The organism is Curtobacterium sp. NPDC092190 (assembly GCF_044755625.1).
Classification (GTDB): Bacteria; Actinomycetota; Actinomycetes; order Actinomycetales; family Microbacteriaceae; genus Curtobacterium.
Map to the genome: position 1 here is coordinate 843,077 of NZ_JBIVRJ010000001.1, position 54,906 is coordinate 897,982.

At 73.1% G+C, this 54,906-nt stretch carries 47 protein-coding genes, 3 tRNA genes and 1 rRNA gene (1 of these 51 running past the window's edge); 14 read left to right on the forward strand and 37 right to left on the reverse strand.

Annotated elements, in window-relative coordinates; genetic code table 11:
* A protein-coding gene (locus ACIQFY_RS03905; RefSeq protein WP_209682218.1) for a glutamate--cysteine ligase crosses the window boundary here: on the forward strand, window positions 1-603 show its 3' portion. The gene continues 528 nt to the left of window position 1, outside the view; only the last 603 of its 1,131 coding nucleotides appear in the window; the start codon falls outside the window, past its left edge; its stop codon occupies window positions 601-603.
* 72 nt (window positions 604-675) lie between these two features.
* Here ACIQFY_RS03905 and ffh read toward each other — a convergent pair whose 3' ends face one another.
* Window positions 676-2,232: a signal recognition particle protein gene (gene ffh, locus ACIQFY_RS03910; protein ID WP_066654840.1), complete on the reverse strand. Its 1,557-nt coding sequence runs from the start codon at window positions 2,230-2,232 to the stop codon at window positions 676-678.
* Window positions 2,233-2,327: 95 nt separating this feature from the next.
* On the opposite strand from ffh, the gene lipB reads away from it, so the two are divergent.
* Both lipB and lipA read left to right on the forward strand, forming a co-directional pair.
* On the forward strand, window positions 2,328-3,011 hold the full coding sequence (lipB, locus tag ACIQFY_RS03915) for a lipoyl(octanoyl) transferase LipB (protein WP_374191712.1): 684 nt from the start codon (window positions 2,328-2,330) through the stop codon (window positions 3,009-3,011).
* A complete protein-coding gene (lipA, locus tag ACIQFY_RS03920; protein ID WP_326496756.1) occupies window positions 3,008-3,991 on the forward strand; it encodes a lipoyl synthase in 984 nt (327 codons plus the stop codon). Before lipB ends, lipA begins: the two co-directional genes overlap by 4 nt.
* A gap of 98 nt (window positions 3,992-4,089) precedes the next feature.
* Here the strand turns inward: lipA and ACIQFY_RS03925 are convergent, their stop codons facing one another.
* The 4 genes from ACIQFY_RS03925 to ftsY form a co-directional block, all read right to left on the reverse strand.
* Entirely contained in the window at window positions 4,090-4,248 is a 159-nt protein-coding gene (locus ACIQFY_RS03925; RefSeq protein ID WP_137767577.1) for a DUF4175 domain-containing protein, read from the reverse strand.
* Between the two features lie 55 nt (window positions 4,249-4,303).
* Window positions 4,304-5,674 carry a hypothetical protein gene (locus ACIQFY_RS03930; RefSeq protein ID WP_400338351.1) on the reverse strand — a complete coding sequence of 457 codons (1,371 nt, stop codon included), beginning with the start codon at window positions 5,672-5,674 and terminating at the stop codon, window positions 4,304-4,306.
* Window positions 5,671-6,963 carry a hypothetical protein gene (locus ACIQFY_RS03935; RefSeq protein WP_400338353.1) on the reverse strand — a complete coding sequence of 431 codons (1,293 nt, stop codon included), beginning with the start codon at window positions 6,961-6,963 and terminating at the stop codon, window positions 5,671-5,673. Before ACIQFY_RS03935 ends, ACIQFY_RS03930 begins: the two co-directional genes overlap by 4 nt.
* 71 nt (window positions 6,964-7,034) lie before the next feature.
* Window positions 7,035-7,904: a signal recognition particle-docking protein FtsY gene (gene ftsY / locus ACIQFY_RS03940; protein ID WP_058748735.1), complete on the reverse strand. Its 870-nt coding sequence runs from the start codon at window positions 7,902-7,904 to the stop codon at window positions 7,035-7,037.
* 214 nt (window positions 7,905-8,118) lie between these two features.
* Here ftsY and ACIQFY_RS03945 point away from each other — a divergent pair, with 214 nt between their 5' ends.
* Window positions 8,119-9,144: a TerC family protein gene (locus ACIQFY_RS03945; protein WP_066654849.1), complete on the forward strand. Its 1,026-nt coding sequence runs from the start codon at window positions 8,119-8,121 to the stop codon at window positions 9,142-9,144.
* Between the two features lie 174 nt (window positions 9,145-9,318).
* Here the strand turns inward: ACIQFY_RS03945 and ACIQFY_RS03950 are convergent, their stop codons facing one another.
* From ACIQFY_RS03950 to ACIQFY_RS03980, 7 genes are all read right to left on the reverse strand, one after another.
* Window positions 9,319-13,080, reverse strand: a complete 3,762-nt coding sequence (locus tag ACIQFY_RS03950) for a chromosome segregation SMC family protein (RefSeq protein WP_400338356.1) — start codon at window positions 13,078-13,080, stop codon at window positions 9,319-9,321.
* A gap of 32 nt (window positions 13,081-13,112) precedes the next feature.
* Window positions 13,113-14,084, reverse strand: coding sequence for a bifunctional DNA-formamidopyrimidine glycosylase/DNA-(apurinic or apyrimidinic site) lyase (gene mutM / locus ACIQFY_RS03955; RefSeq protein WP_326496760.1), 972 nt, complete (start codon window positions 14,082-14,084; stop codon window positions 13,113-13,115).
* Between the two features lie 4 nt (window positions 14,085-14,088).
* Complete coding sequence (gene rnc, locus ACIQFY_RS03960; protein WP_400338358.1) at window positions 14,089-14,814, reverse strand: ribonuclease III; 726 nt, start codon at window positions 14,812-14,814, stop codon at window positions 14,089-14,091.
* Window positions 14,815-14,828: 14 nt separating this feature from the next.
* A complete protein-coding gene (rpmF, locus tag ACIQFY_RS03965; RefSeq protein WP_058728177.1) occupies window positions 14,829-15,032 on the reverse strand; it encodes a 50S ribosomal protein L32 in 204 nt (67 codons plus the stop codon).
* A gap of 43 nt (window positions 15,033-15,075) precedes the next feature.
* Window positions 15,076-15,651, reverse strand: coding sequence for a YceD family protein (locus ACIQFY_RS03970; RefSeq protein WP_400338404.1), 576 nt, complete (start codon window positions 15,649-15,651; stop codon window positions 15,076-15,078).
* 70 nt (window positions 15,652-15,721) lie between these two features.
* Window positions 15,722-16,216, reverse strand: a complete 495-nt coding sequence (gene coaD, locus ACIQFY_RS03975) for a pantetheine-phosphate adenylyltransferase (protein WP_066654861.1) — start codon at window positions 16,214-16,216, stop codon at window positions 15,722-15,724.
* A gap of 26 nt (window positions 16,217-16,242) precedes the next feature.
* Entirely contained in the window at window positions 16,243-18,435 is a 2,193-nt protein-coding gene (locus ACIQFY_RS03980) for an ATP-dependent DNA helicase RecG (RefSeq protein ID WP_400338406.1), read from the reverse strand.
* 123 nt (window positions 18,436-18,558) lie between these two features.
* Between ACIQFY_RS03980 and ACIQFY_RS03985 the strand changes: the two genes are divergently transcribed.
* Window positions 18,559-19,119: an RsmD family RNA methyltransferase gene (locus ACIQFY_RS03985; protein WP_066654862.1), complete on the forward strand. Its 561-nt coding sequence runs from the start codon at window positions 18,559-18,561 to the stop codon at window positions 19,117-19,119.
* Between the two features lie 65 nt (window positions 19,120-19,184).
* Here ACIQFY_RS03985 and thiL read toward each other — a convergent pair whose 3' ends face one another.
* Entirely contained in the window at window positions 19,185-20,177 is a 993-nt protein-coding gene (gene thiL / locus ACIQFY_RS03990) for a thiamine-phosphate kinase (RefSeq protein ID WP_326496782.1), read from the reverse strand.
* Window positions 20,178-20,211: 34 nt separating this feature from the next.
* On the opposite strand from thiL, the gene ACIQFY_RS03995 reads away from it, so the two are divergent.
* Window positions 20,212-20,697, forward strand: a complete 486-nt coding sequence (locus tag ACIQFY_RS03995; RefSeq protein WP_326496762.1) for a DUF3515 family protein — start codon at window positions 20,212-20,214, stop codon at window positions 20,695-20,697.
* 45 nt (window positions 20,698-20,742) lie between these two features.
* Here the strand turns inward: ACIQFY_RS03995 and ACIQFY_RS04000 are convergent, their stop codons facing one another.
* The 6 genes from ACIQFY_RS04000 to leuC all read right to left on the reverse strand — a co-directional run bounded on the left by ACIQFY_RS04000 (window position 20,743) and on the right by leuC (window position 27,266).
* Window positions 20,743-21,840 (reverse strand): D-alanine--D-alanine ligase family protein, encoded by a 1,098-nt coding sequence (locus ACIQFY_RS04000; protein ID WP_066658373.1) that lies wholly within the window; start codon window positions 21,838-21,840, stop codon window positions 20,743-20,745.
* 32 nt (window positions 21,841-21,872) lie between these two features.
* The gene (locus ACIQFY_RS04005) at window positions 21,873-22,886 is read right to left on the reverse strand and encodes an NAD(P)H-dependent glycerol-3-phosphate dehydrogenase (protein ID WP_066658371.1); all 1,014 of its coding nucleotides are present in this window, start codon (window positions 22,884-22,886) and stop codon (window positions 21,873-21,875) included.
* Window positions 22,887-22,977: 91 nt separating this feature from the next.
* On the reverse strand, window positions 22,978-23,826 hold the full coding sequence (locus ACIQFY_RS04010; protein ID WP_400338361.1) for a lysophospholipid acyltransferase family protein: 849 nt from the start codon (window positions 23,824-23,826) through the stop codon (window positions 22,978-22,980).
* 4 nt (window positions 23,827-23,830) lie between these two features.
* A complete protein-coding gene (gene murA / locus ACIQFY_RS04015; protein ID WP_066654865.1) occupies window positions 23,831-25,198 on the reverse strand; it encodes a UDP-N-acetylglucosamine 1-carboxyvinyltransferase in 1,368 nt (455 codons plus the stop codon).
* Complete coding sequence (leuD, locus tag ACIQFY_RS04020; protein ID WP_066654867.1) at window positions 25,198-25,794, reverse strand: 3-isopropylmalate dehydratase small subunit; 597 nt, start codon at window positions 25,792-25,794, stop codon at window positions 25,198-25,200. Before leuD ends, murA begins: the two co-directional genes overlap by 1 nt.
* Window positions 25,794-27,266, reverse strand: a complete 1,473-nt coding sequence (gene leuC / locus ACIQFY_RS04025; protein WP_251159671.1) for a 3-isopropylmalate dehydratase large subunit — start codon at window positions 27,264-27,266, stop codon at window positions 25,794-25,796. The genes leuD and leuC overlap by 1 nt, the downstream gene beginning before the upstream one ends.
* 204 nt (window positions 27,267-27,470) lie before the next feature.
* Between leuC and ACIQFY_RS04030 the strand changes: the two genes are divergently transcribed.
* Window positions 27,471-28,538, forward strand: coding sequence for an FUSC family protein (locus ACIQFY_RS04030; RefSeq protein WP_400338364.1), 1,068 nt, complete (start codon window positions 27,471-27,473; stop codon window positions 28,536-28,538).
* Window positions 28,539-29,012: 474 nt separating this feature from the next.
* On the opposite strand, the gene ACIQFY_RS04035 is transcribed toward ACIQFY_RS04030, so the two are convergent.
* The 7 genes from ACIQFY_RS04035 to ACIQFY_RS04065 all read right to left on the reverse strand — a co-directional run bounded on the left by ACIQFY_RS04035 (window position 29,013) and on the right by ACIQFY_RS04065 (window position 36,285).
* Window positions 29,013-29,618, reverse strand: coding sequence for a histidine phosphatase family protein (locus tag ACIQFY_RS04035; protein ID WP_326496765.1), 606 nt, complete (start codon window positions 29,616-29,618; stop codon window positions 29,013-29,015).
* Complete coding sequence (gene crcB, locus ACIQFY_RS04040; protein ID WP_209682187.1) at window positions 29,615-30,004, reverse strand: fluoride efflux transporter CrcB; 390 nt, start codon at window positions 30,002-30,004, stop codon at window positions 29,615-29,617. Before crcB ends, ACIQFY_RS04035 begins: the two co-directional genes overlap by 4 nt.
* Window positions 30,001-30,450: a CrcB family protein gene (locus ACIQFY_RS04045; RefSeq protein ID WP_326496766.1), complete on the reverse strand. Its 450-nt coding sequence runs from the start codon at window positions 30,448-30,450 to the stop codon at window positions 30,001-30,003. Before ACIQFY_RS04045 ends, crcB begins: the two co-directional genes overlap by 4 nt.
* Window positions 30,451-30,455: 5 nt before the next feature.
* Window positions 30,456-30,863 (reverse strand): RidA family protein, encoded by a 408-nt coding sequence (locus tag ACIQFY_RS04050; RefSeq protein ID WP_400338367.1) that lies wholly within the window; start codon window positions 30,861-30,863, stop codon window positions 30,456-30,458.
* A gap of 84 nt (window positions 30,864-30,947) precedes the next feature.
* Window positions 30,948-33,284 carry a GNAT family N-acetyltransferase gene (locus tag ACIQFY_RS04055; protein ID WP_400338369.1) on the reverse strand — a complete coding sequence of 779 codons (2,337 nt, stop codon included), beginning with the start codon at window positions 33,282-33,284 and terminating at the stop codon, window positions 30,948-30,950.
* The gene (locus tag ACIQFY_RS04060; protein ID WP_326496768.1) at window positions 33,281-34,789 is read right to left on the reverse strand and encodes a SidA/IucD/PvdA family monooxygenase; all 1,509 of its coding nucleotides are present in this window, start codon (window positions 34,787-34,789) and stop codon (window positions 33,281-33,283) included. Before ACIQFY_RS04060 ends, ACIQFY_RS04055 begins: the two co-directional genes overlap by 4 nt.
* Window positions 34,786-36,285, reverse strand: coding sequence for a pyridoxal-dependent decarboxylase (locus ACIQFY_RS04065; protein WP_326496769.1), 1,500 nt, complete (start codon window positions 36,283-36,285; stop codon window positions 34,786-34,788). Before ACIQFY_RS04065 ends, ACIQFY_RS04060 begins: the two co-directional genes overlap by 4 nt.
* A 200-nt stretch (window positions 36,286-36,485) precedes the next feature.
* Here ACIQFY_RS04065 and ACIQFY_RS04070 point away from each other — a divergent pair, with 200 nt between their 5' ends.
* Window positions 36,486-37,607: an NAD(P)-binding domain-containing protein gene (locus ACIQFY_RS04070; RefSeq protein ID WP_400338408.1), complete on the forward strand. Its 1,122-nt coding sequence runs from the start codon at window positions 36,486-36,488 to the stop codon at window positions 37,605-37,607.
* Between the two features lie 54 nt (window positions 37,608-37,661).
* On the opposite strand, the gene ACIQFY_RS04075 is transcribed toward ACIQFY_RS04070, so the two are convergent.
* Window positions 37,662-38,867 carry an FAD-dependent monooxygenase gene (locus ACIQFY_RS04075; protein ID WP_326496771.1) on the reverse strand — a complete coding sequence of 402 codons (1,206 nt, stop codon included), beginning with the start codon at window positions 38,865-38,867 and terminating at the stop codon, window positions 37,662-37,664.
* 85 nt (window positions 38,868-38,952) lie between these two features.
* Here ACIQFY_RS04075 and ACIQFY_RS04080 point away from each other — a divergent pair, with 85 nt between their 5' ends.
* Entirely contained in the window at window positions 38,953-39,477 is a 525-nt protein-coding gene (locus ACIQFY_RS04080; RefSeq protein ID WP_251155131.1) for a MarR family winged helix-turn-helix transcriptional regulator, read from the forward strand.
* Window positions 39,478-39,588: 111 nt separating this feature from the next.
* Here the strand turns inward: ACIQFY_RS04080 and ACIQFY_RS04085 are convergent.
* The 3 genes from ACIQFY_RS04085 to ACIQFY_RS04095 all read right to left on the reverse strand — a co-directional run bounded on the left by ACIQFY_RS04085 (window position 39,589) and on the right by ACIQFY_RS04095 (window position 40,529).
* Window positions 39,589-39,664: transfer RNA gene (locus ACIQFY_RS04085), tRNA-Glu, on the reverse strand.
* Window positions 39,665-39,722: 58 nt separating this feature from the next.
* Window positions 39,723-39,798 (reverse strand) — tRNA-Glu (locus ACIQFY_RS04090).
* 98 nt (window positions 39,799-39,896) lie between these two features.
* Window positions 39,897-40,529: an MBL fold metallo-hydrolase gene (locus tag ACIQFY_RS04095; RefSeq protein ID WP_066654883.1), complete on the reverse strand. Its 633-nt coding sequence runs from the start codon at window positions 40,527-40,529 to the stop codon at window positions 39,897-39,899.
* 102 nt (window positions 40,530-40,631) lie between these two features.
* On the opposite strand from ACIQFY_RS04095, the gene ACIQFY_RS04100 reads away from it, so the two are divergent.
* From ACIQFY_RS04100 to ACIQFY_RS04110, 3 genes are all read left to right on the forward strand, one after another.
* On the forward strand, window positions 40,632-41,978 hold the full coding sequence (locus ACIQFY_RS04100) for a glycosyltransferase (RefSeq protein WP_400338372.1): 1,347 nt from the start codon (window positions 40,632-40,634) through the stop codon (window positions 41,976-41,978).
* 381 nt (window positions 41,979-42,359) lie between these two features.
* A complete protein-coding gene (locus ACIQFY_RS04105; protein WP_400338374.1) occupies window positions 42,360-43,265 on the forward strand; it encodes a beta-1,6-N-acetylglucosaminyltransferase in 906 nt (301 codons plus the stop codon).
* The gene (locus ACIQFY_RS04110) at window positions 43,262-44,830 is read left to right on the forward strand and encodes a lipopolysaccharide biosynthesis protein (protein ID WP_400338376.1); all 1,569 of its coding nucleotides are present in this window, start codon (window positions 43,262-43,264) and stop codon (window positions 44,828-44,830) included. Before ACIQFY_RS04105 ends, ACIQFY_RS04110 begins: the two co-directional genes overlap by 4 nt.
* 92 nt (window positions 44,831-44,922) lie before the next feature.
* On the opposite strand, the gene ACIQFY_RS04115 is transcribed toward ACIQFY_RS04110, so the two are convergent.
* From ACIQFY_RS04115 to ACIQFY_RS04125, 3 genes are all read right to left on the reverse strand, one after another.
* Window positions 44,923-45,882 carry a glycosyltransferase family 2 protein gene (locus tag ACIQFY_RS04115; RefSeq protein ID WP_400338378.1) on the reverse strand — a complete coding sequence of 320 codons (960 nt, stop codon included), beginning with the start codon at window positions 45,880-45,882 and terminating at the stop codon, window positions 44,923-44,925.
* A complete protein-coding gene (locus ACIQFY_RS04120) occupies window positions 45,879-46,706 on the reverse strand; it encodes a glycosyltransferase family 2 protein (RefSeq protein WP_066654892.1) in 828 nt (275 codons plus the stop codon). The genes ACIQFY_RS04115 and ACIQFY_RS04120 overlap by 4 nt, the downstream gene beginning before the upstream one ends.
* A gap of 487 nt (window positions 46,707-47,193) precedes the next feature.
* Window positions 47,194-48,534: a glycosyltransferase family 2 protein gene (locus tag ACIQFY_RS04125; RefSeq protein WP_066654894.1), complete on the reverse strand. Its 1,341-nt coding sequence runs from the start codon at window positions 48,532-48,534 to the stop codon at window positions 47,194-47,196.
* Between the two features lie 229 nt (window positions 48,535-48,763).
* Here ACIQFY_RS04125 and ACIQFY_RS04130 point away from each other — a divergent pair, with 229 nt between their 5' ends.
* Both ACIQFY_RS04130 and ACIQFY_RS04135 read left to right on the forward strand, forming a co-directional pair.
* On the forward strand, window positions 48,764-50,983 hold the full coding sequence (locus tag ACIQFY_RS04130; protein WP_400338380.1) for a hypothetical protein: 2,220 nt from the start codon (window positions 48,764-48,766) through the stop codon (window positions 50,981-50,983).
* On the forward strand, window positions 50,973-51,851 hold the full coding sequence (locus ACIQFY_RS04135) for a glycoside hydrolase family 16 protein (protein ID WP_271827093.1): 879 nt from the start codon (window positions 50,973-50,975) through the stop codon (window positions 51,849-51,851). The genes ACIQFY_RS04130 and ACIQFY_RS04135 overlap by 11 nt, the downstream gene beginning before the upstream one ends.
* Before the next feature lie 264 nt (window positions 51,852-52,115).
* On the opposite strand, the gene ACIQFY_RS04140 is transcribed toward ACIQFY_RS04135, so the two are convergent.
* From ACIQFY_RS04140 to rrf, 4 genes are all read right to left on the reverse strand, one after another.
* A tRNA-Gln gene (locus ACIQFY_RS04140) sits at window positions 52,116-52,187 on the reverse strand.
* A 46-nt stretch (window positions 52,188-52,233) separates the two neighbouring features.
* Entirely contained in the window at window positions 52,234-53,193 is a 960-nt protein-coding gene (locus ACIQFY_RS04145; protein WP_311205545.1) for an NAD(P)/FAD-dependent oxidoreductase, read from the reverse strand.
* Between the two features lie 10 nt (window positions 53,194-53,203).
* On the reverse strand, window positions 53,204-54,691 hold the full coding sequence (gene gltX, locus ACIQFY_RS04150; protein WP_251155140.1) for a glutamate--tRNA ligase: 1,488 nt from the start codon (window positions 54,689-54,691) through the stop codon (window positions 53,204-53,206).
* A 125-nt stretch (window positions 54,692-54,816) separates the two neighbouring features.
* Window positions 54,817-54,906 (reverse strand): 5S ribosomal RNA (gene rrf, locus ACIQFY_RS04155); the annotation flags it as partial.

Consider the following 54,906-nt stretch of genomic DNA (forward strand, 5'->3'; position numbering starts at 1 on the left):
ACCGGGTACGCCTCGAACCGTGCCCTCATGTTCCAGCAGCTCCCCACCGGCGGCCTGCCGCCGGGCATCGACGACTGGACCGGCTTCGAGACCGTCGTCGACGACCTGACGAAGACCGGTGTGATCGACGGGTTCAAGGACCTGCGCTGGGACATCCGCCCGTCGCCGGGGTGGGGGACGCTCGAGAACCGCGTGTCCGACGGCATCTCGACCCTCCACGAGGTCGGTGCCGTGACCGCGTTCGTCCAGTGCCTCGTCACCGCGCTCTCGGACCGCCTCGACCGCGGCGAGACGCTGCCGTCGATGCAGCCGTGGTTCATCCGCGAGAACAAGTGGCGCGCGGCCCGCTACGGCATGGAGGCCGAGATCATCACCGACGCCGCCGGCCACGAGCGCCTGGTCACCGACGAGGTCCACGACCTGGTCCAGCGGCTCGACCCGATCGCCGACCGTCTGGGCTGCCAGCAGGAGCTGCACCACCTGGACACGATGATCGCCGACGGCGCGTCGTACCAGCGGCAGCTGCGGGTGGCGCAGGAGAACGGCGGGGACCTCCGAGCGGTGGTCCGCCACCTGGTGACGGAGCTGCGGGAGTCGCTCTAGACGACACCACGGAACGGACGGGAGGCCCGGTACCAGCTGGTACCGGGCCTCCCGTCGGTCATGGGGTCGCGACTAGCGGCCGAGGAACTTCTGCAGGCTGGCCAGCTCTTCCTCGGTGGGCGCCTTGCCGCCCTTCGGACCGCCGAGTCCGAGACCGGACCCGGTGGGTGCCTGCTGCTGCGGCTGCGCCGCCGCACCCGACGCGAGCGCCGCGCGCTTGGCGGGGTTGCCGACCTTCTTCTTCTTGGCGCCGCCCTGCTGCTGCTTCTTCTTGCCGCCGTGCATGCCCGGGATCGGCCCCATGCCCGGCATCTGCGGCACGCCACCACGGGCGACGGTGCGCATCATCTTCGCTGCCTGCTCGAAGCGGTTGACGAGCGCGTTGACCTCGGTCACGGTGGTGCCGGAGCCCTTGGCGATGCGGAGACGTCGCGAGCCGTTGAGGAGCTTCGGGAGCTCGCGCTCCTGCTTCGTCATCGACTGGATGATCGCCTCGGTCCGGACGATCTCGCTCTCGTCGAAGTTGTCGAGCGCCTCGCGCATGCCCTTCGCGCCCGGGAGCATGCCGAGCATGCCCTTGATCGAGCCGGCCTTGCGGAGCTGCTGCATCTGCGCGAGGAAGTCGTTCAGCGTGAACGAGTCGGTCGCGATCTTCTCGGCGACCTTGCGCGCCTCGTCCTCGTCGAACGCGGACTGCGCCTGCTCGATGAGCGACAGGATGTCGCCGAGGTCGAGGATGCGGCTCGCCATGCGGTCCGGGTGGAACGGCTCGAAGTCGTCGAGCCCCTCGCCCGTGGACGCGAACATGATCGGGCGGCCCGTGACGCTGGCGACCGACAGGGCCGCACCACCGCGGGCGTCGCCGTCGAGCTTGGACAGGACGACACCGGTGAAGTCGACGCCCTCCTGGAAGGCGCGAGCGGTCGCGACGGCGTCCTGACCGATCATCGCGTCGATGACGAACAGGACCTCGTCCGGGTCGACGGCCTTGCGGATGTTCGCCGCCTGCTTCATGAGCTCGGCGTCGACACCGAGTCGACCGGCGGTGTCCACGATGACGGTGTCGTACTGCTGGTCGACCGCGGCCTTGATCGCGTTCTTCGCGACCTTGACCGGGTCGCCGACGCCGTTGCCGGGCTCGGGAGCGAACACGTGCACGCCGGCCTGCTCGCCCACGACCTGGAGCTGCTGCACGGCGTTGGGACGCTGGAGGTCCGCCGCGACGAGCATCGGCGTGTGGCCGTCCTTCTTGAGCCACTTGCCGAGCTTGCCCGCGAGCGTCGTCTTGCCGGCACCCTGGAGGCCCGCGAGCATGATCACGGTCGGCGGTCGCTTCGCGAACTCGAGTCGGCGCTGCTGGCCGCCGAGGATGCCGACGAGTTCCTCGTTGACGATCTGCACGACCTGCTGCGCGGGGTTGAGTGCCTTGTTGACCTCGTCCGAGAGCGCACGTTCCCGCACCGAGGCGGTGAAGGCCTTGACGACCTCGAGCGCGACGTCCGCGTCGAGCAGGGCCCGGCGGATCTCGCGGACGGTGCCGTCGACGTCGGACGGGGACAGACGACCCTTGCTCCGCAGGTTGCGGAAGGTCTCGGTCAGCCGATCGGAGAGTGAGCCGAATTGTGCCATGGTCCGACGATTCTACAGGGCCACCTCCGACCACCCCGGACCGCCCGCCCACCGGTTGTTGGACTGCGTCCAGGAACCGGGGTAGCGTGCTCGACGTGCCCCAGCTCGAGATCATCCGCTGGCCCGGGCTCCTCGACTACGAGGAGGGCCTCGCCGTCCAGCGGTCGTTCCACGCCGACGTCGTCGCCGGCCGCTCCCCCGGCGTCGTCGTGCTCTGCGAGCACCCGAGCGTCTACACGGCCGGGCGCCGCACCGAACCCGCTGACCTACCGACCGACGGGTCCCCGGTCGTCGACGTCGACCGGGGCGGACGGATCACGTGGCACGGGCCGGGGCAGCTCGTGGCCTACCCGATCGTCCGGCTCGCCGATCCGCTCGACGTCGTCGCGTGGGTCCGCGACCTCGAGCAGGTCGTCCTCGACGCGGCAGCCTCGGTCGGGGTCACCGCCGAACGGGTCGACGGGCGCAGCGGTGTCTGGGTGCCCCGACCGGGCGGCGGCCCGCACGACAAGGTCGGCGCGATCGGCCTGCACGTCGCCGAGCACGTCTCGAGCCACGGCATCGCGGTCAACTGCGACAACGACCTCGCCCCCTACGGCGCGATCGTCCCGTGCGGCATCGCCGACGCGGGCGTCACCACCCTCAGCCGCGCGACCGGCCGCCACGTCACGGTCGACGAGGTCGCCGCCCTCGTCGGGCCACGGATCCAGCAGGCGGTCGACGGCATGCACGCCGGTCACCGCATCAGCAGCACCACGCGACAGGAGGTCGCCGCATGACCCTCGCCCCCGACGGCCGCCGCATGCTCCGGGTCGAGGCGCGCAACGCCGCGACACCCATCGAGACGAAGCCCGCCTGGATCAAGACCCGCGCGACGCAGGGCCCGGAGTTCCGGGACCTCTCCGCACTGGTCCGGGACAAGCAGCTGCACACCGTCTGCCAGGAGGCCGGCTGCCCGAACATCTTCGAGTGCTGGGAGGACCGGGAGGCCACCTTCCTGATCGGCGGCTCGCAGTGCACCCGGCGCTGCGACTTCTGCCAGATCGACACCGGCAAGCCGAGCCCGCTCGACCGGGGCGAACCCCGGCGTGTGGCGGACTCCGTCGTGTCGATGGGCCTCAAGTACGCGACCGTGACCGGGGTCGCCCGCGACGACCTCGACGACGGCGGCGCCTGGCTCTACGCGGAGACCATCCGACAGGTCCACGAGCACTCCCCCGGCACCGGCGTCGAGATCCTCGTGCCGGACTTCAACGGCCGCCCCGACCAGCTCGGGCAGGTGTTCGACGCCCGCCCGGAGGTCTTCGCGCACAACGTCGAGACCGTGCCGCGCATCTTCAAGCGCATCCGCCCCGCGTTCCGCTTCGAGCGCTCGCTCGACGTCCTCACGCAGGGCCGCGACGCGGGCCTGGTGACGAAGTCGAACCTCATCCTCGGCATGGGCGAGGAACGGCACGAGGTCGTCGACGCACTCGAGCAGCTGCACGAGGCGGGTACCGACATCATCACGCTGACGCAGTACCTCCGCCCGTCGCCGCGGCACCTGCCCGTCGCGCGGTGGGTGACGCCGGAGGAGTTCGTCGACCTGCGCGAGATCGCCGAGGACATCGGCTTCGCCGGTGTGCTCGCCGGTCCGCTCGTGCGCTCGTCCTACCGAGCGGGACGGTTGTGGGCACGCGCGACCGTCACGCGTGGCGGCACGGTGCCGCCGCACCTGGCCCACCTGCTCGAGGCGACGCCGGGTCGCCAGGCCGTGTAGCGCCGATCCGGCGACCGACGGACGGACGGCAGGCCCGGTACCAGCTGGTACCGGGCCTGCCGTCCTCGCGTGGTCACGTCCGACGTGACCGGCCGTCGCTACGCGCGACCGCGGATGCTCCGGAGGAGCCAGCCGATGACCGCCAGCAGGATGAGCACGATGCCCACCCAGAGCAGGAACTTCAGCGCACCGACGAAGATGCCGCTGAAGAGCAGGACGAGGCCGACGATGATCGCGATGATCAGCAGTGCGGGCATGAGGGTCTCCAATCCCTGGAACGAGACCGAGCGGACGCCCGGGCCGAAGCGGACACTACTCGCGAGCCGGCGACGCCGTTCCCCGAGCACGGGGCCCGGCAGCTGCCCCCGGTCGGGGATCCGGCCCCGGGAGGTCCGCGTCGCGATCCACCGCACGGCTCCGCAGGAACACCACCGCCAGGATCGGCAGCAGGACGATCTGCCCCCAGATCCCGATGGTCTGCGCCTCGTCCGCCCAGGTCCGGGCGGAGACGCCCACGGCCTTCAGCGCGAACGAGTGGAACCACCCGACGAAGAGCAGCAGGTTCGCGGTCACGTAGGCCACCACCCACCCGAGGCGGATCCGCACGACGGCGAAGAACGGCGTCAACCAGAGCACGTACTGCAGCGAGTCGACCTTGTTCGCGACGAGGTACGCACACAGGAGCGCCGCGCTCGTCTCGATCCAGGGCATGCGGCCGCGCCGGAGCCCGATGACCAGACCGACGGCGAGCAAGGCCAGCACGGCCACGGCGGTCGCCGCCGTCGAGAGCAGGTTGAGTCGGAGCTGGACCTCCGGGCTGCTCTGCGCGGACCACGGCTGCAGCGCCCAGTACCAGACCGACATGGTGCTCGGGTCGATGTCCCGGGTGCCCTGGAACCGGATCACGGAGAACCACGACGTGGCGTTGACGAGCACGAACGGCAGGTTCGCGGCGAGGACCACACCGAGCGCGCCGCCCACCGCCCCGGCGGCACGACGGACCCGGTCCGGCCAGGACGGCCCGGCGTCCACGAGGAGTGCGAGGACGAACGGTGCCACGAACGCGAGCGGGTACAGCTTGAACGCTCCGCCGAGTCCGAACAGCGCGCCCACCACGACGGCACGCCAGACCGGCGCACGTCCGGCCGGCCACCGCACCGCGGCGAAGACGCCCGCGGTCGTGCACATCACGGTGAGCAGGTCCCAGTTGTAGAGCGCGTAGAGGAACAGCGGCGGTGTCGCGGCGAAGATCCACGCGCGCCGGCCGGCCATCCGGGCCAGGAGGACGGTCACGACCACCACCACCGGCACGAACGTGAGCGCCGTCACCACGAGGAACCCGCGGCTGGACCCGACCGGCAGGGCGCTGAGCCAGGCCCACAGGCCGGTGAGGGTCGGGTACTCGAGCGTGCCGGGCGGCAGACCGCGGTCGGTCAGCGGCCCGACGTAGGGGAAGACGTGCGACGCGAGGTCGCGGTTCCCCCACAGGCTCAGGGTGTCACCGAGGCAGGCGTGCCGCGTCACGTACGCCAGGTCCAGGCCCTCGCCCGCACACTGCAGCTTCTGGAACAGGCTCCCGACGGTCAGGCCGACGGCGACCAGGCACATCACGACGAGCTCGACGGGGGCGACGCCGCCTGCCGGTCGGACGCTGCTGCGGCCGACGGCCCGGGGGACGCTCATGCGCTGGCCGCGGGCGCCCGTCGCGGCTCCGACGCTCCGCGCACTGCGGACACCTCGTCGTCACGGTCGACTGCTCGACTGCGCAGGAACACGACCGCGAGGATCGGCAGCAGGACGATCTGCGCCCAGAGGCCGATCGACATCGCCTCGTCCGCGTAGGTCCGCACGGTGGTGCCGATCGCCTGCAGGTAGATGTGGCGGAACCACCCGGCGAACAGCAGCGTGTTCGCGGCCAGGAAGGCGATCACCCAACCGAGGCGGATCCGGACGAGCACGAAGAACGGCGCGAGCCAGAGCGCGTACTGCAGCGAGTCCACCTTGTTCGCGACCAGGTAGGCGCAGAGGAGCGCCGCGCTGGTCTCGATCCAGGGCATGCGACCGCGACGGACACCGAGGACGAACCCGGTGACCAACACCGCGAGCAGTGCCACCGCCGTCGCCCCGGTCGCCAGCAGGTTCAGCGTGTGCTGGAACGCGGGCGAGTCCTCGGCCGACCACGGCTGGAAGGCGTAGTACCAGACCGAGAGCGTCGCCCCGTCGATGTTCCGGACGCCCTGGTAGCGGATCACGGAGAACCACGACTCGGCGTTGACGAGCACGAACGGCAGGTTTGCCACGAGGACCACGCCGACCGAGCCGGCCACCGCGCCGAGGGCACGGCGCGCACGATCGCCCCACGACGCGGTCGTGTCGACGAGCAGGGCGAGGACGAACGGCGCGACGAAGACGAGCGGGTACAGCTTGAAGGCACCGCCGAGACCGAACAGCGCACCGACGACGACGGCCCGCCACACCTGCGACCGCCCGGCGGGCCACCGGACCGCCACCGCGATCGCGACGACCGTGCACATCACCGGGAGCAGGTCCCAGTTGTAGAGCGCGTAGAGGAAGAGCGGCGGGGTGGCCGCGAAGAACCACGCCCGGCGGCCGGCGACGCGGGCCAGCGCCACGACGGTGACGACGACCACGGGCACGAAGGTCAGCGCGGTGACCACGAGGAACCCGTGCAGCGAGCTCACCGGCAGTGCGCTCAGCCATGCCCAGATCCCGCTGAGCGTCGGGTACTCGAGGCTGCCCGGCGGCAGCCCGTTCTCGCCGAGCGGCTGCACGTACGGGAAGTCGTGCGACGCGAGCGCCCGACTGGAGAACAGGCTCACGGTGTCCGCGAAGCAGGCCGTGCGGGTGGCGGTCACGAAGTCGACACCGGGGGCGGCGCACTGCAGCTTGTGCAGCAGGCTGCCGATCGTGAGCCCGACCGCGACCACGCACATCACGACGACCTCGAGCACCGGGACGGTGCCCGGGCGTCGTGCTCCTCGTCTGCTGGACGCGGATCTCCCGGACGCGGACACCGCGGCGCTCAGCCGACCAGGTTCTGGACGAAGACGTGTGGGGTGAAACCGGTGAGGTCGTTGATGCCCTCGCCCTGCCCGATGAGCTTGATCGGGATGCCGGTCTTCTCCTGCACGCTGAGCACGAACCCGGCCTTGGCCGACCCGTCGAGCTTGGTGATGACGAGTCCGGTGACGCCGGCACCCTCGATGAAGGCCTGCGCCTGGGCGAGACCGTTCTGCCCGGTGGTGGCGTCCAGGACGAGCAGCACCTCGGCGATCTCGGTCTGCTTCTCGACGACGCGCTTGATCTTGCCGAGCTCGTCCATCAGGCCGGCCTTGGTGTGCAGTCGGCCGGCCGTGTCGATCACCACGATCTCGGTGCCGTCGCGCATGGCCTTCTCGACCGTCTGGTACGCCACCGAGGCCGGGTCCTGGCCGGGCTGCGCCGGTCGGACGACCTCGACCCCGGCGCGCTGCGCCCACGTCGCGACCTGCTCGACCGCCGCCGCGCGGAACGTGTCCGCCGCGCCGACCACGACGGTGCGGTCGTACGTCTTGAGGAACTTCGCGAACTTGCCGATCGTCGTGGTCTTGCCGACGCCGTTGACGCCGACGACGAGCACGACCGCCGGGCGGTTGCTGAGCTTGAGGGTCGTGTCGAGCTTCGACAGGCGCTCCTCGAGCACCTCGCGGAGCATGCGCTGCAGGTCGGCGGGGTCCGTCGTGCCGTACCGGTCGACGCGGGCGTGCAGGTCCTCGATGACCTCGTCCGCGATGTCGGGGCCGAAATCCGCACCGATCAACGCGGTCTCGAGATCGTCCCACGTGGTCTCGTCGATGGTCTTCCGCTGGAACAGGCCGCGCAGACGGGTGGACAGTGACCAGGAACTCGCCATGCTCCCAGCTTAGGGCGCGACCAGTGGGCGCTGCGCCCGGTATCCTCGGTTCCTGAAGGGGAGTACTCCCGCGCGGCGCACCCGTCAGTACGGTCTGGGACGATCCAGACCCGGGACGCCGGTCGTGTCCGACCAGTCGGTCGACACGGCGGAGGAGACCTTCAGGCATCGGCGTACCCGCTCCGCGGGACGCCCCGAACCTGAAGGACATCCATTGGACGTTCCCCTCTTCGTCTGGCTCCTCACCATCGCGGGCATCCTCGCGCTGCTGGTGTTCGACTTCTACTCGCACGTGCGGACCCCGCACGTCCCGCACATCAAGGAGTCCGCGTTCTGGTCGGCGTTCTACGTCGGGCTCGCGATCCTGTTCGGTGTCGGGATCCTGGTCTTCGGCGGCGGTCAGGCCGGTGGCGAGTACTTCGCCGGTTGGTTGACCGAGAAGGCCCTGTCGGTCGACAACCTGTTCGTCTTCCTCATCATCATGTCGAGCTTCGCGGTGCCGAAGGAGTTCCAGCAGAAGGTCCTGCTGGTCGGCGTCGCGATCGCCCTCGTCGCCCGAGGCGTCTTCATCGCCCTCGGCGTCACGATCATCGAGAACTTCTCGTGGGTCTTCTACCTGTTCGGCGCGCTGCTGTTCTGGCTCGCCTGGTCGCAGGCGAAGGGCGGCGGGCACGACGAGACCGAGGGCGACTCGAAGCTCATCCGCGTCCTGCGTCGCATCATCCCGACCACGGACGACTACCACGGTGACAAGCTCACGGCCCGTGTCGACGGCAAGCGCCTGTTCACCCCGATGCTGCTCGTCATGGTCGCGATCGGCCTCACCGACGTGCTGTTCGCCCTGGACTCGATCCCCGCGATCTTCGGTCTGACGCAGGACGCGTTCATCGTGTTCACCGCGAACGCGTTCTCCCTGCTGGGGCTGCGTCAGCTGTACTTCCTCATCGCGGGGCTGCTCGAGCGCCTCATCTACCTCGGTCAGGGCCTGGCGGTCATCCTCGCCTTCATCGGCGTCAAGCTCGTCTTCCACGCCATGCACGTCAACGAGCTGCCCTTCATCAACGGCGGCGAGCACATCGAGTGGGCCCCGGAGATCCCGATCTGGTTCTCGCTGAGCTTCATCGCGCTGACGATCGCGGTGGCCACGGCCGCCTCGCTCATCGTCTCGAAGAAGCGCCAGGAGCGCGGCCTGACCCCGACGGGCGAGCCGAAGGAGGCCGTGGAGGCCGACGCGAAGTAGTCGCGACCACGTGGCGGACGGGAGGCGCGGTGCCGGCTGGCACCGCGCCTCCCGTCCGTCCGCGGCGGAGTCGGGTGCTCGAGTCTCGCACTGAGCGACGGTTCTCGGGCTCAGGAGCGCGAGAACCGTCGCTGAGCCCGAGACTCCCGAGACTCGGGCTGACCGCGCCGCGCGCTACGCGACGGCCGCGTCCGCAGGCTCGCGCCGCTGCACGCGCTGGCCGACCACGGCGGACACGCCGTCCTGCCGCATCGAGACGCCGTACAGCGCGTCGGCGATCTCCATCGTGCGCTTCTGGTGCGTGATCACGATGAGCTGCGACGACTCCCGCAGTCGCTCGAACACGGTGAGCAGCCGCCCGAGGTTGGCGTCGTCGAGCGCCGCCTCGACCTCGTCCATGATGTAGAACGGCGACGGCCTGGCGGTGAAGATCGCCACGAGCAGGGCCACCGCCGCGAGCGAGCGTTCACCGCCCGACAGGAGCGTCAACCGGTCGATCTTCTTGCCCGCGGGCTTCACCTGGACGTCGAGCCCCGTCGCGAGCATGTCGTCGGGGTCCGTCAGCGTGATCGATCCCGTGCCGCCCGGGAACAGGATCGGGAAGATCACGTCGAACGCGGCCTTCGTGTCGTTGTACGCCGCCTCGAAGATCGTCTGCATCTTCGTGTCGAGCTCCTCGATGATGGTGAGGAGGTCGGTCCGGGTCTTCTGCAGGTCGTCGAGCTGCTCCGCGAGGAAGGCGTGCCGCTGCTCGAGCGCCTGGAACTCCTCGAGCGCGAGGGGGTTCACCTTGCCGAGCCGGCCGAGGTCACGCTCCGCCGCCGCGAGCCGCTGCTCCTGCTCCGCGCGGACGTACGGCACCGTTGCGACGTCGGCGGGGTCGACCTCGTCGGTGGTGTCGAGCTCGGGCAGCGCCGGACCGCCGGGCAGTGTCGACTCGGCGTCGACGAGCCCGGGCAGGTCGGCGTCGACATCGACATCGGCGTCGACATCGGCGACGGCGGTCGTGGCGGCGTCGCCCTCGGGAGCGTCCGCGTCGGGCGCCGCTGCGGCCTCCGCCGCCGCCCGTGCCCGGTCGGCCTCCCGGTGCCGACGCGCGAGTACCCGTGGGTCGACCAGGACGTCCACCGGCACCGGCACGTCCGGCCCGTACTCCGCGACGAGCACGGCCTCGTTCAGCCCGAGGTCGCTCTGCGCGCGGTCGAGCACGCCGGACACGTGCAGCTTCTTCTCGTAGATCTCCATCTCGAGCGAGTGCACGCCGTCGGTGATGGTCTGCAGCCGCTCGCGGAGCTCGCGCTCCTCGTTACGGACGACCTGCAGCTCGGTGTTCCGCTTCGTGCGCTCGGCTTCCTCGGTCGCGAGCTGCACCCGGGCCTCGGCGAGCGACCGGTCGACCGCGCCGAGCACGCCCGGCAGGTCGGCGAGCACCCCCTCGGCGACGCCGATCTGTCCGCGCCGGATCACCGCGAGCCGCGCTGCCTCCTCCGCAGCCGCACGTTCCGCCTCGAGCTGCCGCTGCAGACCGGCCGCACGGTTCCGCTCCGACCTGGCCCGCTCCCGCACGGTCTCCACCTGGATGCGCTGCTCGATCTCCGCGGCCCGCGCGGACTCGACGGCGTCCTGCAGCGCCGGGCGCCCGGACGCGTCGACGACGGGTCGCGGTCGCTCCTCGAACCCCCGCAGCGCGTCCTCGGCCTCGGCCAGCGCGGCGTCGACCGCCTCGACCGCACCGTCCGTCTCGCCCAGGGCGGCGCGCAGACGTTCCACCTCGGCCGCGGCGTTCTCCGCCCCGGCGCGGGCCGCGGCACTGGAGCGGTCGTAGTCGGCGACCGCCGCGGTGTGCGCGCGCAGCGCGCGATCGGCCTCGTCGGCACGGCGGCGCACGTCCTCGACCTCCTGGCGAGCGGCCTGGAGGCCCGTGGCCGCGTCCGCCGCGTCCGCCGCGACCGCGTCACGGCGGGCCTGCGCGTCGTCGCGTTCCGCCACGAGCTCGATGCGGGACACCGTGCGCGCGCCACCGCCGGTCACCCGGACGGTGCGGACGAGGTCACCCGACCGCGTGACGACCGTCGCGTGCGGGGCGGCGGCGAGCACGGCCTCCAGGTCGACGTCGTCCGCCACGGCGACCAACGTCCCGCGGAGCACCGCGGTGATCGCGGTCGGCCCCTGCACCACGTCGAGGGCGGGACGCACGCCCGGCGGCAGCGACGCGGGGAGCCCCGGTCCGTCGAGCTCCGCGTCCGCGACGACGACGTCGACGCGGCCGAGGTCGGCGCCGCGCGCGTGGGCGATCGTGGCAAGGGCGGTGCCGCGGTCGGTGGCGAGGACTGCATCGGCGAGCCCGTCCAGCGCTGTGGCGATCGAGGCCTCGAACCCGGGCTCGACCGTCAGCGCGTCGGCGAGGCGACCGAGCACGCCGTCGCGCCGGGCGTCGATCACCGCCTGCGACCCGTCCCGGACGTCGATCGACATGCCGAGGGCCGCGACCCGGGCATCGAGTGCGTCGCGCTCGCGTTCCAGGGCGTGGAGCCGGTCACGCAGGGTCTCGCGCGCCGTCTGCGCTGCCTCGAGCCGCTGCCGCGCCGTGTCGTGCGCGGCGGCGAGTGCGTCCACGTCCACCCCGGCGGAGGGGTCGTCCCCGATGTCGTGCAGGGCCGCGGCGGCACGCGCCGCTCGGTCCTCGGCCTCGGCCAGTGCCCGGGCCCGCCGTTCGCGGTCCGCGACGACGGAGGCGCGGCGCGACCGCTGCACGTCAACGGCGTTGCGGAGGCGCTGCGCCTCGAGGTCGTGCTGCGAGACGAGCGCGGCCTGCGCGGCGATCTGCTCGTCGAGGGCGTCCAGGCCGGTCCGCGCCTGCTCGACGGCCGCCGCCGCTGCCCCGGACCCGGCTGCCATCTCGGCGGCACGGGCCTCGAGCCGGTCCGCCTCGGCACGGACGCCCTGCACTCGCTCCGGCGTGATCGTGGGGCCCTGCTGCGGCGCGTCGGCCTGCTGGGCGAGGAACATCAGGCGCTGGTTCGCCAGGCTCGACAGCCCGCGGAGCCGCTCCTGCACGCTCTCCAGCCGGTGCACGACGGTCCGGGCGCGGTCGACGGCGTCACCGACCATGCTCTGCTCGACCTGCTGCTGCCGGGCACGGGTCTGGTCGAGGCGCTCCTGCAGGACGATGCGCTCGGACTTGCGGCCCGTCTCGACCTCCTGGTGCTCGTGGAGCTCACGGCGCAGCCGGACGACCTCGTCGGCCAGGAGGCGGGCCTTGGCGTCGCGGGCCACCGCGGCGACGGACTGCGCCTTGCGCGCGACCTCGGCCTGCCGACCGAGCGGCTTCAGCTGTCGACGGATCTCACCCGCGAGGTCGGACAACCGCGTCAGGTTCGTCTGCATGGCGTCGAGCTTGCGGAGCGTCTTCTCCTTGCGACGCCGGTGCTTGAGGATCCCGGCGGCCTCCTCGATGAAGCCGCGGCGGTCCTCCGGGGTGGCGTGCAGCACCTTGTCGAGCTGGCCCTGCCCGACGATCACGTGCATCTCGCGACCGAGCCCGGTGTCGCTCAGGAGTTCCTGCACGTCGAGCAGCCGACAGTTCTCGCCGTTGATGGCGTACTCGCTGCCGCCGTTCCGGAAGAGCGTGCGGGAGATCGTCACCTCGGAGTACTCGATCGGCAGCAGGCCGTCGGTGTTGTCGATGGTCAGGAGCACCTGCGCGCGACCGAGCGGACCGCGCGTCGAGGTGCCCGCGAAGATGACGTCCTCCATCTTGCCGCCGCGGAGCGTCTTCGCGCCCTGCTCCCCCATCACCCAGGCGAGGGCGTCCACCACGTTCGACTTGCCCGAGCCGTTCGGGCCGACGATGCAGGTGACACCGGGCTCGAACGCGAACGTCGTCGGCTGCGCGAAGGACTTGAACCCCTTGATGGTCAGGCTCTTCAAGTACATGCGGGTCTCCGGGTGCTCGGTTGCGCGTCAGGCTAACGCCTGCGTCGGCGCGGAGCGGGTTGGCACACGGGGCACCGGTGGCTCGACCGGTTCATGAAGGCCTCGCGCACGATGGTCGTGCCGCAGCGCGGGCACGGCTTCCCCTGCTGCCCGTACACCGCGAGACGCTGCGAGAAGTACCCGGACTGCCCGTTGACGTTCACGTACTGCGCGTCGAAGCTCGTGCCGCCGTCCTCGAGGGCACGGGCGAGCACGCTGCGGACCTCGGCCAGGAGCCGGTGCAGGTCGGCCCGCGGCAGACGGTCGGCCGGACGGTCGAAGTGCAGCTGCGCGGCCCAGAGCGACTCGTCGGCGTAGATGTTGCCGATGCCGCTCACCACGCCCTGGTCGAGCAGGACACGCTTGATGCCGCTCGAGCGCTTCCGCGCCATCGCGACGAAGCGGTCGTCGTCGAACGCCGGGTCGAGCGGGTCCCGCGCGATGTGCGACACCTGGGTCGGGATGCTCCTCCGCCACGGCGCGTCGGGGTCGTGGGCGTCGACCGCACCGGCGGACCCGGCTGGGGCGCCGTCGACGGTCGGCATCATGGCATCGATCGCCATCGAGCCGAAGGTCCGCTGATCGACGAACTCCAGCGCGACCGGCTGCTCGGGACGGCCGTCGCGGTCGGTCCCCGTCGGCTGCACGTCGATCAGGATGCGGCGGTGCCTCGCGGCCGGTCGGTCGCGGCCGAGCAGGACCTGACCGGACATCCCCAGGTGGGTGACGAGTGCCTCGGGTCGGTCGCCGTCGCGCTCGGGGACGAGGGGGAACCACATGAACTTGCCACGGCGCACGGCCGCGGCGATCGTGCGGTCGGTCAGGCGTTCGGCGAAGTCCTCGGCCGGGCCGTCGTGCCGGGTGAGTGCGCGGTCGTCGACCACGTCGACGTGCAGCACGCGGGCACCGCTGACGGCGGGTTCGAGGCCGGCGCGGACGACCTCGACCTCGGGGAGTTCGGGCACGCGGTCAGGCCGCCCGGCCGGAGAGCCGCGTCCACGCCTCGAGCGCGGCGGCCATCTCGGCGGTCTTCTTGCTGGTACCGGACCCCGTCGACACGTCCTCGCCCTGCAGCACGACCGTCGCGTGGAAGGTCTTGTCGTGGTCGGGGCCCTCCTCGGTCACCCGGTAGGCCGGGTTGCCGAGGGACAGGCTCGCGGCGAGCTCCTGCAAGCTCGTCTTCGGGTCCATGGCGGCGCCGAAGCGGTCCGGGTCGACGAGCAGCGGCTCGACCAGTCGCAGCACCAGGTCCGTGGCGGCGTCGGGACCGGCGGACAGGAACGTCGCACCGATGACGGCCTCGACCGTGTCGGCCAGGATCGACGCCTTGCCCCGGCCGCCGGTCTGCTCCTCGCCCTTGCCGAGGCGCAGGTAGGAGCCGAGCCCGATCATCCGGGCGATCTCGGCCAGGGCGACCGTCGAGACGAGGCTGGCGCGCCGCTTGGCGAGCTCACCTTCGTCGAGGTCGGGGAAGGACCGGAAGAGCTTCACGGTCACGGCCTGGCCGAGGATGGAGTCCCCGAGGAACTCGAGGCGCTCGTTGTGCTTGATGCCCCCGTGCTCGTACGCGTACGAGCGGTGCGTGAGGGCGAGCTGGAGCAGCTCGGCGTCGATCTGGACGTCGAGGATGTCCTGCAGACGAACGACGTCCGGCCCCACGGGGCGGGACCCCGTGGCGCCGGACGTCGCTGTCATGTGGTCCGGTCCGATCAGACGTCGGCGACCTTGCGGCCCTTGTACTCCATGTACAGGGCGGTGCCGGCCGAGTCCTCGACGACCTTCGCGCGGTGCGGGAGGCTGTAGGTGACCTTGCCGTTCTCGATCGTCTTCACGAGCTGGACCGGCGCGGCCTTCCACTGCGAACGACGGGCGTGCGTGTTGGCACGGGACTGCTTGCGCTTGGGAACGGCCATGGTGGTTCTCTTTCGGTTGGTCGGTGGTCAGGGTCGAGGTGCGTCAGGCCGTGCGGCCGTCGCCCTCGGGGCTCTGGGTGGGGGTGCTGTCGTCGGCGTCGGTGCTGTCCGCGTCGGCGCCCCGGAAGCCGCTCAGCGCGGCCCAACGCGGGTCGACGACCTCGCGCGGGGTGACCTCGCCGAGGTCGGCCAGCCGCTCACCCGTGACGGGGTCGAGGCCGGGGCAGTCCGGCCGGCAGACCGGCTGGAACGGCAGCGCCAGCACTACCGCATCTCGAACGACCGGTTCACAATCCACGTGGTCATCGTGAACGAAGAAGTCGAAATCCTCCGAGACATCGTACGCGAACAGCTCGGCGAAGTCGACTTCGACCGGTTCGCTGATGTCGATGAGGCAGCGCGAGCACTCCCCCGTGGCCTCGGCCGAGGCGTGTCCGGAGACCAGGACACCCTCGTGCAGACCCTCGAGCTTCACGTCGAGCTGCAGCGTGGCGCCCTCGCGCACGGCGATGACGCCGGCGCCCATCGCGTCCGGCACCTCGACGTCGAGCGAGTGCTCGCGCATCTCGCCCGGCCGGTGCGCGAGGTCGCGCACGCGCAGGGCGAAGGGGCTGTTCACGGGGGAAGACACGATCGACGAGTATACCGCGATCTCCTGCGGACGTCGAGGACGCCCGGGACGCGGCGTGTCAGCGCCCGAGGTGCTCGGCCAGCGCGTCCGCGACGACGACGGGCACGTAGGGCGTCACGTCGCCCCCGAGCGTCGCGACCTGGCGGATGAGGGAGCTCGACACGTGCGCACGCGAGGCCTCGGGCAGCAGGAAGACCGTCTCGACGTCGGCCAGGTGCCGGTTCATGATGGCCATCGGTGTCTCGTACGCGACGTCCTCGCCCGAGCGCACACCCTTCACGAGCACACCCGCACCCACCTGTCGGCAGTAGTCGACGAGCAGGCCGGAGGTCCACTCCCCGACCCGGACGCTGTCCGGTGCCCCGGTCTCGACGAGGGACTGCTCGATCAACCGCACCCGGTCGGCGGCGGCGAACATCGCGGGCTGCTTGTCCGGGTTGTGGACGACGAGCACGTGCACCTCGTCGAACAGCCGAGCAGCACGCCCGATGACGTCGAGGTGCCCGAGGGTCACGGGGTCGAAGGATCCGGGGACGACGGCGATCTGGGCCATGTCCGTCACGCTACCGGCCGCCGGCGTCAGTTCTTCCCGAGGAACGCGGCGTCCGACTCGTCGAGCCGCCGTGCCAGGGCTTCGCGCAGGGCGGGGTGGTCCCGCAGCTCGGGGTCGGGCTCGAGCACGCGTTCGGCCTCGCCGCGTGCGTCGACGATGAGGTCGGCGTGCTCGACGACGCGGAGCAGGTTCAGCGACGACCGGCCGCCGGACTGCCGCTCGCCGAGCACGTCGCCCTCGCGCCGGAGCTCCAGGTCGACGCGGGCGAGCTCGAAGCCGTCGTCGGACGCCGCCACCGCGTCGACGCGCTCGCGTGCGGTCGTCTCGGTCTCGGCCGTCGTCACGAGCAGGCACACCCCGGCGTACTGCCCACGACCGATGCGACCGCGCAGCTGGTGGAGCTGGGAGACCCCGAAGCGGTCGGCGTCGAGCACCGCCATCATCGACGCGTTCGGCACGTCCACGCCGACCTCGATCACGGTCGTCGCGACGAGCACGTCGACGTCGCCGGCCGCGAAGGACGTCATGACGCGGTCCTTCTCGTCCGCGGTCATCCGCCCGTGCAGGACCTCGATCCGCCGGTCCTGCAGGACCGGCATGGCGCGCATCCGCTCGGCCGTCGCGAGCACCGTCGCCGGGGCGTGCTTCGGTGCGTCACCCTCGGCGGGCTCCGGGCCGCCGTCGTCCTCGGCGTGGGCGTCGTCGATCGCCGGGCAGACCACGAACGCCTGGCGCCCGTCGGCGAGCTCCTCGGCCATCCGGGTCCAGATGCGCCCTTCCCACCCGGGGTGCTCGGCCAGCCCGACGGCGAAGGTCTCGACCCCGGCACGGCCCGACGGCAGCCCGGTGATGGCGGACACGTCGAGGTCGCCGAACACCGTCATCGCGACCGTGCGCGGGATCGGCGTCGCGGTGAGGACGAGCACGTGGGGTGGGGTCGCGCCCTTGGTCCGCAGGGCCTCGCGCTGCTCGACACCGAACCGGTGCTGCTCGTCGACCACGACCAGACCGAGCTCCGCGAAGTCGACGCGGTCGCCCAGGAGTGCGTGCGTGCCGACGACGAGCCGTGAGCTGCCGGACGCCGCCGCGAGCAGGGCGCGCCGTCGTTCGTCGGTCGACTGCGAGCCCGTCAGGATCACCGGCCGGAGCTCGGCCGCCAGGTCGGGCCCGAGGAACTTCACGATCGACCGGAGGTGCTGCGCCGCGAGCACCTCGGTCGGGGCGATGAGGGCCGACTGCCCACCGGACTCGGCGACCGTCAGCATCGCCCGGATCGCGACCAGGGTCTTGCCGGAGCCCACCTCGCCCTGCACCAGCCGGTGCATCGGCCAGTCCCCCGCCAGGTCGTGCGCGATCTCGGCACCCACCGCCTGCTGGTCGTCGGTCAGGGTGAACGGCAGCGAGGCGTCGAAGCGCTCGAGGGTCCCGCCGGGCGCCGCCCGACGCGGGGTGGCGGCGGTCGCCCGGGCAGCGATGCGCCGCTGCACCAGAGCGGTCTGCAGCACGAACGCCTCGCGGTAGCGCAGCGCGTCCTGCGCGCGCTTGAAGTCGGTGACCTTCTCCGGACGGTGCAGGAGCTCGAGTGCGCGGCGGAACGGCACCAGGCCGAGTCGCGTGCGCGCGGGTGCCGGGATCGGGTCGGGCACGTCGGGCAGGGTGTCGAGGACCACGGCGATCGCCTTCGCGATCTGCCACGAGGTCAGCGACGCCGTCGCCGGGTAGATCGGGATGGGCTGCCGTGACCAGCGGATCGCCTCTTCGTCCTCGGGGTCCGCCGTCGCGCGGGGGTCGTCGCGGTCGAACAGCTCGTAGTCCGGGTGGGCCAGCTGCCGCGCACCCCGGTAGTCGCCGACCTTGCCGGCGAAGATCCCACGGGCACCGGGCACGAGGTCCTTCGTGCGCCACCCCTGGTTGAAGAAGGTGAGCGTGAGCAGGCCCTTGCCGTCACCGATCTTCGCTTCGAGGATCGACCCGCGTCGAGCGCGCATGGTCCGTTCGCGCACGTCGATGACCTCGGCCACGATCGTGACCGACTCGCCGATCGCGAGCGAGTCGAGCGCCGTCAGGGCGCCGCGCTCCGCGTACCGCCGGGGGGCGTGCTCGAGGAACTCACCGACGGTGCGGTACCCGAAGGCCTTCTCGATCGCCTTCGCCGTCCGTCCGCCGAGGACCCCGCCCAGCCGGGCGTCGAGGGGCGCGGGGCCGAGGTCGGGCCGCACCGGCGGCGCCTCGGTGTCGGGGGTGTCGGAGGTGACCACGCGACCACGGTACCGGGCCGGTCCGACGCACCGCGCGCCTCCCGTCCGGCCTGTGGAGAGCGTGCACGCCGCTACGGTGGCTGCATGACCCGCATCATCGCCGGCGCCGCCGGTTCCACGACGCTCCGGGTGCCGAAGTCCGGCACCCGGCCGACGAGCGACCGCGTGCGCGAGGCCCTGTTCTCGTCGCTCGGCGCGCGCGGGCTCGTGGAGGGCACCTCGGTCGCGGACCTCTACGCGGGGACGGGCGCCCTGGGGCTCGAGGCGGCGTCCCGTGGGGCGGCGGAGGTCGTGCTCGTCGACCGCGCGTCCGCCGCCGCGCAGGCGTGCCGGGCGAACGCGAAGGCCGTGCAGCAGCGGGTGCCGGGGGTGCGCATCGACGTGCAGCCGCAGCCGGCGCTCGGCTACCTGCGGAGCACGGTGCGGACCTTCGACCTCGTCTTCGTCGACCCGCCGTACGAGGTCGCCGAGCAGGAGATCGCGGACGTGCTCGAGGCACTCGTGCCGCGCCTGACGGCGGGCGCGGTGGTCGTCGTCGAGCGGAGCAAGCGGTCGCCGGAGCCGACGTGGCCGGCCGGGTTGGAGCCCTTCAGCAAGCGCAGCTACGGCGAGACCGTGGCGTGGGAGGCCGTCACCCCGGCCTGACGCGGGGCGTGCGGACGCGGGCGGTCGGACGCGGGCGGTCGGGAGGCCCGGCGCGGCCCCGACGGTCAGCCCGCGGCGCCGTCCCAGTCGGCGTACGGGTCCCACCCGGTCGTCGGGACCGGCTCGCCGGCGCGCACGAGGTCCGCGCCGCCGCGGGCGACGACCGCGCCGATGCGCCGGAAGCCGCCCGGCAGCGCCACGCCGGGCGGGAAGGTGGCGAGCAGGCCGTGGTCCTCGCCGCCGTGCAGTGCGAGGTCGTCGGCGCCCGCGACACCGTCGGCATCGAGGTCGAGCGTCACCCGGCTGGCCCGGGCGAGCCGCCCGGCGTCGATCGCCAGCCCGTCGGACAGGTCGAGCATCGCGGTCGCCCCGGCCGTGGCCGCGAGCAGACCGTCGGCGATCGGCGGGACCGGGCGTCGCTGCCGGTCCACGTCGGGGTCGGTGTCCGCGCCGCTCGCGACGGTCGCCGACCGCGAGGGCTCCCCGTGCGCGTCGACGCCGTCGCGGAACAGCCGTGCGAGGCCACGAGCGGCGCGGCCGAGCTCCCCCGAGACCGCGAGGACGTCGCCGGGACGTGCACCCGAGCGGAGCACCGGCGCTCGCCCACCGAGGTCGCCGAACGCCGTCACCGAGACCGTGAAGACGGCCGAGGTCGACAGGTCCCCGCCGACCACGCCGCAGCCCGGGGAGAGCGCGTCCACGGCCGCCCGCACCCCGTCCGCGAAGGACTCGAGCACCGCGACGGGGGTCTCCTGCGGCGCGGCGAGGGCGATCACGAGTCCGCTCGGCGTCGCGCCCATCGCTGCGACGTCGGACAGGTTCGTCGCTGCCGCCTTCCACCCGACGTCCGCCGGCGACGACCACGCCCACCGGAAGTCGGGTCCGTGCACCATCATGTCCGTCGTGACGACGAACCGGCCGTCCGGGGCCGCGACGACGGCGCAGTCGTCGCCGGGACCGACGTCCGGAGCACCCGCCGGCAGTCGACGGACGATCCGGTCCAGCACGGCGAGCTCCCCCAGCTGTCCCACGGTCGGTCCGGTCCAGGCGTCGTCCATCTCGTCCACGTCCGCAACGGTATCCTGCACGTCGATGGACACCGTGCGCCGACCCCTCCGCTGGACCGCGATCGTGGGTGTCGCCGTGGCACTCGCCGCCGGGCTGACAGGGTGCACGAACGCCGTGTCGATGGCACCCGCTCCGTCCGCCGACACCACCGCGTGCGCAGCCGTGCAGGTCCGCCTCCCCACGACCGTCGGGAACGACCTGACGTTGCGGAACACGAACGCGCAGTCGACGGCCGCGTGGGGCGACCCGGCCGCAGCGCTCTACCACTGCGGCGTCGCGGTGCCGACGGTGTCCGACCTGCCGTGCTTCAGCAAGGGCGGGGTCGACTGGATCCGCGACGACCGCGGGGCGCAGGTCGTCTACACGACGTTCGGCCGGTCCCCGGCAGTGCAGGTCGTCATCGACTCGACGAAGACCACCGACCAGGTCGTGCAGGACCTGTCCGACGTCGTGTCGACGCTGCCGGAGGACGGGCACCGCTGCCTCGACCCCTCGGACGTCCAGGGCTGACGACCGCGTGCGGTGCGCACGGCCAGCCGCACGCGACGCCGGCCGTCAGCGGACGGCGACCCGTCCCAGCTCGATGAGCTCGGCGACGAGTTCGCCGTAGGACATCCCGGACGCCGCCCAGCAGCGCGGGTACATCGACAGCGGCGTGAACCCCGGCATGGTGTTGACCTCGTTCACGACGAAGCCGTCGTCGGTCAGGAAGCAGTCCACGCGCGCGAGACCCGCACCGCCGATCGCCTCGAACGCCCGTGCACCGATCGACCGGATCGCGTCGGTCTCGTCGGCGGTCAGGGGCGCGGGGCAGAGGAGCGCCTCGTCGCCGCCCAGGTACTTCGACGCGAAGTCGTAGAAACCGTCCTCCGCCACGACGATCTCGCCCGGCAGGCTCGTGCGCGGGACACCGTCGCGGCCCTCGAGCACCGCGACCTCGACCTCGCGCCCGACGACGCGCGGTTCGACGATCACCTTCGCGTCGTGCTCGAACGCCAGGTCCATCGCGGCCGCGAGCTGCGACGGCTCGTCGACCCGGGACACGCCCATGCTCGACCCGGCGCGGGCCGGCTTCACGAAGAGCGGCCACCCGTGCACCGCGACGGCCTCGGCGACGCCGTCGGGGTCAGCCGACCACTGCCGGCGGAGCACGGTCGTCCAGGGCGCGACCCGCAGCCCGGCGTGCTCGAGCACGGCCTTCGCGGTGTGCTTGTCCATCGCCAGGGCGCTCGCGAGGACGCCGTCGCCGACGTACGGCAGCCCGGCGACCTCGAGGAGCCCCTGGACCGTGCCGTCCTCACCGAACGGACCGTGCAGGATCGGGAACGCCACGTCGACCGCGATCGTCGTGACCGAGCCGTCCGGGTGCGACACGACCAGCTCGTTCGTGGCCGGCGACGTGGGGAACGCCACACGGGTGCCGTTGTCCGGCACGACGGGGAGCGCACCGTCCCGGAGCGCCCACTGTGCCGGGTCGTCGGACTGCAGGGTGAAGGCGCCCTCCTTCGTGATGCCGATCGGCACGACCGCGTAGACCGAGCGATCGACGACGTCCATGATCCCGCCGGCGGTCACGCAGCTGATCTCGTGCTCGCTGGACCGGCCGCCGAACAGCACGGCGACGGTCGTGGGAGCGGGAGCGATCGTGGGCATGGCAGTCCCCTTGGTGGTCGGGACCGGACCGGTCACTCGCCCTGCGGCTCGTCGGTCTCGGTGAGGTGCGGCGCGATGTTGCGCGGGTCGAGCCTACCGGCGAGGACCTCGGCCACCTGGCCGACGATGGGCATGTCGACGCCGTTCGCCGCCGCCAGTTCGAGGATCGGGGCGACCGATGCCAGGCCCTCCGCGGTCTGGTTCATCTGGCGCACGACCTCGTCGAAGCGGTACCCCTGACCGAGCAGGCGGCCGGCCGTGTTGTTCCGCGAGAGCGGGGACTGGCAGGTCGCGATCAGGTCGCCGAGGCCGGCGAGCCCGGACAGCGTCGACGGCTGCGCACCGAGCGACACCGCGAAGTCGGTCATCTCGGCGAGCCCGCGGGTGATGATCGACGCCTTGGTGTTCTCGCCGTAGCCGACGCCGTCGACGATGCCGATCGCGACCGCGATGAGGTTCTTCAGCACGCCGCCGAACTCCGTGCCGATGACGTCGGTGTTCGTGAACGAGCGGAAGTACGGGTTCGTGGCGACCGCGGCCACCGCGGTGGCGGTCTCGAGCGACGTCGACGACACGACCGCGGCGGTCGGCTGCCGACGGGCGATCTCGAGCGCCAGGTTCGGTCCGCTCGCGACCGCGATCCGGTCGCGGTCGATGCCGAGGCCCTCGTGCAGGACCTCGCTCATCCGCAGGCCCGTGGCCTTCTCGACGCCCTTCATCAGGCTGACGACGGGGACGCCCTCGGGCAGCAGCGGCGCGATCGCGGACAGGTTCGACCGGAGCGTCTGCGACGGCACCGACACGTACACCTGCTCGGCGCCGTCGAGCACCGCGGACAGCGACGTCGACGCGGTCAGCGTGCGCGGCAGGTTGATGCCCGGCAGGTAGTCGGAGTTCCGCTTCGTCTCGGTGATCTCCCGCGCGACCTCGGGCCGACGTGCCCAGACGACGGTGTCGGCACCGCCCTCGGCCAGCACCTTCGCGAAGGTGGTCCCCCAGCTGCCCGCACCGATGACGGCGACGCGCGGCTTGTCGGTGGACTGCATGACCACGCGGATGGCCGCGGTGTCGACGGCGCCTGGGGCTGCCACGGCGGGGTCCGGGTGGTCGTCGTGCGGGCGCAGGCCCGAGCGGTCGCTACTCAAACTTCCCGGTCTCCTTCTGGTCGTTGGCGGCCGGGTCCCACCGGGTCGCCGGTGCCTGCTCGCCACGGAGCTCCTCGAGCAGCTCGGTGATCCGGCGCATGAGCAGGTCGGTCGCCGCCAGCAGGGTCTTCTGGTCGAGCGGCTTCCCGCGGTACGCCGACAGGTCGACCGGGTCGCCGACGATCACGTCGACGCGCGACGGCGGGAACAGCCGGAGCTTCTTCGCGTACCGGCCCATGATCCGCTGCGTGCCCCAGTGGGCCATCGGGATGAGCGGGACGTCGTTCTCGAGCGCGATCCGCACCGCGCCGGTCTTGCCGCGCATGGGCCACAGGTCGGGGTCACGGGTGAGCGTGCCCTCGGGGTAGACGATGATCGCTCCACCCTGCTCGATGACGGACCTGCCGCCGCCGAGCGGGTCGTTCAGGCGCGTGCGGCCGGAACGCTCGACCGGGATCTGCCCCATGCCGGCCATGAGCTTGCCGACGACCGGCACCCGGAAGATCGACGCCTTCGCGAGGAACCGCGGCGCACGGCGGGACAGCCAGACGGCGGTGCCGACCACGAGCGGGTCGATGTTCGTGAAGTGGTTCGGGGCCAGCACGAAGGCGCCGCCCTCCGGCAGGCGCTTCGGTCCGTGCCAGTGGTAGCGGGCGGTGAACCGGAAGACCGGGATCACCACGGACGCCGTGATGCGGAAGGCGGTGTTCAGCTCGCCGCGCCGCCACCGGCGCCCCGGGTTCGGGAGGCCCGTGGTGACGTCGGAGGCGGACGCACGCCGTGCCTCCAGGCCGTCACCCGCGCCGCTCGCCGTGCCGTCGCCGCCCGTCGTGCCCTCCACGCGCCTAGCCCGCGAAGTCGAAGTCGGCGCCGAGCTTGCGCAGCTTCGGGATGAAGTGCTCGTACCCGCGGCTGATGATGCCGACGTTCGTGATGTGCGACTCGCCCTCGGCCGTCAGGGCGGCGATGAGGTGGCTGAAGCCGCCGCGCAGGTCGGGCACGCGGACGTTCGCGGCGTGCAGCGTCGTCGGGCCGGTGATGACCGCGGCCTGCTCGAACGGGCGGCGGGCGACACGGCGGTCGTGCCCGGGCAGCCCCTCCTTGTGCACGACGATGTCGGCACCCATCTCGTTCAGGGCGTCGGTGAAGCCGAAGCGGTTCTCGTACACGGTCTCGTGCACGATGCTCGTGCCCTCGGCCTGGGTCAGCGCGACGACGAGCGGCTGCTGCCAGTCCGTCATGAAGCCGGGGTGGACGTCGGTCTCGACGACGACCGGGCGCAGGGTCTCGCGCTCGCGGTAGAAGCGGATGCCGTCCTCCTGGATGTCGAACCCGCCACCCACCTTGCGGAAGACGTTGAGGAACGTCATGAGGTCCTGCTGGTCGGCACCCTCGACGAAGATGTCGCCGTTGGTGGCGAGCGCGGCGGAGGCCCAGCTCGCGGCCTCGTTGCGGTCGTTGATCGCGCGGTGCGTGTACCCGCGCAGCGACTCGACGCCCTCGATGAAGATCGTGCGGCTCGGCTCGACCGTGACGATCGCGCCCATCTTCTGCAGGATCGCGATGAGGTCCATGATCTCGGGCTCGATCGCCGCGTTGCGGAGCTCGGTGACGCCCTCGGCCAGGACCGACGAGAGCAGGACCTGCTCGGTCGCCCCGACGCTCGGGTACGGCAGTTCGATCTTCGCACCCTTGAGACCGTCCGGGGCCGTGAGGTGGATGCCGTTGAGCTGCTTGTCGACCACGGCACCCATCGCGCGCAGGGCGTCGAGGTGGAAGTCGATCGGACGGTCGCCGATGCGGCAGCCGCCGAGGTCGGGGATGAAGGCCTCGCCGAGCTTGTGCAGCAGCGGACCGCAGAACAGGATCGGGATGCGGCTCGAGCCGGCGTGGGCGTCGATCTCGGCGAAGTGCGCCGACTCGACGTTCGCCGGGTCGAGGATGAGCTCGCCTCGTGCAGGGTCCGTGATCCGCACACCGTGCACCTCGAGCAGGCCGCGGACGACCTTCACGTCGGAAATGTCCGGCACGTCCTTGAGGATCGACGGGGTGTCGCCGAGCAGCGAGGCGACCATCGCCTTGGTCGCGAGGTTCTTCGCGCCGCGGACCTCGATGCGCCCCACGAGCGGCTTGCCGCCCCGGATGACGATCTCGTCCGACTTGAGGCCGACGCGGGCCCCTGCTGCTGCTGCGTCCTGTACGAGGGAGTTCACTACTTCACCGGCAATGTCTTCGGCCGCCATCGGGAGCGGCGGGATTCGAACTCCGTGATCGAGGACTCGTCACGGAGGGTGAGCCCGATGTCGTCGAGCCCTTCCATCAACCGCCAACGAGTGTAGGCGTCGATCTCGAAGGGCACGTCCACCGCGCCGAGCGACACGCGCTGCGCGACCAGGTCGACGGTCGCCTCGATGCCCGGGTTCGCCGCGATCTCGGCCCAGAGTGCCTCGACTTCCGGTTCGGTCACGATCGCGGTGACCAGGCCCTGCTTGCCCGCGTTGCCCTTGAAGATGTCCGCGAAACGACTCGACACCACCACGCGGAAGCCGAAGTCGCGGAGCGCCCAGACCGCGTGCTCGCGGCTCGACCCGGTCCCGAAGTCCGGGCCGGCGACCAGCACCTGCGCCCCCTGGTAGACGGGCTGGTTGAGCACGAAGTCGGGGTCCTGGCGCCACCCGGCGAACAGGGCGTCCTCGAAGCCGGTCTTCGTGACGCGCTTGAGGTAGACCGCGGGGATGATCTGGTCGGTGTCGACGTTCGAGCGCTGCAGCGGCGCGGCGATCCCGGTGACGGTGGTGATCTTGTCCATCAGTTGGCTCCTTCAGCGGTCGCTGCCGTCGCGGCGGTGTCGTCGGTGACCGTCGCGATCGCGTCGTCGGTCTCCAGGTCCCACGGGCTCGACAGCGTGCCCCGGACCGCGGTGGCGGCGGCGACGAGCGGCGAGACCAGGTGCGTGCGGCCGCCCTTGCCCTGCCGCCCCTCGAAGTTGCGGTTCGAGGTGCTCGCGCACCGCTCCCCCGGTGCGAGCTGGTCGGGGTTCATGCCGAGGCACATCGAGCAGCCGGCGAACCGCCACTCCGCGCCGAAGTCGGTGAACACCCTGTCCAGCCCCTCGGCCTCGGCCTCGAGCCGGACCCGGGCGGACCCCGGCACGACCATGACCCGCACGCCGTCCGCCTTCTTCCGTCCCCGGATGACCGACGCGAAGGCCCGGAGGTCCTCGATGCGCGAGTTCGTGCAGGACCCCATGAAGACCGCGTCGACCGCGATGTCCTTCATCGGTGTGCCGGCCTCGAGGTCCATGTACTCGAGCGCACGCTGCGCGGCGGCCTGGTCGTTCGGGTCGCTGTAGCCCGCGGGGTCCGGGACCGTCTCGGACAGCGACACGCCCTGGCCGGGGTTCGTGCCCCACGTGACGAAGGGCTCGAGCTCGTCCGCGTCGATGAAGACCTCGGCGTCGAAGACGGCGTCGTCGTCGGTCGCCAGCGTGTCCCAGTACGCGACGGCGTCGTCCCAGTCCTGACCGGTCGGTGCGTGATCGCGGCCCTGCACGTAGTCGTAGGTGGTCTGGTCGGGGGCGACCATGCCGGCGCGGGCACCGGCCTCGATCGACATGTTGCAGATCGTCATGCGCCCCTCCATCGAGAGCGAGCGGATCGCCGAGCCGCGGTACTCCAGCACGTAGCCCTGCCCGCCGCCGGTGCCGATCTTCGCGATCACGGCGAGGATGATGTCCTTCGCCGTGACGCCGGGGCGCAGGGTGCCCTCGACCGTGATCGCCATCGTCCTGAACGGCTTCAGCGGCAGGGTCTGGGTGGCGAGGACGTGCTCGACCTCGCTCGTGCCGATGCCGAACGCCATCGCGCCGAACGCACCGTGGGTCGACGTGTGCGAATCGCCGCACACGACGGTGATGCCGGGCATCGTCAGGCCGAGCTGCGGGCCGACCACGTGGACGATGCCCTGCTCCTTGTCGCCGAGCGAGTGCAGACGGACGCCGAACTCCTCGCAGTTGCGACGCAGGGTCTCGATCTGCGTGCGGCTCGTCGGGTCGGCGATGGGCCGGTCGATCGCGAGGGTCGGGGTGTTGTGGTCCTCGGTCGCGATGGTCAGGTCGAGGCGACGCACCGGGCGGCCGGCCTGGCGGAGGCCGTCGAAGGCCTGCGGGCTCGTGACCTCGTGCACGAGGTGGAGGTCGATGTAGAGGAGGTCCGGGCTCCCGTCCTCACCCTTGACCACGACGTGGTCGTCCCACACCTTCTCGGCGAGCGTCTTTCCCATCGGCCCGGCCCTTCCTCATCGACGTTGCGGCACCGCTCTCGCGGCTCGGTCCGGCGAGTCTAGCAGCTTGGTATACCAATGCGGGCCGGGATGGACGGGAGGCGCGGCGCGGCACCGCCACGCGCCTCCCGTCCGGCCGTGGTGTGGTCCGGACGAGGCGACCCGCGTCGGCGACACCCGTCGCGGTGGGAAGATGGTGACGACATGACGACGCCTGCGCACTCGACCCGGACCACCAACCTCGAGGGCGCAGCCCGCGCCGCGATCGCGGGCGGCGCACCGCTCGCGCTGCTCATCGCCCTGGGGATGCCGGGCTACGCGGCGTTCGCGATGTTCGCCGGGTTCACGGCGATCTTCGGCGCGACCGAGCCGTACCGCCAGCGTGCCGTCACGACCGGCGTCGCCGGCGCGCTCCAGGCGGCGTGCATGCTCGCGGGCATCGGCGTCGCGTTGCTCGGGCACCCGCTGTGGCTGCAGGCGGTCGGGCTCGTGGTGGTGCTCGTCGTCGCCGTGTGCACGCTCACGGCGCTGCAGACGATCCCCGCGCAGCCGATCTTCCCGGTCTTCGCGTTCGTCGTCTCCTCGCTCGTCCCGCTGCGGCCCGCCGACCTGCCGACGGTCCTGCTGATCATCGTCGGCTCGGTCGCGTGGGCGTGGCTCGTGGCGATGTCGGGCGCGGTGCTCCGTCGACTCCTGCACCCGCGGGCACCGCACCGCTTCCGGCCGCTGGCGGCACGCAAGCACCGCACGCTCGACGTCCTGCGCACGCCGGCGCTGCGGGAGACCGTCGCCCTCAACGTCGTCGGGTCCGTCGTGGCCGGAGCGGTCGCCGTCACGATCCCCGGGCTCGGACACCCGTACTGGGCGGTGATCGCTGTGGTGTCGACGCTGCCCGCGCTCCGGCAGCGGCACACGCTGCGTCGCGCCTGGCAGCGGGTGGTCGGCACCGTCGGGGGCACGGTCGTGGCCGTGGGGATCCTGCTGCTCGAGCCGAGCGTCTGGTGGATCGTCGTGATCGCCGTCGTCGGGCAGTTCTTCGCGGAGATCTTCGTCGCGCGGCACTACGCCGTGACCCTGCTGTTCCTCACGCCGCTCGCGCTCGCCGTGTCGTGGCTGAGCCTGCCCGAGGCGCCGGAGCTCCTCGCGCTCGACCGCATCGCGCAGACGCTGCTCGGTGCGCTCGTGAGCGTCGCGCTCCTGGTGGTCGGGCGGTTCGTCGAGCGTCGACGAGGTCGGCCGCTCGGCGCGACGAGCACGATCCGCACCGTCTGACGGGGCGCGGCGCGGCGCCGACGCGGCGCGGCGCGGCGCCGACGCGGCGCGGCGCGGCGCCGACGCGGCGCGGCGCGGCGCCGACGCGGCGCGGCGCGGCGCCGACGCGGCGCGGCGCCGACGCGGCGCGGCGCCGACGCGGCGCGGCGCCGACGCGGCGCGGCGCCGACGCGGCGCGGCGCCGACGCGGCGCGCCGGTGCCGCGCCGCGCCGGTGCCGCGCCCTGTCGCGCGCACAGCCGCCAGCACGTCGCGCCGCGGGAACACGTGGCGCAACGTGCCCCGGGCCGTGCGGGAGCAGGACGCACAAGCGAGCGCGCGCCGGACGGGAGGCGCGCGGTCAGCCCGCACCGCGCCTCCCGACCGCAACCGGGTCGCCTGTCACGCGCACAGCCGCCAGCACGTCGCGCCGCGGGAACACGTGGCGCAACGTGCCCCGGGCCGTGCGGGAGCAGGACGCGCCAGCGGGCGCGCCTCAGTCGCGCGGGGCGACGTTCCAGGAGTCGATGACGGGGCGGCCGTGCTCGTAGCCGAGCGAGCTCACGGTGGCGGTGCCGAGCTTGAGGACGGCTCCGTCCTGCGGCGCGAGGCGGATCCAGGCGGCACCGAGCGCGCGGAGCACGTGTCCGTGCGCGACCACGATCGCGTCGTCGCCCTCGGCGAGGACCGGACGGACGCGGTTCAGCACCCGCTCGACGCGGACCCGGACCTCGGCGGCGTTCTCACCCGGGGTGTCGCCGGCAGGGACCCCGTCGGTCCAGAGGTCCCACGGGCCGTGCCGCTTGACCTTGATCTGCGGGGTGGTCAGGCCCTCGTACGCGCCGTAGTCCCACTCGTACAGGTCCTCGTCGAGCTCGGGGTCGACGCCGACGAGCGCAGCGGTGTCCCGCGCGCGCTGCAGTGGGCTCGAGAGCGCGAGCGCGAAGGTGCGGTCGGCGAGGTACCGGCCGGCGCGCTTCGCCTGCTCGATGCCCTCGTCGGTGAGCGGGATGTCGGTGCGGCCGGTGTGCTGACCGCTCCTCGACCACTCCGTCTCTCCGTGGCGGACGAGGACGAGTTCGCCGGGGCGTTCCGAGGTCATGTGTTCCTTCCGATGAGCAGGCCGAGCGCAGCTGCGCCGACCGAGACGACGAGCATCCCGAGGCCGTTCAGGACGGCGGTCCGGGTCTTGCCGGATCGGAGGAGCTGCACGGTCTCGACGCTCGCCGTCGAGAACGTCGTGTACCCGCCCATCATGCCCGTCCCGAGCACGGCGACCACCGAGGGGCCGAGGGCGCCGGTCTCCCCGAGCCCGGTGACGAGCCCGAGCACGAGCGATCCCGTGACGTTGATGACGAGCGTGCCGAGCGGGAAGCGTCCGAGCGCGGTGCCGTCCACCCGGGCCTTGACGGTGCCGTCGAGCCAGCAGCGCAGCGCCGCGCCGACCCCGCCGCCGAGGGAGACCAGCAGGAGTCCGAGCAGGGTCACCGGGCACCCCCGCTCCGAGCGCCGCGGGAGCGCCGAGCGCCGGCGACCCACGCTCCCGCTGCCGCGGCGGCCAGCCCGAGCACCACCGACAGCAGCGCGTACCCGGCGCCGGCGCCCCAGTGCCCGACGTCGAGCAGCCGGGCGGTGTCGTCGGCGAGGGTCGAGTAGGTCGTGAAACCACCGAGGACGCCCGTGCCGACGAACAGGCGGAGCGCCCGACGTCGGCCGAGGTCCGGACCCGCGTGCGCGAGTGCCTCCAGGAGCACCCCGAGGCAGAACGCTCCGACGACGTTGATGCCGAGGATCGTCCAGCTGATGCCGTCCACCGCGGGGAACGCTGCGGCGAGCGCAGCCCGCACCCCGGTGCCGATCGCACCGCCGAGCGCGACGAGTCCGAGGTACCGCCAGCGCAGGTGCGGGGGCCGGTCGGTCGTGCGGGAGTCCACGGACGTCAGTCCACCAGGGCGGCCACGCCCTCGACCTCGACGAGCTGGTCGTCGTAGCCGAGGACGGTCACGCCCGTCAGCGTGCTGGGCACGTCGTGGTCCCCCATCTCGGCCCGGACGACCTCCCACGCGGCGACGAGGTCGGCCTGGTCGGACGACGCCACGAGCACGCGGGTGTGCAGGAGGTCACCGAGTCCGGCGCCGGCCGCGGCGAGCGCCGTTTCGAGGTTGGCCATGCACCGAGCGGCCTGGGCACGGTGGTCCCCGACGGCGACGGTGCGACCCTGCTCGTCGAGCGGGCAGGCCCCGGCGAGGAACACCAGCCGGGCACCGGCAGGCGCGGTGGCGGCGTACGCGTACTCCGCCACGGAGCTGAGTCGGTCGGAGCGGATGAGCTGCACGGCGCTGGTCACCCTGCCACCCTGCCACGACCGGACCCGCGGGAGCGTGCCCGCCGCCCGCGGGACCGGCCCGGAGCCGCCCGTGTGAGCGGACCCTCAGCGTGCGACGGGGTTCGCCGTGCGGCCGGCCCGGATGAGCGAGTCGGTCTGCGCCGACAGGTCGACCATCTGCAGGGTGTTCCGCAGCTGCAGCCGGTTCAGGCACGAGTGCTCGAAGTCCGGCACGCGGAGGTCGATCGGCCGCGCCCGTCCCGCCGCGGCGTCGTCCACGCAGGAGCCGACGAGCCGCCAGAAGACGCTGCTCGGCAGGACGCCGTCCTCGTCGAGGATCGCCGCGAGGTACCGGAGCACCCCGTCGAACACGTCGGTGAAGACGCCGAGCGCCGCCTCGTCGTCGTCGACCGGGTGCACGATCCGCTCGATCCCGGCGGGCACCGGGACGTCCCCGACGACCACGACCTCCTCCCCGATGTCCTTCATGAACACGCGGGACACCGCACCGTCGCGCAGCACGAGCACGAGGTTCTCGCCGTGCGGCATGAACAGCAGCTGGTGCTCGGTCAGGCAGTGCACGACGGGGCGGAGGTACGCGTGAAGGTACCGCTCGACCCACGACGCGGCATCGAGCCCCGACTCCGCGACGAGCGCAGCAGCCACCGACCGCCCCCTCGCGTCCCGGTGGAGCAGCGCCGCCATGGTGATCGGCCGCTCCCCCGGCAGCAGGCGTGGCACCGGGCTCTCCCGCCAGAGCGCCGCGAGCATCTTCCGCTGCGGCGCGCCCTGCTGTGCGGGCACGGCCCCGATCCGGTGCCAGACGTCCCCCGTGTACCCGATCGCCGCGTGCTCGCGGAGCACCCCGAAGCCGGCGTCGGCCAGGACCGGGTCGGCCCCCACGAGTTCGGCCACCCAGTCGTTCACAGCGGGCGCGGTCCGCATGTACGCCGGCGACATCCCCCGCAGGAACCCCATGTTCTGCACGGCGAGCGCCGTCTTCACGTACGACCGCTCCGGCCGGGAACGGTTGAACGCGGTGCGGATCGACTGCTGCGGCTGGTGGTCGTCCGGCCCCTCGCCGAGGTCGACGACGTCCTGCCGCCCGAGGTCCGGGGCGAACGTCACCGCGATCCGGTGCTGCCACTGCCATGGGTGCACCGGGAACCACGTGTACTCCGCGGGGTCGAGCCCGCGTCGGTCGAGCACCTCGTGGAAGCGCGCGACCGTCGACGCGTCGAGCTCGGCGTCCCAGTGCTGCTGCTCGGACCGGTCCGCGGCGAGCGCCAGGTGCGTGTGCTCGCGACGGGCTGCGAGCCACCGGTACCGGAAGCGCCCGCCGGACTCGGGGGCGAACGCGCGGTACTCGTCGAGCCCGAACCCGATCCGCCCGTTCGCGGCGACGAACGCCGGGTGCCCCTCGGTCATCGCGGCCTCGGCGTCCTGGAACCCCGCGACCACGTCGCCGTCCGACCGGCCGCGGGCGAGCTGCGCGGCGGAGGGGCCGCCGCGCCGGTGCTTCGCCGCGGCGCTGGCGAGCGTCGAGGCGATCTCCTCCAGGTACGTCCCGAGGAGGGCGTCGGGGATCCCGAGCTGCTCGTGCAGCGCGAGCACGAGGTCCTGTGCATCGAGCGGCGCCGGGACGCCCGCGCGGCTGCGGGTGAGCGAGGCCTCGTCGACGACCCAGTGCTCGAGCGTGTGCACCCGCGCGCGGAAGCGGTAGGTCGAGTCCCCGGCGTCGAGCACCCAGCCCGCACCATCGGGCCGTGGGGCGACCAACCGTTCGTGCGTGAACTCCGCGATCGCCTTGGCGACGAGGTGCCGCTCGGCCGGCTCGAGGTGCTCCGGCCGCAGGTGCGCGGCGGGTCCGTCGTCGTCGGGCGTGCCGATCCGGCCGGTGTCCAGGACCGACAGCAGCGCGCGCTTGCCGTCGACGTCGACCTCGCGCAGGACACGGAACCCGACCTCGGCGTTCTTCCGCTGCACCGCCGTGTTGCGCACGTCCGGCTCGACGACGACCCGCTGCGCGCCGAGGGCGTCGCGGCAGTGCTCGACCACCGCTCGCATCACGGCACGTGTCAGCCCGTGGACACGTCCCTCGTCGGGCGGCGGAGCGACGAGCAGGTGCATGCCGACGTCGCCCGGTTCCGCGTCCCACACGTCGGTGAGCAGCACGACCGCCGGGTCGTAGGTCTCCGCGTACGCGACGGGCTCACCCTCCCACCGGAGCACCCACCCCGCCTGCGCCGGGTCCTCCTGCACCGAACGGAGGTACGTGCGGACCGCGTCGGTGTCGTGGTCGGACATCGCCCACCACGAGGACGCCGGGGCGGCGAGCCACGCCTGCACGACGGCGGCGTCGCGGTCCGGGACCACCGGGTGGACGGACGGGAGGCCCGTGGTCGCGTCCGCCCGTGCGGCGACGGTCGCCGGGGCGCTCACGACGCGGCCCCGGCGGTCGCGGTCCGGCGGGCTGCCGCGGCTACGGCGCTCGCCGGGGCGTCGGCGACGGGACCGGCCGCAGCGTCCGGCACGGTGCCGGCCGCAGCGGCCGCTCCGGTGTCGGCAGCAGCGTCCGGAACCGGCCGTCCACCGGGCAGGCCGAACTCCTGGAAGGCGATCCGCTCCTCCAGGCCGTACACGGACCGCCCCGTGACGGAGCGGATGATCGAGGCGTTCCGCCACGCCCCCATCCCGAGGTCGGGGGCGGTCAGACCGTGCGTGTGCTCCTCGGCGTTCTGCACCCAGATCCGGCCGCCGAGGGTGTCGACGTGCAGGTCGCGTGCGACGGCGAACCGACCGCGGTCGTCGCGGCGGACGAGGTGCTCGACCGGGGCGAGGAAGTCCGGGTCCCGCGGTCGGTACCCGGTCGCGAGGACGAGCCGGGCGACCTCGTGCACCGCCGCGGTGCCGAGCTGCGCGTGTCGGAGGGTCAGTCGGAAGCGGTCCCGCTCGGGCAGCCACGCAGCCGCGACGACGCTGGTGTCGGTCCGGAGCGTCGTCGGGACCGGCCCGCGGGCGCTGATCCGGTAGAGCGTGTCGTAGACCTCGTCCACCAGGTCGGCGCTGATGCCCTTGTACAGCCCCCGCTGCTCGCGACCGAGCCGGTCTCGCACCTCGCCGGGCAGGGCGTGGAAGTGGTCGGTGTACTCCGGGCTCGTCATCTCGAGCGTGAGCTTGGTGTCCTCCATCGGGAAGAACCGGGGCGATCGGGTGATCCAGTCGAGGCGGTAGCCGCCGTCGCGGATGCCCTCGAGCAGGTCGCGGTAGACCTCGGCCGCGGACTGCCCGCTCCCGACCACGGCGATCGAGTCGGCGCTCCGGAGCGCGTCACGCGCCGGCAGGTACCCCGCGGAGTGCACGACCGGTCCGTCGAGGTCGCGGAGCGCCTCGGGCACCGCGGGTTCCGTACCGATCCCGAGCACGACGTGCCGGGCGACGTACCGCTCGGACCCGCTCGGGGTCTCGGCGTGCACGGTGAACAGGTCGGTGTCCTCGTCGTGCTCGACGGCGACGACCCGACGGCCCCAACGCAGCGTGTCGAGCCGTTCGGCGGCCCAGCGGCAGTAGGCGTCGTACTCCACGCGCAGGGGGTGGAAGTCCTCGCGGATGAAGAAGGGGTAGAGCCGCCCGGTCTCCTTGAGCCAGGCGAGGAACGAGAACGGCGACGTCGGGTCCGCCATGGTCACGAGGTCGGCCAGGAACGGGACCTGGATGGTGGCGTCGTCGAGCATCATGCCGTGGTGCCAGGCGAAGCCGTCGGCCTGGTCGAGGAACACGGCGTCGAGGTCGTCGATCGGGTCGGTCAGGCAGGCGAGCCCGAGGTTGAACGGGCCGATCCCGATCCCGACCAGGTCGAGGACGCGGCCGACACCGTCGCCGGTGTCGCTGGTCCTGGTGCCGGTGTCGCTGGTCCTGGTGCTGGTGGTGCTGGTGCTGGTGGTCACCGGGTTGCTCCCGTCGTCGTGCCGGCCGTGCTGGGGACGCCGCTGGCGTGCAGGCGTGCCGCGGTGTCGACCACGTGGTCGAGCGCCGCGACGACCTGCGTCGTGCTCGTGGTGGGGTTGAGCAGGGTGAGCTTGCTGCACGGACGGCCGTCGATCACGGTCTTCGCGACGAGCACCCGACCCTCGGCGAGCAGGGCCGCGCGCAGCGGCGCGACGAGTGCGTCGGCCTCGGCGTCCGACACCCCGTCCGGCTGCCAGCGGAAGAGCACCGTGCTCAGCTGCGTCGGCGCGACGAGCACCAGGTCCGGGTGTGCCGCGACGTGCTCGTGCACCCGCTCCGTGACGTCGAGCACCGCGTCGAAGGCCCGTCCGATCGCCTCGGCGCCGCTCGCCCGGAGGGTCGCCCAGAGCTTGAGCGCGTCGAACCGCCGGGTGGTCTGCAGGGACTTGTCGACCTGGTTCGGCTCGTCGGCGTCCTCGGGGTTGAGGTAGTCCGCGTGCCACGAGGCCCGGCGGAGGTCCTCCGGGTCCCGCACGAGCAGCGCGCTCGACGACACCGGCTGGAAGAACGACTTGTGGAAGTCCGCGGTGACGCTCCGCGCTCGTCCGATGCCGGCGAGCAGGTGTCGGCGGGTCGGGGACACGAGCAGGCCACAGCCGTACGCGGCGTCGACGTGCAACCAGACGTCCTCGAGGTCGCAGACGTCGGCGATCGCCTCGAGCGGGTCGATGCAGCCGCGGTCGGTCGTGCCCGCGGTCGCGACGACGGCCGCGGGCGTCCGGCTCTCGCGCCGGGCGTCGGCGATCGCGTGGGCGAGGGCGTCCGGTCGCATCCGGCCGGCTGCGTCGGCGGCGACGTCGACGACGGCACGTTCCGGCAGGCCGAGCAGCATCGCGGACTTCCGGACGCTGAAGTGGCTCGACGCGGTGGCGAACACGACGAGGTCGTCGAGTGTCGGCGAGCGGTGCGCACGGTCTCCCGCGCGGAGCGGTGCGGTCGCGGCCTGGCGCGCCAGGAGCAGGGCGTGCAGGTTCGACTGCGTCCCACCCGAGGTGAAGACCCCGTCCCCCGTCGGGAAGCCGATCGCGTCCGTGACCCACCGGACCGTCCGACGTTCGATCTCGGTGCCGATCCGCGACTGGTCCCAGGTGTCGACCGACGGGTTGACCGCCGCGAGGACCGCCTCGGCAGCGACCGCCGGCACCGCCACCGGACAGTTGAGGTGCGCGAGGTAGCCGGGGTCGTGGAACCAGACGGCCTCCGCGGTGAAGAGGTCGTCGACCTCGGCGACGGCGGCCTCGGTCGACCCGAGCGGCCGGTCGAGGTCGACCGCCGCGATCCGCTGCCGGAGGACGGCGGCGGGCGTGTCGGTGGTCGGCGCGGTGACGGTCGCGAGTCGGTCGGCGGTCCGGTCGACCGCGCCCCGGACGACGCTGCGGTACCGGTCGGAGCGGTCGGACGTGAGGAGTTCGAGCAATGGCGTGGAGCTGTTCACGTTAGGTAAGGCTAACCTCACTCAGCCGTGGAACGGAAGTCGCACCCGGGGGAAGACCGGTCGTTCTGTCGTGCTCGGCCTGACCCGGCCTGCCCCGGTACGCTCGCCGGGTGACCTGCCCTCCGTCCGCCGCCGACGCCGACGCGGACGCGACCGCCGATGCAGTCGCGGCGGTCGACGCCGTCGCGACCGTCGCCGTCATCGGCGCGGGGCAGGCCGGGCTGTCGGTCGCGCACCACCTGCGCCGACGCGGGTTCCGCGCCGTGTCCGGCGCCGGGGACCGCGGCGGGCCGGCCGGCAGGACCGTCGTCGTGCTCGACGCGAACCCGCGGCCGGGAGGCGCGTGGCAGCACCGGTGGGCGTCGCTGCGCATGGCCACGGTGAACGGCATCCACGATCTGCCCGGCACACCGCTCCCACCCGTCGACCCCGCGGAGGAGGCCCGCACCGCGGTCCCCCGCTACTTCGCCGACCACGAGGCGCGCGAGGCCCTCCCGGTGCTGCGGCCCGTCCGCGTGCGGTCGGTGACCCCGGTCGACGACCGCCCCGACGGGGCACTCCGTCTCGACACGGACCACGGCTCGTGGCTGGTGCGCGCCGTGGTGAACGCCACCGGCACGTGGGACACCCCGGTGGTCCCGGACGTGCCGGGTGCCGCGTCCTTCCTCGGCGAGCAGCTGCACAGTCGCGACTTCGTCGACGCCGAGCACTTCCGCGGCAGGCGCGTGGCCGTCGTCGGCGGCGGGATCTCCGCGGTGCAGCTGCTCGGGGAGATCAGCCTCGTCACCTCGACCGTCTGGTACACCCGGCGCGAACCGGTGTTCCTGCCGGGCGGCTTCGTCCACGAGGTCGACGGCGTCGACGTGGAACGACGCGTGGCCGCCGACGTCCGGGCCGGTCGACCGCCGGCGAGCATCGTGTCGTACACCGGACTGATCTGGACCGGCGCGCTGCGTGACGCCGCTCGGCGCGGTGTGCTCGAGCGGCGGCCGATGTTCACGCGGGTCCGACCGCACGGCGTCGTGGAGGCCGACGGCACCGACACCTCGGTGGACGTCCTGCTCTGGGCGACCGGGTACCGCGCGGACCTCGACCACCTGGCACCGATGCACCTGCGCGGCCCGCTCGGCGGTGTCCCGGTCGCCGGTACGCAGGTGACCGACGAGCCGCGCGTGCACCTCGTCGGGTACGGCCCGTCGCAGTCGACCGTCGGGGCGAACCGCGCGGGTCGGGCCGCCGCCCGCGACCTGGACCGCTGGCTCGACACCCACGAGGGCGCCCGTGGGGACGGTCGACCGCCGAGGGCCGACGTCGAGCGCTGACCGCCGGACCCCGGACCCGATCAGCGTCTCGCCGAGCGGTGCCGCCGAACAGCCTCAGGCCACCGGGACCGGCGGGAGCTCGCGGTCGGTCTCGGCGACGCGGGTGGCCTTCGCCGCGAGGCCCCGCAGCGGCCCCTCGAGCAGCACCCTGTCGGCGACGTGGCGGAGCGCGAGCCCGAGCCGGGTCCGGGGGTAGGCGAACCGGACGATCCCGCGCGGGATGCCCTGCACGTCGTCCACGAGCGGTCGCATCCAGTCGTCGAACGCCGCGAGCGCACGGTCGAGGTCCGCACGGTCCGAGGAGCGACCCGTGACCGATGCGGCGAGCACGTACCCGCTCGTGAGGGCGAGCGACGCGCCTCCTCCACCCATGGGCGTGACGCACCACGCCGCGTCGCCGACGAGGGCCACGCGGCCCCGTCGCCAGACGGGCATCCGCACCTGGGTGAGCCGGTCGACGTAGACGTCGTCCGACGTCGCGAAGCCGTCGAGCACACGGCGCGACTGCCACCCGGCGTCGGCGAACCGTTCCTCGAGCCCCGCCTGCACCCCCGTGCGCTCGGCGCCGGTCACCCCGTCGTCGTCGCCGGCCCAGGCCAGGATCGCGCGGGTCGTGTCGTACGGGTCGGGGCGCAGGTGCACCTGGCGTCCACCGACGGCGTTGTACCAGCGCCACCGTCGGTCGTCGGAGTCCGTCCGAGGGATCGTCCCGAACGCCATCGTGACGCCCAGGTCCCGCTCGGCGACGTCGCCCGGGTGGTCGAACACCAGCGCCCGGGTGGTCGACCGGACACCCTCGGCGACCACGAGCAGGTCCGCTCGGAGCGTCCGACCGGAGGTCGTCGTGACGGCGACGTGTCCGAGCGCGGTGTCGTCGACGTCAGTGATCCGCTCACCGAAGACGAAGGGCACCTCGTCGGGCAGCGCGTCGCGGACCGTGCGGGCCAGGTCGCCCCGGAGCACCTCGAGCTCGGCGGTCGCGCCGTCCGGCCCCTCGGGCAGGGTCGCGGTCACCCGTCCCTCGGTGTCGACCAGGACGGTCCCGGTCTCGGTGGTGTTCGCGGCACGGACCGCATCCGTCAGCCCCATCCGCTCGAGCACCTGCTTCGCGACGCCGCGGACGTCGACGTTCTGCCCACCGTCACGGAAGGCCCGAGCCCGTTCGACGACGGTGACGTCCCAACCGGTGTGCCGGAGCCACCAGGCGGCGGACAGACCTGCGATGCTCGCTCCCGAGATCACTGCGTGTGGTGCGGACATGTCCTGCTCCTCGTGTGCTGCGCGGTCGGCTGGGACCGACCGCTCGTGCTTTACAGTGAAGCGACTTGACTGTGGAGGAACCTGGATGCCCGACATCGACCCGCTCACGACGGACTGGCAGGACGACGAGGTCGCCGTCATGCACCACCTCCGGGACTGGGCCGTGGCGTTCGAGGAGCTCGACCGGCACCTCGGCGTGTGGATGGGGATGTCGACGACGGATGCGAACGCCCTCGGTCAGGTGCTGTGGGCCGAGCAGGCAGGCGAGCCGCTCTCCCCCGCGCAGCTCGCCCGGCAGATCGGCATGACCTCCGGTGCGACCTCGGTGCTCGTCGACCGGCTCGAGACGGCAGGGCACGTGACCCGCCACCGCGAGAGCACGGACCGCCGGCGGGTGACCCTGCGCGCGACCGCCGCGGCGCGGGCTGCGAACGAGGCGTTCCTCGCGCTCGCCGGGCGCGAGATCGCCGGCGCCCTCCGGGAGAGCGACCCCGCCGAGCTCCGGGCCGCACTGCGGTTCCTCGCGCGGATGACGACGGCGGCGACCGCGGCGAACACGCGCCTCGCGGCGCGTCGGAACGGTGGCTCGACCACCGCGACCGCCCACTGATCGACGGGCGGCGCCTCGCCGGGAGCGACGGGCTCCGCATCCCCGAGAGCACTGCATCGCCGCGAACGACGAGAACCCCTCCGGGCCGGAGCTCGGAGGGGTTCTCGGGTGTGGTGACCCCAGCGGGATTCGAACCCGCGTTACCGCCGTGAGAGGGCGACGTACTAGGCCGCTATACGATGGGGCCGCACGCCCCGCTCGAGAGCGGGACACACTCGTTGTCGGACTCGGAGGCTAGCCACCTGTGGTGACCCCAGCGGGATTCGAACCCGCGTTACCGCCGTGAGAGGGCGACGTACTAGGCCGCTATACGATGGGGCCGTTCCGACAACCCGATAAGTATGGCACAACGCGCGCACGCTGCCAAAACGGGGCGTGTCGCCCGGGTGTGCCGCGCCTCCGGGCGGACCCGCAGCGTCTCAGATCGTGAGCGACTCGCCGGGCCGGAGCACGACGAGTTCCCCGTCCCCGAGCGCCTCGCGCTGCCGGTCGGTGTGCATGGCGAAGCCGATCTCGGACAGCGTCGCCTCGTGCACCGGGTAGGCGCGCCGCGGACCGACCGCGGCGATCCAGTCCATCATCTCCTCGACCTTGAGCCACGGTGCGCCGACCGGAGCAGCGAGGACCTCGACGGGGACGCCGGGCACCGTGTACGCGTCCCCGGGGTGGAAGAGACGACCGTCCACCAGCACCCCGGTGTTGTCGACGAGGGGCACCGAGGAGTGGATGCGCTGGTGCCGCGCGCCGTGCAGGTCGAGCGTGAAGGGGCCGACCTCGCGGTGGTCACCGTCGCCGACCACCTCGACCGTGATGCCCGCGTCGGCGAGCGCCGCGGCCACGCCCGACGGCCCGAGGACCACCGCGTCCGGGTTCCGGTCGAGGATCCCGTGCAGCTGCTCGGGGGTGCCGTGGTCCGGGTGCTCGTGCGTCACGACGACGGCCACGACCCCGGTCACGTCGACCGGGCGGGTGAACCCGCCGGGGTCCAGGACGAGCCGTGCCCCGTCCTTCGTGACGACCTGGCACGCGTGCTCGAGCTTGGTGACCTCCATGCGGGCGACCCTACGCGCGTGGCTGCGGGGTTCCGCACGGGTCCCGCCACGGTCCTGGCACGCCGTTGTCGGACGTCGATGCGTGCCCGTAGCGTCCGGGACATGGCCACCACCACCGCCGTCGCCCTGCCCGGACCCCGGCGCGTCGTGCACGTCGACCTCGATGCCGCGCTGCCGGAGCTCGTCGCCGACGGGACCGGTACGGAGGCCCTCGTCGTCGGACGCCGCGACGGGTACCCCGTCTGCACGGCCGGGCTGACGCTGACGGCCGACCCGTCCGACGCCGCGCGGGTGCTGCGGGCGCTCGCCGCATCGTCGTCCGGGACCGCCCCGACCGCGCCGGCCCCCGTGCACGACGACGACCTTCCGTCGGTCTCCGTCGTCGTGTCCACCGTGGTCGACCGCGTCGAGGGCCTCGGTCGGTTGCTCGACGCCCTCGAGCGCCACGACCACCCGGAGCACGAGGTCATCGTGGTCGACAACCGTGTCCGGGTCCCGGAGGACGACCCGCTGCCGGCCCTGCTCGCGGGACGCCGTGTCCGACTCGTCGAGGAACGGCGCCCCGGGCTGTCCGCCGGGCGGAACGCGGGGATCGCTGCGGCACGGGGCGAGGTCGTGGCGTTCACCGACGACGACGTGCAGGTCGACCCGCGCTGGCTCCGTGCCCTCGGCGAGCGCTTCGTCCGTGAGCCGGAGCTCGACGCCGTCGTCGGCGTGGTCCTGCCGACCGAGCTCGCGACGCCCGCGCAGGTCTGGTACGAGGCGTACTACGGCGGCTTCAGCGGCGAGCGCTCCTTCGAGCCGGTGACCATCGTCCCCGAGGACGTGCCCGGCGCGATGCGCTTCGCCCGCGTGGCCGCGGTGCGACCGGACGGCTCGGTCCGGCGACGGTTCCCGGTGTACGGCATCGGTGCGTACGGCGCCGGCGCGAACATGGCGTTCCGCCGGACACTGCTCGAGTCGGTCGGTGGGTTCGACCCGACCCTCGGCGCCGGGTCCCCCGCACGCGGCGGCGAGGACCTGGCGATGTTCGTCGAGACCCTCTGGCGCGGCGGACGCATCGGCTTCGAACCCCGCGCCGTCGTGCACCACCGGCACCGCCGGACCGTCGCGGAGCTGCACGCGCAGCTGCACGGCAACGGCGTCGGGTTCGCCGCCCTGCTCTGCGCACTCGTGGCCCGGGACCGACGACACGTCGCCGTCCTCGCTCGGCTCGTCCCCCTCGCGGCGACGGCGAAGGCCCGGGTCGCGGCCGCGGCCCTGTTCCGCGGCCGTGGCGCCGACCACCGACGGGCCGCGGACCCGACCCTCCCGGCTCCGGCGAGCACGCCGGTGCCGCGGTCGCTGGCGTACCACGAGCTCCGGGGGTTCCCCGCGGGACCGTCCGCATGGCTCCGCAGTCGTCGACGCTGGCGCGCCGTCGGGGCGGGACGTCCCCTCGCCGGGTGACCCCGAGGCGCGGCGGCACGCGTCACCGTAGGATCGGTCACGTCCCGACGACTGCGTCGGGCGCGAGGAGGGCGCATGCTGCTGGGTACCGACACCGAGCACCGTGCCGTCCCGGCGGACGACGCCACGGGTCCAGCGCCGGTGCTGCACCGCGTCGCGCCGAGCGCGACGGACACCGCCACGTGCGCGTGCGGCCACCAGCGGGAGGCGCACGAGCACCACCGGCGCGGCTCGGACTGCGCGCTCTGCGACTGCCCGCGCTTCCGTCGCCGGGGCTGACCGCCGCGCTCGAGCGGTGCCGCGTGCGGGAAACCGCTGCATCCCCGCAGCCGCCCCGGCGGTTCCTTGTCGGGCTCCGGGGCCGGAGTTAGCGTCGCTCGCATGCCCATCCCCACCGCGGAGCTCGCCTGCGTCGTCCTCGCACACGAGGACCCGACCCAGGTCCGCCGACTCCTCGAGGCGCTGGACCCCTTCCCCGTGTTCCTGCACTGCGACGTCCGTACTCCGGACGCCGCGCACGACGCGATGACCGACGGGCTCCCGTCGCGCGTCCACCTGCTCGACCGCCGGCGCACCGGATGGGCGCGGTGGGAGAACGCAGCAGCGGAGCTCGCCGGGTACCGCGCCGCCCTCGCCGGGACGGATGCGAGCCACATCGCCGTCCTGACGGGGAGCGACTACCCGCTCGCCACCGCCGACGAGGTGCGCGCGGTGCTCGGGCGCCACCCCGGTCGTTCGTTCCTCGTCACCCACCCGCTCCCGCACCCGGACTGGCGCGGCGGGGGCTGGTCGCGGTTCCGCTACCGCCACTGGGCGTGGCGCAAGCACATGCTGCGGCTTCCGGTGCCGCGTCGACTGCCGCGTGGGGTCGTCCTGACCGGTGGGTCCCAGGTGAAGCTGATCAGTCGCGAGCACGCGCAGGCCGTGGTCGACGTCGTGGACGCCCGCCCGGACCTCGTGCGCTTCTGGCGCCGCGTGTGGATCGCCGACGAGTCGCTCGTGGCCTCGATCCTGAACTCCCCCGCACTCGTCCCGGGGTTCGCCGACGAGCACCTCGAGCACCCGCTCTGGTACATCGGGTGGGACGGTACCCGGATGAAGAGCCCGCCGTGGCTCGGGACGGCGGACGCCGGACGCCTGCTGGAGCACTGGACCGGTCCGGACGACCAGGCGCCGTACCTCTTCGCGCGGAAGTTCTCCACGAGCCGCAGCGCCGACCTGCTCGACCTCGTCGACGCGGCCGTCGGCCTGCGGGCGCACCGTCCCGCCGGGGCCACCGCGCCGTGAGCGTCCCGTCCGACACCGGGAGTACGACGCGGACGACGACGGTGCGGCGCTCCGGGCGGCACGTCGCCCGTGCCCGCGACACCACGAGCAGCCCAGGCAGCACCGCGGGCACGGACGGCGGCGGCACGGACACCGGCGGTCCGGAGACCGGCAGCACCGCCGTCCGCACGGGTGCCTCGGCGCTCTTCGGCCGGGGCATGCTCTACGTGGTCGTCTGGTCCATGCAGCTGGTCGTCAGCTCGCTCGTCTCCCCCGTCCTCGCGCACCTGCTGCCGCCGTCGGAGTTCGGCGTGCTCGCGTCCGCCATCGCCCTGTACCAGGCGCTCGGCGTCCTCGCCGTGGCCGGACTCGACCAGGCGGCGGTGCTGCAACGCGCCGAGGACGGCGACGACCGTCGGGCCCGCGGGCTCGTCCCGGTCGGTGCGGTCCTCGCGACCCTCGTCACGCTCGCGGCGCTGGGGTCGCTGCCGGCGTGGGGTGACGCGGCCGGCTTCGTCGGCGAGCACCCGCTCCTCCTGGTCGCGGTGCTCTGGACGCTGCCCGCGGCGGTCGTGCAGACGTCGCTGGCGCTCCTCGTGGCGCAGGACCGGATCCGCGTCTTCGCGGTCACCAGTCTGCTGTCGTCGGTGGGCGGCTCGGTCATCGGCCTCGGCCTCCTCGTACTCGTGCACGCCGACGCGACCACCTACGCCTGGGGCGGCGTGGTCGCGCAGGGCGTGGCGATGGTGATCGGCGTCGTCGCCGTCCGCCCGCGCCTGCGGGGGCTGGTCGACCACGCGACGACGGCACGCGCCTTCCGGCTCGGCGTGCCGATCGCGCTGGGCAACCTGTCCTACTTCGTCCTGAACGCCGGGGACCGCATCGTCGTGCAGCGCCTCCTCGGACCCGACGAGGTGGCCCGCTACCAGATCGCCTACGTCGTCGGTTCGGCGGTCGTCCTGCTCCTGACCTTCACGAACAGCGCGTGGGCGCCGCACTTCGCCGCGCTCCGCGACGCCGCCGCACGACGGCGCCTCGCGATGCACGCGCGTGACGAGCTGTACCTGCTCCTCGCGCCGGTGCTCCTCGCCGTGACCCTCGTGTCGCCGGTCGCGCTCCCGGTGCTGGCACCGCCCTCGTACCGGGTCGAGGAGCTGTCGGTCGTGGTGTTCGTCGTCGCCCTGACGGCCTTCCCGGTCGTCGCGAGCGGCGCCACCGGACGATTGCTCGTCGTGGAGCGCCGCGGTGTCGCCGTCGGGGTGATCGCCGCCACCGCCGCCGCCGTGAACGTCGGCGCGAACCTGCTGCTCGTCCCACCGCTCGGCATCGCCGGCGCCGCGCTGTCCACGGTGCTGTCGTACGCGCTGCTCGCCGTGCTGCAGCAGGCCGCGCTGCGGGACCGGAGGCTGTGGCGTGGACCCGCCCGCCGGGTCCCCCTCGTCGTGGTGCCGGCCGTGCTCCTGGCTGCGGCCTCCCTGCTCGCCCCGCAGGACGCCGTCTGGGACGTCGTGCGCATCGTCGGCGTCGTCGCCTGCCTGCCCTGGTTCCTGCAGCGGCTCCGGGCGGCCCGCGGCGACTCGCGCTGACCTGCACCCGCGCGCACCGACGCCCGCCCGGGCAGCACGCGCGAGGCCCCCGGTACCCACGCGGGGTACCGGGGGCCTTGCATCTGCCGGGGTCAGACCGCGACGGGCTCCGGAGCCGGCGCCGTCGCCCGCACCACGACGGCGCCGAACGTTCGCCCGACCGCGTACCCGGTCACCGTGGCGACGACGCTCGTCACGATCGCGAGCGCACGGACACCACCACCCCGGCCGACCGCCCCGAGCTCGCGCAGGAGCGCCCCCGGCAGCACCCGGGTCAGGTAGGTGCCCTCGCTCGAGAGCGAGTCCCGCGCACCGACCCGTCGGCTCAGGACGGCCTTCGAGATCCCCTCGTAGTAACTGCGACGACGGACGTACCGCATCGACACCCGGTCGGCCGACACACGGTGCGAGACGTTCGACCGCGGCTCGTAGCGGATCCGGGCCGTCGGGCGCATCTGGGCGATCCTGATGCAGAGCTCGGTCTCCTCGCAGCCCAGCGGCTGGTTGCCGACCCGACCGATGCCGGACCGGAACCCGCCCGCGGCGAGCAGGACGTCCCGCCGGAACGCCATGCTCGACCCGATCACGTTCCGGACGTCGCCGGCCTCGGTCGGCAGCCCGGTGTAGCTGCAGCCGACGATCCAGAGCAGCTCGTCCGGGAACGGTCCGGCGCCGGTGGTGTCCGGCCACGACGGGGTCGCACGGCCGCCGGCCCCGACGACGTCGGGCAGCTCGAGGGACTCGACGAGGTGCATCAGCCAGTCCGGGTCGGCCGCGGCGTCGTCGTCGAGGAAGGCCACGACGTCGGACGCGGCGAGTGCCACGCCCGTGTTCCGGGCGCCGGACAGGCCGCGCTCCTCGGCGTTCGGGACGACCCGCAGCTCGGGCCACCTGGCCGCGGCGCGGAGCAGCAGCTCGGGCTCGTGGTCGATCACGACGACGACCTCGGTGGCCTCGGGCTGCCGCTTCGCCGACTCCACGGCTGCCTGCAGGTCGCCCCAGCGCTGCTGGGTGTAGGCGCAGATGACGACCGCGACCGTGGGCAGGCTCACGCGGCTTCCTCGTCGAGGACGGCCACCGGCTCCGCAACGGCGCGGGCGCGCACCGGCGTCGGCGCGAGACGGGCGCGGGCGGCGACCTCGCCGGCGCGACGACGCTCGTGCATGATCGAGGTGAGGACGCGGATGCCGTCGCTCACGGCGTTGAGGTTGCTCGTGCCGTGCACGCGGAGCTTCTCGTGGCTCGGGACCTCGGTGATCGCGAAGCCGGCGGCGGACCACCGGCAGGTCAGGATCGTCTCGATCTCGAAGCCGTCACCCCACCGCATCGATCCGTCGGCGGGCTGCGGGAGCGTCGAGGACAGCAGACCGACCGTCGGCAGCGTGTCCGCCCAGAACGCGTTGTAGCCGTAGCAGAGGTCCGTGTACCGCGCACCGAGCAGCAGGTTCGAGATGATGTTGAGCCCCTTGTTGCCGAGGCCCCGGATCACCGTGATGTCGTCGCTGCCGCCGCCGGGCGCGTACCGGGACCCCTTGGCGACGTCGGCACCGGCGACGAGGGCGTCGACGAAGCGCGGGATCTCGGCGGCGTCCGCGGAGCAGTCCGCGTCGAACATGACGACGACGTCGCCGGTGACCGCCTCGAAGCCGCAGGCCAGTGCGTTGCCCTTGCCCTTCCGGGTCTGCTGCACGACCGTGATCGACGGCATCAGGCGCCGCGCGGTCGCGACGGTGTCGTCGACCGAGTTCCCGTCGACGAGGATCACCTCGTGCACGGGCGGCAGCATCGGCAGGATGATCTCGAGGTTGCGCGCCTCGTTGCGTGCGGGGATGACGACCGAGACACGGGGGTCTCGGGGTCGGACGGTGGTGCTCATGGTGCTCCTGTCGGGTTCAGGCTGCGTGGGTCGTGTCCCGTCGGTCCGGCGCTGGGTGGGCGCCGGTGGGACGTGTGGGGATGGTCCGTGGGGCGGGTGGGGTGCTCTCACCGCGGAGACGGAGGTACGCCGTTCCCGCGGCGGTCCCACCTTCGTCCGCGCCGTGGTCACCGGTCAACGCGGCGCGGGGTGCGTTGCGGCAGCCGCGACCGCGCGTACGGAATCCCGCAAGCGGGCGCGGATCGTGCGGGCACGGCGGCCGGGAGGCACGTGCTGACGCTCCGACGCACCGCCCGACGCGCCACGTGGCGACCGGGAGGGGCGGGACGGGTGGACCGTTCGTCCGACGTCCCGCACGTCGTCGCGTCGCGGCGCGGGGTGCGGCCGCGCGACGGTCGCTGCGGTCCGGTACCGGGCCGGGCCGCAGCCCGCGGTGCGGGCGCACGGCGCGCCTCCCGGTCGGCACGCGGTCGGACCGCGTGCCGGATCAGGAGGTCCGGCGGGCGGCAGCCGAGCGGGCGCGCACCGTGTGACGGGACCGCGCGTAGCGACCGACACCCCGCAGCACGGCGCGGAGCTCGACGCCGCGCACCGCGGCGACCTCGCGGTCGAAGGCGCTGTCACCCGCTGCGGGGACGGTGTCGGAGCGCGCCGGCCCACCGGCGACGTCCGCTGCGGGGACTGCCGCCCCGGCGAGCAGGTGCCGGACCGCGCCGGGCGCGCGGACCAGCGCCATCCCGAGCGTCCGTGGCCGGAGGGCGGTCTTCGTCAGCCACGCCCCGAGCCCGGTGCCGTACCCGACCGCCTGGGTGCGGAGTGCGGCGACGTCGGCGCGGTGCCGGTGCCAGACCAGGGCGGAGGGCTCGACCGCGAGGGCCGCGCCGGAGAGCACCACGCGGGCGAAGACGTCGATGTCCTCGCCGCCGCCCGTGGCGGTGCCGACGCCGAGCGCCTCGTCGAAGCCCCCGAGCGCGAGCACCGCGTCACGGCGCATCGCGAAGTTCGCCCCGGTGCCGTAGTCGCCCACCGAGAACGGGAAGAGCGGCCGGTCCGCCGGCGGGGCGGTGAGCCGGAACACCCGCGGGGTGAGGTTCCGCGACCAGGTCACCCGTTCGTCGAACCAGCGCTGGGCCGGCGTGCGGAGCTCGCCGCTCGCCACGAGCCCGCTGACGCACACGACGTCCTCCCCGCGGGCGAAGCCGGACGCGAGGGCACGGAGCCACCCGCGGTCGACCACCACGTCGTCGTCGGTGAACGCGACGACCTCGCCGCGGGCGGCGCGGACACCGGCGTTCCGGGCGCTGGACAGCCCGGGCGTCGGCTCGAGCACGTACCGGATGCGCGGGTCGGTGCCGGGCGCGGTGACGAGTCGACGGGTGGCGTCGTCGGACGGCGCGTTGTCGACCACGACGACCTCCAGGTCGGGGTGGTCGAGCGCGAGGACCGACCGCAGGGCGTCGGCGAGCTGGTCGGCGCGGTCGCGGGTGCAGAGCACGACGGTCGTGCTCGGGAGCCGCACCGGCACGGGCGGGTGCTCGGCCGGGGGCAGCGCGTCGACGGCCGCGCGGAGCTCGGAGGCGTCGACCGCCCCGTCGGTGACGGGCAGGTCGACGAAGCCCCGGGGCGACGTGCCCGCACGGACGAGGAGCCGCGCCGTCCGGTGGCCGGCGGCGTCCGCCAGCGGGATCGCGACGTCGCCGTCGGGGACCTCGTGCGCGTCGACGGCGCCGACCCAGACCGCACCCGGCCAGGTGGGCGGCTCGGGGCTCGCCATCGTGCGCTCGAGCACGAGGCGGGACGACGACGGTCGCGGCGGCGTGGAGGTCATGGGACCACCGTCGTCGGCCCCGGCGGTGGCGTCAACGCGGCCGCGGGGAGCCTGCGGTTCCCCCGCAGGAGCGGACGCGACCGTGCGTGATGCCGCAATGCCGCAGGGCACCCGCACAACACCGTCGGCACCCTCGTCGGTGGCGGTCGACGATGGTCGACTTGCCTCGACAGCCGGCACCCGACCCGAAGGAACGCCCGATGCCCCTCACCACCGCGGTGGTCACCCCGTGACCGCGACGGCGCCCACGCGGGTGGAACTCCGCCGGGCGCACCGGGTGCACCGGTCCCCGCTGCCGGCGGTCGCTGCCGCGGTGCTGGCGTTCGCGGCGACGGCGGTGCTGCTCACCGGGACGACCGGTCCGGTGCAGACCGCCGTGGTCCTGACGGCGCTCCTCGTCGTGCCCGGGACGGCCGTCGTCCGGCCCCTCCGCCTGACCGAGCCGGTGAGCCGGGCGGCGCTCGTCCTCGTCGCCGGTGCCGCGGTCGACACCGTCGTCGCCCTCGCCATGGTCTGGACCCAGCGCTGGGCCCCCGTCCCGGCGGCGGGCCTCGTCCTCGTCGTCAGCGGCTGGGCGGCGCTGGCGCACGGGGTCGTCACGGCCCGGTCGTCCGACCGGGCGTCGGTGCAGCACGCCGTCCGCTCCGCCTGGGCAGCACGCCGCGACGGTACGGTCGTCCGGCTCGCGGTCGGCGGCGGCGTGCTCGTCACGGGGGTCGCGCTCTGGGTCGTCGGCACGGCGCAGACCACCAGAGGGGCGCTCGGCGAGTGGGGCCTGCTCACCGCCGTCCCCCCGGTGTGGTGGGTCGGTGCCGGTGCGGTCCTCGCGGTGACCGTCGTCGCGCTGGTCGACCGTCGGTTCCCGGCCGCGCTCGGCACCGCCACCGCCGCCGTGCTCGTCGTGGTCGTGTACGGCACGGCGAACCTCGCGGCTGCCGAGCCCCGACCGCCCTGGGTCTTCAAGCACATCGCCGTCACCGCGTACATCCAGCAGCACGGCTCGGTCGACCCGGCGATCGACATCTACAACCGCTGGCCGGGCTTCTTCGCGGTGAGCGCCTTCCTCGGTTCCGTCACGGGGACCACGGACGCCGCCGCGCCGGTCCGCTTCGTGGAGGTCGCGTTCGCCCTGCTCGACGGTGCCCTCGTCCTCGGCATCGCCCGGGCGCTCGGGCTCCGGGGCCGCTGGGCGGTCACGGCCGCCGTGGTCTTCAGCGCCGCGAACTGGGTCGGTCAGGACTACTACTCACCGCAGGCGTTCGCCTTCGCGCTCTTCCTCGCCGTCGTGCTCGTCGTGCTCACCACGCTGCGCAGCACCCCGAACGCGCTCGGGCGCGGGATCGTCGGTGTCGTCTCCCGGCTGCTCCGGGCCCGCCGGGCACCGATCGTGCCGACCTGTGGGACCGCCGCGGCCGTCGACCCCGGTACCGCCGCCACCCGCACCGCGACCGTCACCGCGGTGGTCCTGGTCGTGCTCCTCCAGGCGGTGATCACGGCGTCGCACCAGCTCACGCCCTACGTGCTCGTCGCCGCGTTCGTCCCGCTCGTCGTGATCGGGGTCGTCCGACCCTGGTGGACCGCGCTGCCCGTCGTCGCCGCACCGCTGCTGTACCTCCTGCCGAACCTCGACTACGTGCAGGAGAAGTTCGGCCTGACCACCGGGTTCGACCCGGTGAGCAACGCCACGGCCGCCTCGACGTCGATCGCGATCCCGTCGCTCGCGACCACCCTGCAGAGCCGCGGGGTGCTCGCCCTCACCGCCCTGGTCGCGGTCGTCGCCCTGGTCGGCATCGTGCGGACGGTGCGTGCCGGTCACGGCCACCGGGCACTGCTCGTGCTCTGGCTCGCCGCGTGCCCGGTCGTGCTCGTCCTCGGGCAGAGCTACGGGGGTGAGGGCAGGTTCCGCGTCGTGCTCTTCTCGGCGCCCTTCCTGGCGATCGCCGCCGTCCACGCGCTGCACGGGCGTCGGCTCCGTCTCCTGCTCACCGGCGCACTGGTCGGCGTCACGACGCTGCTCTTCGTCGCGACGACGTTCCAGGCCGAGCAGGCGAACCGGACGCCAGCCGGCGAGGTCCTGGCGGCGCGGTGGCTGGACGGCCGCTTCACGGCGGACGACACCCTGACGACCGTCGGCGGCTTCCCTGCCGTCATCGGCGCCGGGTACCCCGCGTACCTGCAGCGCTGGGGCCAGGTGCAGTCGCTGGGCGACCTCACGCAGTGGTACCCGGACGGCATCACGCCGGCCGACCTCGACGAGTCGCTCGCGGACCGGGCGCACGGCGGGGACGCGTGGCTGGTGTTCTCCGACGCCGAGCGCGCGGACGTGGTCGCCCGCGGCACCGCGACGGGCGCGGAGGTCGACGCCCTCGAACGTTCGGCAGCGGATCGCGGGACGCTGCGCTACGACCGCGACGGTGTCCGGATCTACGAGGTCGCCCGTGCGGCGTGAGCCCGCGACGCCCGAACCGGGCCCCACACGGCGCGACGTGCTGCGCCGCGGTGCGGTCGTCGCGGGACTCGTCGGCGCCGCGGCGCTGACCGGCACCGTGGCCGTCGTCCTGCCGACGGCGATCCGCCGGGCCGACCGCGCCGTGCCCGCGGAGATGCCCTCGGGGACGGTCGAGTCGGGCGGGGTCCGCTGGGTCCCGTACCTCGCCGAGGACTTCGACCGCGACGCCGCCCACGGCGACCTGCTCGCGGTCTACCCGGCGATGGCCGAGTACCGCGGGTTCCGCGACACCTCGGGCAAGGGGATCTACCACCCGGACGAGGTCGTCTCGGTCCACGACTCGACGCTCGACTTCCACCTGCGGACCGAGGACGGTCAGCCACTCGTCGCGGCCGTGCTGCCCGCGGGCTACCGGTCGTACACGCACCAGCGCGTCTCGATCCGCTACCGGGCCGGTGACGCCCCCGGCTACAAGTTCGTGATGCTCCTCTGGCCGCTGTCGGGCGACTGGAACGAGGGCGAGATCGACTGGCCGGAGGGCGACCTGGGCGGCGACGTCCGCCCGGTGTCGGCGGTGCCGGGCAGCTTCGACGCTGCGGACCGCACCATGCGGTTCCTGCCGGAGGACGCTCCGACGGTGCCGGGCGGCCAGCAGGACTGGCACGTCGCCACCGTCGAGTGGACCGCCGACGTCGTGCGCTTCTGGTGGGACGGTGCACTCGTCGCCTCGACGGCGGGCGCCGTGCCGAGGGTGCCGATGCGCGTCACCCTGCAGGCCGAGACCGCGATCGGCGACGCCCGCGTGCCGGCGGGGTCCGACGGGCACGTGCTCGTCGACTGGGTCGTGGCGTACCGCGCGGCCGACTGACGCCGAGCGGGCTCCTGCCCGGACGCCGACCACGACGGACCGACCGTCGACACCTCCGGGACACCGGCGCTCCTCGGTGCCGGCGTCTCCTCGGTGCCGGCGTCTCCTCGGTGCCGGCGTCCGGTGTCGTTCCGGGCGTTCCGCGTCCGTTCGCGCGCCCGGTGTTGATTCGGGCGTTCCGTGTCGATCCGGGCGTGTCTCCTCGTACGAGGCGCCCGGGAACGGGAAAAGCCCCCGGGATCTCCCGGGGGCTTTTCCTTCGAGCTGGGGTACCTGGACTCGAACCAAGAACGACGGTACCAGAAACCGCTGTGTTGCCAATTACACCATACCCCAAAAGGCCTGCTGGCCTTCCGTTCCCCGTTGTCCGGGGCACGATCAACTACTGTACAGCATCCCGGAGGTCCTCGAGACCACCCACCAGGTCCCGGTGCACCGCGGCTGCCGTCGACGCCCCGTGACCGGCTGCCACGACGAGCTGCTCGGGACCTGGCGGGGTGACGTCCCCGACGGCGTACAGCCCGGGCACCCGGGTCCGACCGACGCGGTCCACGCGGAGGAGCCCTTCGGCGTCCCGGTCCGCCGGCGCGTCGAGCCAGTCGAGGTCGGCGTGCCACAGGGGTCGCACGAACGCTCCGGTGTGCGGCCGCACGTCGCCGTCCGCCAGGCGGACACCGGTGAGGCCGTCCCGACCGCCCTCGAGGTCGGCCACGGGCCGTTCGTCGACCGTCACGCCCGCCGCCGACAGGCGCGCACGGCCGGCATCGTCCAGCACCGCGGCACCGTTCGTGTAGACCACCAGGTCGTCGGTCCACGAACCGACGAGCAACGCGCGGTCCACCACGTCGGACGTCTCGCACAGGAACGCGAGGGGCTGCCCTGCGTGCTCGTACCCGTCGCACTCGACGCAGCTGTGCACCGACGTGCCGTAGAGGGCTCGCAGGGACGGCAGTGCCGGGAACTCCTCCCGGAGCCCCGTCGCGACCACGACGGCCCTCGCGCGGGCCCGCAGCTCGGCCCCGCGGGAGGAACCGTGCACCGACCAGCCGTCACCGTCGCGGGCCACACGGTCGACGACCGACTGCACGACGGTCGCCTCCGGGTAGGACTCGACCTCGACCCGGCCGAGCTTCCGGAGCTCGAGCGGCGAGATCCCGTCGCGCGTGACGAAGCCGTGCGAACGGAGTGTGGCAGCGTTGCGCGGTCGGTTCGCGTCGACGAGCAGCACCGTCCGCCGGGCGCGGACCAGGTTGAGCGCAGCGCTCAGTCCGGCCGGACCGGCACCGATGACCGCGACGTCGACGGACAGGCCGTCGCCGTCCCGCGCACCCGGAGTCGTCACCACGACGGTGTCAGCGGTCCGCGAGTCGGCGGAGACGGGTGAGTGTGGACTCCTTGCCGAGGATCTCCATGGACTCGAACAGCGGCGGGCTGATCCGGCGCCCGGACACGGCGACGCGGAGCGGTCCGAACGCCACGCGCGGCTTGAGGCCCATGCCGTCGATGAGGGACGACCGCAGGGCTGCCTCGATCGACCCGGTCGTCCAGTCCTCGACGCCCTCGAGCGCGGTGACCCCGGCGTGGAGCACGTCCCCGGCGTCGTCCTTCAGCGTGGCGCGGGCGTCGTCCTCGACCACGAGCTCGTCGTCGGTCGTGAACAGGAAGCCGAGCATCGCCGGAGCCTCGCCGAGGAGCTGCATGCGCTCCTGGACCAGCGGGGCCGCAGCCGCGAGCACCCGCTCCTGCTCGGCGGTCGGCGGCACCGACACGAAGTCCGTCAGGTACGGCAGCAGGCGTCCGCGGAAGTCGTCGGCGTCGAGCAGACGGATGTGGTCACCGTTGATCGCCTCGGCCTTCTTGTGGTCGAAGCGGGCGGGGTTCGGGTTCACGTCGACGACGTCGAACGCGGCGACCATCTCGTCCGACGAGAAGACGTCGCGGTCCGGGCCGATCGACCAGCCGAGCAGCGCGAGGTAGTTGAGGAGCCCCTCCGGCACCATGCCGGCGGCACGGTGGTGGAACAGGTTCGACTCGGGGTCGCGCTTCGAGAGCTTCTTGTTGCCCTCCCCCATGACGTACGGGAGGTGTCCGAAGCGGGGGACGACGTCGGTGATGCCGACCTCGACGAGCGCCTCGTACAGCGCGATCTGCCGCGGGGTCGACGACAGCAGGTCCTCACCGCGCAGCACGTGGGTGATCCCCATCAGGGCGTCGTCGACCGGGTTCGTGAACGTGTACAGCGGCTTGCCGTTGGGGCGGACCACCACGAAGTCCGGGAAGGTGCCCTGCTTGAAGGTGATCTCGCCGCGCACCAGGTCGTCGAAGCTGAGGTCGCGGTCGGGCACCCGGAGCCGCAGCGCCGGCTGCCGCCCCTCGTCGCGGAACGCCTGGCGCTCGGCCTCGGTCAGGTCGCGCTCGTGGTTGTCGTACCCCTGCTTCGGGTCGCGACCGGCGGCCGTGTTCCGGGCCTCCATCTCCTCCGGTGTCACGTACGACTCGTAGACGTGGCCGGACGCACGCAGCTTCGCGATGACGTCCTCGTACACGTCCGAGCGCTCGGACTGGCGGTACGGACCGTGCGGACCGCCCACCTCGACGCCCTCGTCCCAGTCGAGCCGGAGCCACCGGAGCGCGTCGAGGATCTGCTCGTAGGACTCCTCGCTGTCCCGAGCGGCGTCGGTGTCCTCGATGCGGAACACGAGCTTGCCGCCGGTGTGGCGCGCGTAGGCCCAGTTGAACAGGGCCGTCCGGATGAGCCCCACGTGCGGGGTCCCGGTCGGGCTCGGGCAGAAACGGACTCGGACGTCGGAGCCGGTGGCAGTGGTGAACGGTGCAGTCATGACCACACGATCCTACCGGCGCGCCACGCTACCCGACCTGCGGTGGCGGTGTGCGGGTCGGCCCGGTAACGCAGGAAACCCCTGACCGATCACGGTCAGGGGTTTCCTGGTGTTGCTGAAGTTGAGTCCGGCGGCGTCCTACTCTCCCACAAGGTCCCCCTTGCAGTACCATCGGCGCTGAGAGGCTTAGCTTCCGGGTTCGGAATGTGACCGGG

Coding starts and splice junctions, on each gene's coding strand:
- ffh (WP_066654840.1), bottom strand. CDS start 2,232: ATGGCACAATTCGGCTCACTCTCCGATCGGCTGACCGAGACCTTCCGC.
- lipA (WP_326496756.1), top strand. CDS start 3,008: ATGACCCTCGCCCCCGACGGCCGCCGCATGCTCCGGGTCGAGGCGCGC.
- ACIQFY_RS03925 (WP_137767577.1), bottom strand. CDS start 4,248: ATGCCCGCACTGCTGATCATCGCGATCATCGTCGGCCTCGTCCTGCTC.
- ACIQFY_RS03930 (WP_400338351.1), bottom strand. CDS start 5,674: ATGAGCGTCCCCCGGGCCGTCGGCCGCAGCAGCGTCCGACCGGCAGGC.
- ftsY (WP_058748735.1), bottom strand. CDS start 7,904: ATGGCGAGTTCCTGGTCACTGTCCACCCGTCTGCGCGGCCTGTTCCAG.
- ACIQFY_RS03950 (WP_400338356.1), bottom strand. CDS start 13,080: ATGTACTTGAAGAGCCTGACCATCAAGGGGTTCAAGTCCTTCGCGCAG.
- rnc (WP_400338358.1), bottom strand. CDS start 14,814: ATGACAGCGACGTCCGGCGCCACGGGGTCCCGCCCCGTGGGGCCGGAC.
- rpmF (WP_058728177.1), bottom strand. CDS start 15,032: ATGGCCGTTCCCAAGCGCAAGCAGTCCCGTGCCAACACGCACGCCCGT.
- coaD (WP_066654861.1), bottom strand. CDS start 16,216: ATGGCCCAGATCGCCGTCGTCCCCGGATCCTTCGACCCCGTGACCCTC.
- ACIQFY_RS03985 (WP_066654862.1), top strand. CDS start 18,559: ATGACCCGCATCATCGCCGGCGCCGCCGGTTCCACGACGCTCCGGGTG.
- thiL (WP_326496782.1), bottom strand. CDS start 20,177: ATGGACGACGCCTGGACCGGACCGACCGTGGGACAGCTGGGGGAGCTC.
- ACIQFY_RS03995 (WP_326496762.1), top strand. CDS start 20,212: ATGGACACCGTGCGCCGACCCCTCCGCTGGACCGCGATCGTGGGTGTC.
- ACIQFY_RS04000 (WP_066658373.1), bottom strand. CDS start 21,840: ATGCCCACGATCGCTCCCGCTCCCACGACCGTCGCCGTGCTGTTCGGC.
- ACIQFY_RS04005 (WP_066658371.1), bottom strand. CDS start 22,886: ATGCAGTCCACCGACAAGCCGCGCGTCGCCGTCATCGGTGCGGGCAGC.
- leuD (WP_066654867.1), bottom strand. CDS start 25,794: ATGGACAAGATCACCACCGTCACCGGGATCGCCGCGCCGCTGCAGCGC.
- leuC (WP_251159671.1), bottom strand. CDS start 27,266: ATGGGAAAGACGCTCGCCGAGAAGGTGTGGGACGACCACGTCGTGGTC.
- ACIQFY_RS04030 (WP_400338364.1), top strand. CDS start 27,471: ATGACGACGCCTGCGCACTCGACCCGGACCACCAACCTCGAGGGCGCA.
- ACIQFY_RS04035 (WP_326496765.1), bottom strand. CDS start 29,618: ATGACCTCGGAACGCCCCGGCGAACTCGTCCTCGTCCGCCACGGAGAG.
- ACIQFY_RS04075 (WP_326496771.1), bottom strand. CDS start 38,867: ATGTCCGCACCACACGCAGTGATCTCGGGAGCGAGCATCGCAGGTCTG.
- ACIQFY_RS04080 (WP_251155131.1), top strand. CDS start 38,953: ATGCCCGACATCGACCCGCTCACGACGGACTGGCAGGACGACGAGGTC.
- ACIQFY_RS04095 (WP_066654883.1), bottom strand. CDS start 40,529: ATGGAGGTCACCAAGCTCGAGCACGCGTGCCAGGTCGTCACGAAGGAC.
- ACIQFY_RS04100 (WP_400338372.1), top strand. CDS start 40,632: ATGGCCACCACCACCGCCGTCGCCCTGCCCGGACCCCGGCGCGTCGTG.
- ACIQFY_RS04105 (WP_400338374.1), top strand. CDS start 42,360: ATGCCCATCCCCACCGCGGAGCTCGCCTGCGTCGTCCTCGCACACGAG.
- ACIQFY_RS04120 (WP_066654892.1), bottom strand. CDS start 46,706: ATGAGCACCACCGTCCGACCCCGAGACCCCCGTGTCTCGGTCGTCATC.
- ACIQFY_RS04125 (WP_066654894.1), bottom strand. CDS start 48,534: ATGACCTCCACGCCGCCGCGACCGTCGTCGTCCCGCCTCGTGCTCGAG.
- gltX (WP_251155140.1), bottom strand. CDS start 54,691: ATGACTGCACCGTTCACCACTGCCACCGGCTCCGACGTCCGAGTCCGT.